The organism is Vibrio wakamikoensis (assembly GCF_050337275.1).
GTDB classification, from domain to species: domain Bacteria; phylum Pseudomonadota; class Gammaproteobacteria; order Enterobacterales; family Vibrionaceae; genus Vibrio; species Vibrio chaetopteri.
Map to the genome: position 1 here is coordinate 57,672 of NZ_JAKJST010000022.1, position 56,967 is coordinate 114,638.

The 56,967-nt window shown below is 46.1% G+C and carries 55 protein-coding genes and 1 tRNA gene (1 of these 56 cut by a window edge); 30 read left to right on the forward strand and 26 right to left on the reverse strand.

Annotation, left to right across the window (positions count from 1 at the left end; all coding sequences use genetic code 11):
• The 3 genes from gabT to L4C42_RS13380 all read left to right on the forward strand — a co-directional run.
• Positions 1–1,068, forward strand: the 3' portion of a protein-coding gene (gene gabT, locus L4C42_RS13370) for a 4-aminobutyrate--2-oxoglutarate transaminase (RefSeq protein ID WP_429760818.1). The gene continues 207 nt to the left of window position 1, outside the view; the window shows 1,068 of its 1,275 coding nt (coding positions 208–1,275); its start codon lies off the left edge, out of view; it ends in the stop codon at positions 1,066–1,068.
• 282 nt (positions 1,069–1,350) lie between these two features.
• Positions 1,351–2,541 (forward strand): mannose-6-phosphate isomerase, class I, encoded by a 1,191-nt coding sequence (gene manA, locus L4C42_RS13375; protein WP_429760820.1) that lies wholly within the window; start codon positions 1,351–1,353, stop codon positions 2,539–2,541.
• A 173-nt stretch (positions 2,542–2,714) separates the two neighbouring features.
• Positions 2,715–3,254 (forward strand): GNAT family N-acetyltransferase, encoded by a 540-nt coding sequence (locus tag L4C42_RS13380; protein ID WP_429760822.1) that lies wholly within the window; start codon positions 2,715–2,717, stop codon positions 3,252–3,254.
• 54 nt (positions 3,255–3,308) lie between these two features.
• Here L4C42_RS13380 and L4C42_RS13385 read toward each other — a convergent pair whose 3' ends face one another.
• On the reverse strand, positions 3,309–5,105 hold the full coding sequence (locus tag L4C42_RS13385; RefSeq protein ID WP_429760824.1) for a choice-of-anchor I family protein: 1,797 nt from the start codon (positions 5,103–5,105) through the stop codon (positions 3,309–3,311).
• A gap of 150 nt (positions 5,106–5,255) precedes the next feature.
• Positions 5,256–7,067 (reverse strand): trans-sulfuration enzyme family protein, encoded by a 1,812-nt coding sequence (locus L4C42_RS13390; RefSeq protein ID WP_429760826.1) that lies wholly within the window; start codon positions 7,065–7,067, stop codon positions 5,256–5,258.
• A gap of 132 nt (positions 7,068–7,199) precedes the next feature.
• On the opposite strand from L4C42_RS13390, the gene L4C42_RS13395 reads away from it, so the two are divergent.
• Both L4C42_RS13395 and L4C42_RS13400 read left to right on the forward strand, forming a co-directional pair.
• A complete protein-coding gene (locus L4C42_RS13395) occupies positions 7,200–7,655 on the forward strand; it encodes an Lrp/AsnC family transcriptional regulator (protein ID WP_429760828.1) in 456 nt (151 codons plus the stop codon).
• Between the two features lie 141 nt (positions 7,656–7,796).
• A complete protein-coding gene (locus tag L4C42_RS13400; RefSeq protein WP_353499786.1) occupies positions 7,797–8,321 on the forward strand; it encodes a cytochrome b in 525 nt (174 codons plus the stop codon).
• Between the two features lie 186 nt (positions 8,322–8,507).
• On the opposite strand, the gene manA (L4C42_RS13405) is transcribed toward L4C42_RS13400, so the two are convergent.
• The 3 genes from manA (L4C42_RS13405) to mngA all read right to left on the reverse strand — a co-directional run bounded on the left by manA (L4C42_RS13405) (position 8,508) and on the right by mngA (position 14,415).
• The gene (manA, locus tag L4C42_RS13405) at positions 8,508–9,659 is read right to left on the reverse strand and encodes a mannose-6-phosphate isomerase, class I (RefSeq protein ID WP_429760830.1); all 1,152 of its coding nucleotides are present in this window, start codon (positions 9,657–9,659) and stop codon (positions 8,508–8,510) included.
• A gap of 57 nt (positions 9,660–9,716) precedes the next feature.
• Positions 9,717–12,356 (reverse strand): mannosylglycerate hydrolase, encoded by a 2,640-nt coding sequence (gene mngB / locus L4C42_RS13410; protein WP_353499784.1) that lies wholly within the window; start codon positions 12,354–12,356, stop codon positions 9,717–9,719.
• 124 nt (positions 12,357–12,480) lie between these two features.
• Positions 12,481–14,415 (reverse strand): PTS 2-O-a-mannosyl-D-glycerate transporter subunit IIABC, encoded by a 1,935-nt coding sequence (gene mngA / locus L4C42_RS13415; protein ID WP_418642787.1) that lies wholly within the window; start codon positions 14,413–14,415, stop codon positions 12,481–12,483.
• A 253-nt stretch (positions 14,416–14,668) separates the two neighbouring features.
• Here mngA and L4C42_RS13420 point away from each other — a divergent pair, with 253 nt between their 5' ends.
• Together L4C42_RS13420 and L4C42_RS13425 are read left to right on the forward strand one after the other, a co-directional pair.
• A complete protein-coding gene (locus L4C42_RS13420; RefSeq protein ID WP_353500156.1) occupies positions 14,669–15,382 on the forward strand; it encodes a GntR family transcriptional regulator in 714 nt (237 codons plus the stop codon).
• Between the two features lie 203 nt (positions 15,383–15,585).
• On the forward strand, positions 15,586–16,155 hold the full coding sequence (locus L4C42_RS13425) for a DUF2959 domain-containing protein (RefSeq protein ID WP_418643028.1): 570 nt from the start codon (positions 15,586–15,588) through the stop codon (positions 16,153–16,155).
• A gap of 43 nt (positions 16,156–16,198) precedes the next feature.
• On the opposite strand, the gene L4C42_RS13430 is transcribed toward L4C42_RS13425, so the two are convergent.
• Positions 16,199–16,627: a MarR family winged helix-turn-helix transcriptional regulator gene (locus L4C42_RS13430; RefSeq protein ID WP_353500155.1), complete on the reverse strand. Its 429-nt coding sequence runs from the start codon at positions 16,625–16,627 to the stop codon at positions 16,199–16,201.
• Between the two features lie 79 nt (positions 16,628–16,706).
• Positions 16,707–17,336: a cytochrome b/b6 domain-containing protein gene (locus L4C42_RS13435; protein WP_353500154.1), complete on the reverse strand. Its 630-nt coding sequence runs from the start codon at positions 17,334–17,336 to the stop codon at positions 16,707–16,709.
• A 73-nt stretch (positions 17,337–17,409) separates the two neighbouring features.
• On the opposite strand from L4C42_RS13435, the gene L4C42_RS13440 reads away from it, so the two are divergent.
• From L4C42_RS13440 to L4C42_RS13455, 4 genes are all read left to right on the forward strand, one after another.
• The gene (locus L4C42_RS13440) at positions 17,410–17,874 is read left to right on the forward strand and encodes a c-type cytochrome (RefSeq protein ID WP_353499781.1); all 465 of its coding nucleotides are present in this window, start codon (positions 17,410–17,412) and stop codon (positions 17,872–17,874) included.
• Between the two features lie 119 nt (positions 17,875–17,993).
• A complete protein-coding gene (locus L4C42_RS13445) occupies positions 17,994–19,328 on the forward strand; it encodes an aspartate aminotransferase family protein (RefSeq protein WP_353499780.1) in 1,335 nt (444 codons plus the stop codon).
• A 1-nt stretch (position 19,329) separates the two neighbouring features.
• Complete coding sequence (locus L4C42_RS13450; protein WP_353499779.1) at positions 19,330–20,172, forward strand: beta-keto acid cleavage family enzyme; 843 nt, start codon at positions 19,330–19,332, stop codon at positions 20,170–20,172.
• A 62-nt stretch (positions 20,173–20,234) separates the two neighbouring features.
• Positions 20,235–21,191, forward strand: coding sequence for a TAXI family TRAP transporter solute-binding subunit (locus L4C42_RS13455; RefSeq protein ID WP_420884633.1), 957 nt, complete (start codon positions 20,235–20,237; stop codon positions 21,189–21,191).
• A 241-nt stretch (positions 21,192–21,432) separates the two neighbouring features.
• Here L4C42_RS13455 and L4C42_RS13460 read toward each other — a convergent pair whose 3' ends face one another.
• Positions 21,433–21,900 (reverse strand): DM13 domain-containing protein, encoded by a 468-nt coding sequence (locus L4C42_RS13460; protein WP_418642789.1) that lies wholly within the window; start codon positions 21,898–21,900, stop codon positions 21,433–21,435.
• 175 nt (positions 21,901–22,075) lie between these two features.
• Here L4C42_RS13460 and L4C42_RS13465 point away from each other — a divergent pair, with 175 nt between their 5' ends.
• Positions 22,076–24,112: a hypothetical protein gene (locus L4C42_RS13465; RefSeq protein ID WP_429760835.1), complete on the forward strand. Its 2,037-nt coding sequence runs from the start codon at positions 22,076–22,078 to the stop codon at positions 24,110–24,112.
• A gap of 304 nt (positions 24,113–24,416) precedes the next feature.
• Positions 24,417–25,358, forward strand: coding sequence for a LysR family transcriptional regulator (locus tag L4C42_RS13470; protein WP_353499775.1), 942 nt, complete (start codon positions 24,417–24,419; stop codon positions 25,356–25,358).
• A 24-nt stretch (positions 25,359–25,382) separates the two neighbouring features.
• Here the strand turns inward: L4C42_RS13470 and L4C42_RS13475 are convergent, their stop codons facing one another.
• The 4 genes from L4C42_RS13475 to L4C42_RS13490 form a co-directional block, all read right to left on the reverse strand.
• On the reverse strand, positions 25,383–26,381 hold the full coding sequence (locus L4C42_RS13475; RefSeq protein WP_353499774.1) for a zinc-dependent alcohol dehydrogenase family protein: 999 nt from the start codon (positions 26,379–26,381) through the stop codon (positions 25,383–25,385).
• A gap of 91 nt (positions 26,382–26,472) precedes the next feature.
• Positions 26,473–27,252 (reverse strand): glycine betaine ABC transporter substrate-binding protein, encoded by a 780-nt coding sequence (locus tag L4C42_RS13480; RefSeq protein ID WP_418642793.1) that lies wholly within the window; start codon positions 27,250–27,252, stop codon positions 26,473–26,475.
• Between the two features lie 51 nt (positions 27,253–27,303).
• Entirely contained in the window at positions 27,304–28,389 is a 1,086-nt protein-coding gene (locus L4C42_RS13485) for an L-dopachrome tautomerase-related protein (protein WP_353499772.1), read from the reverse strand.
• 91 nt (positions 28,390–28,480) lie between these two features.
• Positions 28,481–28,771 carry a putative quinol monooxygenase gene (locus tag L4C42_RS13490; RefSeq protein WP_353499771.1) on the reverse strand — a complete coding sequence of 97 codons (291 nt, stop codon included), beginning with the start codon at positions 28,769–28,771 and terminating at the stop codon, positions 28,481–28,483.
• Between the two features lie 280 nt (positions 28,772–29,051).
• Between L4C42_RS13490 and L4C42_RS13495 the strand changes: the two genes are divergently transcribed.
• Both L4C42_RS13495 and L4C42_RS13500 read left to right on the forward strand, forming a co-directional pair.
• A complete protein-coding gene (locus L4C42_RS13495) occupies positions 29,052–29,294 on the forward strand; it encodes a hypothetical protein (RefSeq protein ID WP_418642794.1) in 243 nt (80 codons plus the stop codon).
• A gap of 14 nt (positions 29,295–29,308) precedes the next feature.
• Positions 29,309–29,962: an endonuclease III domain-containing protein gene (locus L4C42_RS13500; RefSeq protein WP_420884632.1), complete on the forward strand. Its 654-nt coding sequence runs from the start codon at positions 29,309–29,311 to the stop codon at positions 29,960–29,962.
• 176 nt (positions 29,963–30,138) lie between these two features.
• Here L4C42_RS13500 and L4C42_RS13505 read toward each other — a convergent pair whose 3' ends face one another.
• Positions 30,139–30,417 (reverse strand): hypothetical protein, encoded by a 279-nt coding sequence (locus L4C42_RS13505; RefSeq protein ID WP_418642795.1) that lies wholly within the window; start codon positions 30,415–30,417, stop codon positions 30,139–30,141.
• A gap of 312 nt (positions 30,418–30,729) precedes the next feature.
• Here L4C42_RS13505 and L4C42_RS13510 point away from each other — a divergent pair, with 312 nt between their 5' ends.
• Positions 30,730–31,128 carry a hypothetical protein gene (locus L4C42_RS13510; protein WP_353499767.1) on the forward strand — a complete coding sequence of 133 codons (399 nt, stop codon included), beginning with the start codon at positions 30,730–30,732 and terminating at the stop codon, positions 31,126–31,128.
• A gap of 197 nt (positions 31,129–31,325) precedes the next feature.
• Here the strand turns inward: L4C42_RS13510 and L4C42_RS13515 are convergent, their stop codons facing one another.
• Complete coding sequence (locus L4C42_RS13515; protein ID WP_353499766.1) at positions 31,326–32,171, reverse strand: LysR family transcriptional regulator; 846 nt, start codon at positions 32,169–32,171, stop codon at positions 31,326–31,328.
• Between the two features lie 225 nt (positions 32,172–32,396).
• Between L4C42_RS13515 and L4C42_RS13520 the strand changes: the two genes are divergently transcribed.
• The 5 genes from L4C42_RS13520 to L4C42_RS13540 all read left to right on the forward strand — a co-directional run bounded on the left by L4C42_RS13520 (position 32,397) and on the right by L4C42_RS13540 (position 36,858).
• Complete coding sequence (locus tag L4C42_RS13520; RefSeq protein ID WP_353499765.1) at positions 32,397–32,912, forward strand: outer membrane beta-barrel protein; 516 nt, start codon at positions 32,397–32,399, stop codon at positions 32,910–32,912.
• A gap of 92 nt (positions 32,913–33,004) precedes the next feature.
• A complete protein-coding gene (gene gntH / locus L4C42_RS13525) occupies positions 33,005–34,627 on the forward strand; it encodes a guanitoxin biosynthesis MBL fold metallo-hydrolase GntH (RefSeq protein WP_353499764.1) in 1,623 nt (540 codons plus the stop codon).
• A 63-nt stretch (positions 34,628–34,690) separates the two neighbouring features.
• A complete protein-coding gene (locus L4C42_RS13530; protein ID WP_353499763.1) occupies positions 34,691–35,068 on the forward strand; it encodes a hypothetical protein in 378 nt (125 codons plus the stop codon).
• Complete coding sequence (locus L4C42_RS13535; protein WP_353499762.1) at positions 35,065–35,514, forward strand: hypothetical protein; 450 nt, start codon at positions 35,065–35,067, stop codon at positions 35,512–35,514. The genes L4C42_RS13530 and L4C42_RS13535 overlap by 4 nt, the downstream gene beginning before the upstream one ends.
• A gap of 459 nt (positions 35,515–35,973) precedes the next feature.
• On the forward strand, positions 35,974–36,858 hold the full coding sequence (locus L4C42_RS13540; protein ID WP_353499761.1) for a DMT family transporter: 885 nt from the start codon (positions 35,974–35,976) through the stop codon (positions 36,856–36,858).
• Between the two features lie 57 nt (positions 36,859–36,915).
• On the opposite strand, the gene L4C42_RS13545 is transcribed toward L4C42_RS13540, so the two are convergent.
• Positions 36,916–39,975 carry an efflux RND transporter permease subunit gene (locus L4C42_RS13545; protein ID WP_429760842.1) on the reverse strand — a complete coding sequence of 1,020 codons (3,060 nt, stop codon included), beginning with the start codon at positions 39,973–39,975 and terminating at the stop codon, positions 36,916–36,918.
• A 252-nt stretch (positions 39,976–40,227) separates the two neighbouring features.
• Between L4C42_RS13545 and L4C42_RS13550 the strand changes: the two genes are divergently transcribed.
• Together L4C42_RS13550 and L4C42_RS13555 are read left to right on the forward strand one after the other, a co-directional pair.
• Positions 40,228–40,548, forward strand: a complete 321-nt coding sequence (locus tag L4C42_RS13550; protein ID WP_353499759.1) for a YMGG-like glycine zipper-containing protein — start codon at positions 40,228–40,230, stop codon at positions 40,546–40,548.
• A gap of 181 nt (positions 40,549–40,729) precedes the next feature.
• The gene (locus tag L4C42_RS13555) at positions 40,730–41,548 is read left to right on the forward strand and encodes a hypothetical protein (protein ID WP_353499758.1); all 819 of its coding nucleotides are present in this window, start codon (positions 40,730–40,732) and stop codon (positions 41,546–41,548) included.
• 104 nt (positions 41,549–41,652) lie between these two features.
• Here L4C42_RS13555 and L4C42_RS13560 read toward each other — a convergent pair whose 3' ends face one another.
• Complete coding sequence (locus tag L4C42_RS13560; protein ID WP_353499757.1) at positions 41,653–42,333, reverse strand: hypothetical protein; 681 nt, start codon at positions 42,331–42,333, stop codon at positions 41,653–41,655.
• A gap of 420 nt (positions 42,334–42,753) precedes the next feature.
• Between L4C42_RS13560 and L4C42_RS13565 the strand changes: the two genes are divergently transcribed.
• Positions 42,754–43,047 carry a hypothetical protein gene (locus L4C42_RS13565; RefSeq protein ID WP_429760846.1) on the forward strand — a complete coding sequence of 98 codons (294 nt, stop codon included), beginning with the start codon at positions 42,754–42,756 and terminating at the stop codon, positions 43,045–43,047.
• Positions 43,048–43,168: 121 nt separating this feature from the next.
• On the opposite strand, the gene L4C42_RS13570 is transcribed toward L4C42_RS13565, so the two are convergent.
• Together L4C42_RS13570 and L4C42_RS13575 are read right to left on the reverse strand one after the other, a co-directional pair.
• Positions 43,169–44,200 carry an HlyD family secretion protein gene (locus L4C42_RS13570; RefSeq protein ID WP_353499755.1) on the reverse strand — a complete coding sequence of 344 codons (1,032 nt, stop codon included), beginning with the start codon at positions 44,198–44,200 and terminating at the stop codon, positions 43,169–43,171.
• Complete coding sequence (locus L4C42_RS13575) at positions 44,200–44,658, reverse strand: magnesium transporter (RefSeq protein WP_353499754.1); 459 nt, start codon at positions 44,656–44,658, stop codon at positions 44,200–44,202. Before L4C42_RS13575 ends, L4C42_RS13570 begins: the two co-directional genes overlap by 1 nt.
• A gap of 420 nt (positions 44,659–45,078) precedes the next feature.
• On the opposite strand from L4C42_RS13575, the gene L4C42_RS13580 reads away from it, so the two are divergent.
• Both L4C42_RS13580 and L4C42_RS13585 read left to right on the forward strand, forming a co-directional pair.
• Positions 45,079–45,162 (forward strand) — tRNA-Leu (locus L4C42_RS13580).
• Between the two features lie 63 nt (positions 45,163–45,225).
• Positions 45,226–45,825, forward strand: coding sequence for a DUF2913 family protein (locus L4C42_RS13585; RefSeq protein WP_353499753.1), 600 nt, complete (start codon positions 45,226–45,228; stop codon positions 45,823–45,825).
• A gap of 132 nt (positions 45,826–45,957) precedes the next feature.
• On the opposite strand, the gene L4C42_RS13590 is transcribed toward L4C42_RS13585, so the two are convergent.
• On the reverse strand, positions 45,958–46,383 hold the full coding sequence (locus L4C42_RS13590) for a universal stress protein (protein ID WP_353499752.1): 426 nt from the start codon (positions 46,381–46,383) through the stop codon (positions 45,958–45,960).
• 328 nt (positions 46,384–46,711) lie between these two features.
• On the opposite strand from L4C42_RS13590, the gene L4C42_RS13595 reads away from it, so the two are divergent.
• Positions 46,712–47,371: a nitroreductase family protein gene (locus L4C42_RS13595; protein WP_353499751.1), complete on the forward strand. Its 660-nt coding sequence runs from the start codon at positions 46,712–46,714 to the stop codon at positions 47,369–47,371.
• A gap of 46 nt (positions 47,372–47,417) precedes the next feature.
• Here L4C42_RS13595 and L4C42_RS13600 read toward each other — a convergent pair whose 3' ends face one another.
• From L4C42_RS13600 to yghU, 4 genes are all read right to left on the reverse strand, one after another.
• Entirely contained in the window at positions 47,418–48,008 is a 591-nt protein-coding gene (locus tag L4C42_RS13600) for a LysE family translocator (protein ID WP_418642804.1), read from the reverse strand.
• 1 nt (position 48,009) lies between these two features.
• Positions 48,010–48,783 carry a class I SAM-dependent methyltransferase gene (locus L4C42_RS13605; RefSeq protein ID WP_353499749.1) on the reverse strand — a complete coding sequence of 258 codons (774 nt, stop codon included), beginning with the start codon at positions 48,781–48,783 and terminating at the stop codon, positions 48,010–48,012.
• Between the two features lie 86 nt (positions 48,784–48,869).
• Positions 48,870–49,697, reverse strand: coding sequence for a helix-turn-helix domain-containing protein (locus L4C42_RS13610; RefSeq protein WP_429760850.1), 828 nt, complete (start codon positions 49,695–49,697; stop codon positions 48,870–48,872).
• Between the two features lie 151 nt (positions 49,698–49,848).
• Positions 49,849–50,709, reverse strand: a complete 861-nt coding sequence (yghU, locus tag L4C42_RS13615; RefSeq protein ID WP_353499747.1) for a glutathione-dependent disulfide-bond oxidoreductase — start codon at positions 50,707–50,709, stop codon at positions 49,849–49,851.
• 515 nt (positions 50,710–51,224) lie between these two features.
• Between yghU and L4C42_RS13620 the strand changes: the two genes are divergently transcribed.
• Positions 51,225–51,692 (forward strand): hypothetical protein, encoded by a 468-nt coding sequence (locus L4C42_RS13620; protein WP_353499746.1) that lies wholly within the window; start codon positions 51,225–51,227, stop codon positions 51,690–51,692.
• A 110-nt stretch (positions 51,693–51,802) separates the two neighbouring features.
• Here L4C42_RS13620 and glgC read toward each other — a convergent pair whose 3' ends face one another.
• The gene (gene glgC, locus L4C42_RS13625) at positions 51,803–53,110 is read right to left on the reverse strand and encodes a glucose-1-phosphate adenylyltransferase (RefSeq protein WP_353499745.1); all 1,308 of its coding nucleotides are present in this window, start codon (positions 53,108–53,110) and stop codon (positions 51,803–51,805) included.
• Between the two features lie 586 nt (positions 53,111–53,696).
• Here glgC and L4C42_RS13630 point away from each other — a divergent pair.
• Both L4C42_RS13630 and L4C42_RS13635 read left to right on the forward strand, forming a co-directional pair.
• Positions 53,697–54,620: a DnaJ C-terminal domain-containing protein gene (locus L4C42_RS13630; protein WP_353499744.1), complete on the forward strand. Its 924-nt coding sequence runs from the start codon at positions 53,697–53,699 to the stop codon at positions 54,618–54,620.
• 180 nt (positions 54,621–54,800) lie between these two features.
• The gene (locus L4C42_RS13635; protein WP_353500153.1) at positions 54,801–55,343 is read left to right on the forward strand and encodes a glutathione peroxidase; all 543 of its coding nucleotides are present in this window, start codon (positions 54,801–54,803) and stop codon (positions 55,341–55,343) included.
• A gap of 58 nt (positions 55,344–55,401) precedes the next feature.
• Here the strand turns inward: L4C42_RS13635 and L4C42_RS13640 are convergent, their stop codons facing one another.
• A complete protein-coding gene (locus L4C42_RS13640) occupies positions 55,402–56,532 on the reverse strand; it encodes an HlyD family secretion protein (RefSeq protein WP_353499742.1) in 1,131 nt (376 codons plus the stop codon).
• A 3-nt stretch (positions 56,533–56,535) separates the two neighbouring features.
• Entirely contained in the window at positions 56,536–56,919 is a 384-nt protein-coding gene (locus L4C42_RS13645) for a DUF3302 domain-containing protein (protein WP_353499741.1), read from the reverse strand.
• Between the last annotated feature and the right edge of the window lie 48 nt (positions 56,920–56,967).

Sequence of the window (56,967 nt, forward strand, 5' to 3'; positions counted from 1 at the left end):
GAAAACTTCTCTCATACCTGTGCCATGGTGACGCCATATGAATCGTTTGTGGAGCTGGCTGAAAAACTGACTGAGCTTGCGCCGGGTGACACTGAGAAGAAAGCGATCTTCCTTACCACTGGTGCAGAAGCGGTCGAAAATGCAGTGAAAGTGGCGCGTGCACATACAGGTCGTAGCGGTGTTATCGCCTTTAAAGGTGGCTTCCACGGTCGTACCAATATGACGATGGGTCTAACCGGTAAGATTGCGCCATACAAAGCGGGTTTTGGACCGTTTCCGAACGAGATCTTCCATGCACCGTATCCGAATGCGTTCCATGGCATTAGCACTCAAGACAGCTTGCAGGCACTTGAAGATCTGTTTGCTTGTGACATCGAGCCTAGCCGTGTTGCGGCGATCATTTTTGAGCCTGTACAAGGCGAGGGTGGTTTCTATCAAGCACCTCAAGACTTTGCTGAAGCGGTGCGTGCACTGTGTGACAAGCACGGTATCCTGCTGATTGCGGATGAGATCCAAACAGGTTTTGCCCGCACAGGTAAAATGTTCGCAACAGAGCACATTGGTATCGAACCAGATATGATGACGATGGCGAAAGGGATTGCGGGTGGTTTCCCAATCTCTGCAGTCGTTGGTAAAGCACACGTCATGGATTCAGCGCTTCCTGGTGGCCTTGGTGGTACTTATGCTGGCTCTCCACTTGGTTGTATCGCGGGCCTAGAAGTTCTCAAGATCATCGAAGAAGAGCAGTTGTGTGCCAAAGCTCAAGGTATCGGTGAAGTTGTGAATGCCCGAATGACAGCGCTGCAAAAACAAGTTCCAGCAATTGGTGAAATCCGCACTATCGGCGCAATGATGGCGATTGAGTTTACCGACCCTCAGACACAACAGCCATTGCAAGATGTCACCAAAGCGGTGATCGCTAAAGCTCAAGAAAACGGTCTTATTTTGTTGTCGTGTGGCGTGAAAGCGAATGTAATTCGCTTACTACCACCGCTAACCATAGAGTCAGAAGTGCTAGCAGAAGGCTTAGACAAGCTTGAAGCGATCATTTTAGACGTGGCGAAGTAACCCCCCAGCTTCCCACAGATTTTTATCGCTCCGATAAAGTCTCTCCCTAACAAAGCCCCCTCGATTCGAGCCCGAGGGGGCTTTTCTTTTTTCCGATCTTTTTGTCAATTTTTGATCATGCCTAAAGTATTGATCATTTATCAATTTAAAACTATATAGTTTTAAATTGAGTTCTGTTAACTTATTTGGAGTGCCAGGCACTCCATTAGCAGATCTGGATCCTGATAGCGCTCTTTTGAAAGACCGCTATCAAGATCCCTTTGATGATTGGTTGGAATTTTCATGACGCAACAACATTTTTTACCTATGAGTAATGTTATCCAAGATTACCCATGGGGCAGTGAGACCTCGATTTCGACGCTATTTGGTATCGAAAACCCGAAGCATAAACCTCAAGCCGAGCTTTGGATGGGCGCGCATCCTAATGGCTGTTCGCAGGTCTTTATCGACAATCACTTGGTTCGCCTAGACCAATGGGTGGCGGGCGACCCTGACTCAATTCTCAGCCCTTCTGTACAGCAGCAATTTGGTGAGTTGCCTTACTTGTTCAAAGTGCTTGCGGCAGAAAATGCACTATCAATTCAAGTACACCCTAGTAAAGAGCAAGCCGAGAAAGGTTATTTATTAGAGCAGCAACATGGCTTGGCTTTAAATGCAGACTGTCGAAACTACAAAGATCCCAATCACAAACCAGAGTTGGTTTATGCCTTAACTCGCTATCAAGCGATGAATGGTTTTAGGCCTCATGAAGAGATCCTAAAGCACTTTAATGCAATGGATATTTTGGAGTTGTCTGGGCTCGTCGCAGAATACAACTTAGAGCCGAACCCAGTGGGACTAAAGCGGTTCTTTGTCGGGTTATTGAAGTTGGAAGGGGAGCGCAAATGCCAAGCCATTGACGCCCTATTAAGTTTTGCTAGCAGTCAGCAAGGCGATGAGACATTTGAGCTCATTACTTGGTTAGCAGAGCGATACCCAGGCGATATCGGTTTATTCGCGCCGCTTATCTTGCATGTTCTTACCCTAGAGCCAGGCCAGGCAATGTACCTAGATGCGTGCACCCCTCACGCCTATTGCAAAGGGACAGGTCTTGAGATTATGGCTAATTCTGACAACGTGCTTCGTGCTGGCCTGACGCCAAAGCATATTGATGTTGCTGAGTTGGCAGCTTGCACCGTGTTTGAGCCAAAACGTCGTGAAGCTTTGCTTTCGACTCCTCATTGCGAGAACGGCGCAGAGCACTTTTTGGTGCCAGTAGAAGACTTTAAATTCAGCGTGTATGCCAATCAGCACCAGCGTGAGCTTTCGGTGGAAACACCGGAGATCTTATTTGCACTCGATGAGCCAGTGTATTTAGCACATGAAAACGGTGAGGTTGCCGTGTTAGATCGAGGGCATTCTATGTTCATTCCGGCTTTTGCTAAGCACTATTCTGTTAGTTGCCAAGGTAAGTTTGCTCGTGCCTACTGTTAGGTTTGAGAACAAAAACTAGGTCAATATCGAGAAACTATTAGGGAGATCGCGAGAGATCTCCCTTTTTTTATCCAATTTGTACAGAATGCAATCAGCATGGATTGCAATTTAGTTACAGATAACTAGTATGTAATTTAAGGAAATGTAAAAACTAAAGCACTAGGTACTGTAAAATGGAATTTAGAGTAGCAGAATATGCTGACTTTCAAAATGTAGCTCAATTACATGCATCGAGCTGGCAACACGCTTATAAGGGAATCATGCGCCAATCGTATCTTGATGATTCGGTTCTAGAAGATAAACAACTGATTTGGCAGACAAGGTTGCTCAATCCTCCTTTCAGTCAACATGTCCTTGTTGCGGAAGACAATAGTGAGTTGGTGGGGTTTATTTGTCTTTTTGGCAATCATAATGTCGATTTCGGCACTATCATCGATAATTTACATGTCACGCCTCAAGCGCAGCGTCGTGGCGTCGCTAAGCAGCTTATCGTTCGTGCGGTCGAATGGGCGGAAAGGTTTTACCCGGACAATGGTATTTTTCTTGAGGTCCTCGCCGACAATACCAATGCCATTCACTTCTATGAGTCGCTCGGCGGCAATCAAGTCCTCAAACAACGCGCAGAATCCCCTTGCGGCAAGTTTCTCGATGAATATCTCTACACCTGGAAGCGTCCAGCGGACTTGGCTGAAGGGTGTGGCGTTCTAGCTTAACCTAATAAAAAGAGCACCTCATAAAGAGGTGCTCTTTACTTATTGAGCTTGCTGTTAGAAATCTAACCTAAATACTGACGTCGTACCGCTCACTTCGTTGCCTACCGCGATGAAGTGTTGACCCTGCCTTGTAAAATACTTAATGGACTCAGGACCAAGATCTCCGGCTTTAGGATTGTACGTATCGTTCGCACAATCACCATCGTCTACTTGAGTGCAAACCGGTTGATTAAAGTCGCGATTGTTCACATAGGTGATAAATAGCGCTTGTTCAGGAACGGTGACGTCATAAACCATAATACCGCCTTGTCGTTCTAGCCCAATAAAGGCGTAATGACGGCCATTAATAGAGGCGACTTCAATGGCTTCTGGCTCGACGCCTTTGTCATCACTACGATCATCGGCTGAAGAGTTGTTGTCGTTAGTGCTGTTGAAGTTGGCTTTGTCGCTCATCAGTACAATGTTCGCGAACTCATCACCGCTGTCGTAAACGGCTTCACCTTGGTCATTCCAAATCGTGAAAGAGCGAGCGCCGAAAGCTTGTACCTTTTCGTCAGCCTGCAGTGGACTGTTTGCTTTGATGACTTTAAGACGCGCGAGCTGCTTGTTGTCTTTGAGCGCTTTTGCAAGAGGGTGGTCATCAGCAACCTTTAGCTTTTTGCCGCGTACTTCATCTACATAAGCAATACAGAAATCTTGGTTGGCCGCGTAATCCGCTGCTGATTGGTCTTCTTCGCCATCCCATTTATAGCCAAGTTGGTCACACTGCTCCTGAGTGGTATCGAACCCATATTCACGACCGTCCCCTTCGTTTGCTGTCACTATGTAGGTTTTGCCATCTACTTGGTAACTGGTAATGCTATCGGGCATATAAAGCCCTTCTAGCATTGGGTAGCTTTGTAAGTTGCCAACCATCTTGTCTTTGTTTGATGCATCCAGCTGAGCTGTTTCCCAGGACTTGCCGCCAAGTCCGTAAATGCCGACTACGCGTTTTTGTTCAACGTCGATGGCAGCCAGAGCATTGTTTTCTTGAAGTGCGACATACACTTGACCGTTGTTTGCAAAGGTTAAGTACTCTGGCTCCAGGTCTTGTGCAACGCTAGCTTTCGGGTGTGAGATTCGAACCTTGTCATTCAGTTCAGCATGTCGAGACTCACCTTGATTGAAGTCTCTAAAGTCAATTTGCGTCACCTCGGCATTGAGTGGACCTTTGCTTAAATCGACAAGCGTTACTGAGCCTTCTGGATCGATGGAGTAGTCTGAATTTGGTTCACCCTCGTTGGCCGATGCGATGTATTGTCCATCTTTGGAAAAGCTCACCATATCCGGCAGTGCGCCTGCTGGGTAAGTAGTTAAGAGCTCTAAAGTATCTGAACGGTACAATGCGATAAGACCCGCTTTCTGTTTATTCGCATTTTCAATGGCGACTGCGACCAATCCTTGATGCACAGAGACGCTGTTTGCTGCACCAATGGCAATACCTGACAGTGCTGCAGCCGAGTTAAGATCAATTTGTCCGGACAGAGTTGGTGCGCTCGCTTCGTCAAGTGACATGACGTCAACCGTTTTGCCTTGAGCATTGACGACATAAAGCTTGTCAGTGCAGCTATCGTAACTGACGATTTCAGCGGCAGAGCTAGCAAACGGCGCATCAGCGACAGAAGCTCCTACAAGAGTAAGACCGCTGACCGTCATCTCACTGGGCTGTGGCGCGGTTTGAGCTAGACATTGAATATTAAATTCTGTCACAGCCGAGAATGGCTGATTTGTGGATGTTGGTGTGCTTGAGGTGCAGCCCAGTAAACTGGCAGAAGCAATAGCCAGGGCAGATAGAGCGAGTGTGTGTTTCATGTTTCCTCCTTGAAAGTAGACTCGCCGACTTTAGAGAAGTGGTATGACGTTTTTATGTCGATGATGTAACTATCTGATTAAATAATATAATTGACAATAAAACAAAGCGAGAGCCAACGCTCTCGCTTATCTCGTCTCTGATAGTCGGAACTATCGCCTTAGTGTATTGAAGCTGGGTTGATTACGAACGATTTTTTCATGAACCTGCGTGTAGGTTTGCAGGTAGATGTCGTCTATCTGTTCAGCACTTGGGAAACTTTGTGAAAACTCGGGATGCTTATTGTCAATAGATAGGCTTGCGGCCTCGATGATGTGAGCGATAAACATACGCGGATCTTCTAGGCCAATGGAGACCCTCATGGTGGTTGGCCTTATCCCCGCCTCTGATAGAGCCGAATCACTCAGCTCTGAGTGCGTGGTGAGTGCAGGGCATAGAGCGACGGTGTTGGTTTGCCCAAGACTAACTTGCATGCCAATCGCGGGCTCGAGCATGTCAAAAAACTGTTTAAACACCTCTCGATTAATGGGCGCTCTATTGCCATTTCCTTCCATGTCGATGGTAAATAGCGCTGCCGGTAAACCCAAATACATATTCTTCTGGCAGTGAAGGTAGTTATCGCTATCAGGGAGACCTGGGCAAGAGACATTGATATCAGGATGGGCATCGAAGATCTGCGCTAGCGTTAGCGTATTAATGGTTTTTTGCACCACACGCATCTCATAGGTTTTCATTCCGTTGAGTACTTCAAAAGCCTTGTCCGCATCGAGGAACGCGCCTTTAATATAGTAAACGTTCCAAAACAGTGAGTGATTCCACTCAATAGTCACTTCATCGCCATTAGGTTTAGTGAATGGAACGCTCTCACCTTTAGGGATAAACATGGTTTCGTTTCGGCCTATTACTACGCCGGCGGTCGTTGTCCCCGAGCCTGCAAGTTCCTTGGTATACGAGTGAATAACGTAGTCGGGACGTTCCATAACATCGTCACGTTTAAGTACAGGATGTAACATCGGCGTACCAACGGTTGAGTCGACAATCACGTCCCAGCCGCGAGAGTGTGAGGCTTGGCTAATGGCCGCGACGTCCAGCACGTATCCGTGAGGGTTACAAGGCGATTCTAGGTAGACGTAGATGCGTTTGCCGTTTGCGATTCGGTCTGCGTATTTCTCCGTCACTTCATCTAAGCGTTTGGCAAAGTCGTCACCAGAATAACCATCGACCCACTCAACGGCGACGTTGAGATTCGACGGCTTAGCGAACCAGTCTTCAAGCAACTGATACGATCCGCCATAGATGTTTCGCGATGCCAGAACAATATCTTCATAGCCCAGCAGGTGACTAAGTAGACCATCAATCGCCGCCATCCCGGAGTTGAAGTTCCAAGCAAGGTATTGGTTTGCTCTTTCACCCGCTTCTAAGTCGACCATATGATTCGCAAGAGCAATCGATGTTGGGTTGAGCAGTCTTGAATAGATATCGTGCAAAGGCTCTTTGCCGTTAAATGCATCTTCAATCCATTCTGTACACGCGAAAAGGTAGGTCGCGGTGCGAGTGATAACTGGGCTTGCAGAGAAGATCGCCGCCACATTGTCAAAAATAGGGTATGCCCCTTTGGATGCGAAGTTGCCATTGTTGGTTGCAATTGATTGGTAGGTGGCGCGCATCGGGTTTTGTAGGTTATCGAGAATTTTCGCGATCTGAAACGACAAAAATCGTTTAGCATTAAACCACGCGATGCGATCGCTTTTATCGAGATCAGATAGGCCTTCGACGGTGATTGCCCAAAGATCATGAGTTTTGTTGTTTGCTTTGTATAAGGTCGTTGCAAGCTCGACCAGCGACATTCCGTATTCACTGTTTGGATCGATTCCAAAGTGCTGGGCTTGCTCTATTGCCAATGCCTCTGCTTGTTCGTGTTTGGTTGTTTTTCTTAGAGGGCTGAGTTGAGTCGAGGTATTCATATTTCCATCCTTTATTTTACCTCTTAAAAGTTTAGTGTTATAAAAATGTTAATGATTGCGATGTGCCAACTAATCACGGGTTTTTGCGCAATAATATTGCGTGAACTTGGTGAGCTTTAAAGGAATCTGCCAATGGATGAGATTGATAAGAAGATATTGAAAGAGCTTCAAAGCAATGCTCGATTAAGTAATCAAGAGCTTGCCGATCGCATCGCTCTTTCACCGTCCCCTTGCCTTCGCAGAGTGCGGGCATTGGAGAAACAAGGCATTATTTGTGGCTATCACGCGAGTGTGGATCAAGAGGCATGTGGTTTGCCAATTAACGTCTTTGTGCTGGTTAAGCTAGAAAAGCCTACCGAGGATAATATGCGAGACTTTGAGCAGCACATTGAAGCAATGGACGAGGTTCTAGAGTGCTTTTTGATGACAGGGAATCATGACTATTTACTGCATGTGGTGAGTGAGTCACTGAAAAGCTATGAGCAGTTTATTCGTCGCCAACTTACCCCGCTTCCCAATATTGCTTCTATTGAATCAAGCTTTGCATTCGGACAAGTAAAACGAAAGACCAAGCTTCCGATAAACTAGGTGTCGGGTCGCTGAACCGTCGAACCGTCGAGTCGTCGAACCGTCGAACCGGAAATTTTTACACAGCTTTACACTCCTGACTATCGCCTAACAATTATAAATTCCTGATAATGTCCTTAGCTTTTTTAAGGAATAATAATCATGTCAAAAAAATTATCAAAACCGACAATTGCTCTTCACTGGTTAACGGGGCTGACCTTTATCGGGATTTTTGTACTCGGCAAAGTCTTTGAATCGATGGAACGTAGTCCAGAAAAATTCGAACTCCTCGGAATTCATAAATCGCTGGGTGTGATTTTACTTGTGATAGCCACGACGCGCCTGATTTGGCGATTCAAAGAGGGGCCTATCGAAAGCGCTGCACCTATGCCAAGGTTGCAGGAAATCGCCGCGAAATCTATCCATCACTTACTTCTGCTAGGCACATTGCTGATGCCGACCTCTGGCATCATGATGAGCATTGGTGGCGGACGAGGGATCGATGTGTTTGGCTGGGTTCTTTATAGCAAGGGCGATAAGATCGAATGGCTTGGCTCGCTGGGCAGCAATCTACATGGTATTGGTGCGACAATCTTGATGGTTGCTGTAGCATTGCATGTGCTTGGCGCTATTAAACACCAAGTCGTAGACAAAGACGGTACGTTAAGCCGAATGCTAGGTCGTTAATAAATCTATTGGCCTTCCGACTTTAGAGCGGAGAGAAACATCAGAAAAGACCCCGCCTAGCAGCGGGGTTGGTCAAAGCGGTTGTTACGATTTACGTAAAAAGACCATAAGTTACCAATAGTGAGCCTGTGAAGTCTCAATTAAACAGGCTCTAGGTGTTTTGATTGCGTTCACAGTAACCGGGGGTTAGTTAAACGCACGAGCAAGAACACCATTCCCTTGATATTGGTAATGAGCAGAATCATTGCTTATAAATACCGATTCGCCAGATTTTAATACAACTTGGTTGTCTGATGACGATACGATCACTTCGCCTTCTACACAAAACAGTATCTCTGCACTGCGCAAGTATTGACGTTGGATTTCGTGGTTAGACTGAATAATGTCAAACCCAAAATCGTCCACTGGGATAGGGTAGCTTAACCTGCCTGCCTTGTTTACAGGATTAAGCCTGATATCTTTTGGTTTGATAGACTGGAACCTAACGTTGTCGATAAGCTCCGGTACGTCGATGTACTTAGGCGTTAAGCCTGCACGCAGAACATTGTCTGAACTCGCCATAATTTCTAAACCAGTTCCCTCTACATAAGCATGAGGGGTTTCGGCATGCAAAAACATTGCTTCACCGGGCGCGAGTTCAACGGTGTTGAGCATCAGCGGTGCAAACAGACCAATGTCATCGGCATAGTGTTGATAGAAACTCTGGCTATAAGACAAAGCCTCCCTAACCATGACGCTTTTGGCAGGCCTCTCGTAAGCGGCGTAAAGCTCTTGCAGCGCTTGCTGCTTACTTTCTCCTTCAAGAGACATGATTTCTGTAAAAAAGCGCTTGAGACCGCCACTCGTTTGGTCGTTTGCTAGAGCTGTCACTTGAGGCTTAAGCGCTTCAATCCCAACTGCTGCGAACAAGCCTACGATGTCTTCGATTGGTCGAAAGCCATTCATTGCCTTGTAGAAAGTGAGCGCATAAACCAGTTCCGGTTTGTGGTTCGGATCTTTGTAATTACGGTTCGCGGCATCAAGCGGGATACCTTGGGTATTCTCGCGTTCGAAGCCTAGCTCGGACTTGCGCTTGTTCGGGTGCACTTGAATCGATAATGGCGTTTCTGCAGAAAGCACTTTAAACAAGTACGGAAGCTCTCCAAATCGATGGGTTGTATAGTCACCGAGGGAAGAACCTGAGTCTTCAAGCACTGAACTACCATTGGCATGGGCGCCCATCCAGATTTCAGCCTGTGGTTCATTATTTGGGTTTTCAATGCCAAACAGCTCAGTGATGGAGGTTCTACTTCCCCACGCATAGTGCTTGATGTCATTGCTAAGTTTTACTAGAGACATGTGTTTTTCTACCAATCAGCGATGGACAGCTCCCTCAAGTGAGGGAGCTGGTGGATGTTAGAACTTGATTTGGAAGCTTCGAGCTTGGCAAGGCTTCAATTCACCGAACGATTGCATCGCTACATTCGTTTCGCGCACACGTTCATCTAGACTCACCTCTCTCCATGACGTTACTGGCTGAGTAAAGTCAATGTGGTCTTCGATGCTGCCAATCTCTGCTGGGTTGTAAACACGTAGAATCAGAGCATCGTCATCCTCAGATTTCTTGAGGACACTCAGAACCGCGCCTTTCTTGCCCTTGTTTAGTAGCGAATACGTCAGCGGTTTATCTTGCTCACCTACGTTAAGCTTCATCGCGTTATATGGGATCTTGTTGTAACACTGGATTGGCGTCACATTGTCACGAGCCTCGGCCATGAGGTTGGCATCTATGTGATTGCCCGCAAAACCAAATAGTGCGAACTCACATACAATCTTGCCGCGAGTTTGTGAGTCTGGTGTTGGGATCTTAATACCAGACGGTCGGCCAGGGCGAAGCAGCAGATTCTCTTTACCAAGTACGCCTACGCCGCGGAATAAAGTGAGTGCGAAGGTATCGCGTTCTTGATTGCCTTGGCTTGAAATTACTTCGAACTCACGCAGACCATTGGTCATAAGTGCCATGCCGCCCGTTTGGTTTTCTACCGCTGCAAAATTCATAAGTTGGTACACTGGCACCGGTGCTTCTTTCCAGCCTTCTTGCTCCCACACTTCCATTGCAGGGTCGTTAGTTGGACGAGTAATCAAACCAAATTGGTTGTCCGCTACCACGACCTCAGAAACAAACGGTGTCGGTACTAGCACGCGAACACGGTGATCGTCAGCTTGGTTGTCCATTTCTATGCGAACTTCGATGCGGCGTGAACCTTGTTTGAGCAACACTTGGCAGTTGATATCGACGAAGCCGTTTTGCCCTGAACGCGCCTCGCGTTCTTCAAGGTTTGCTGGGACGTTCATGCGTGTTTTGATTGTAGCAACAGACTGGAAACCTTCGTGTTTGATGTTGGTTTCCACATCAAACTCATCGGAATACAGTAGCCACTCTTTACGAGATGGTGAGTAGTCGTACTCATCACCATCGTCTGAGCCCTCTTCCACGCGCAGCACTTGGTCGAAAGTCATTTGCGTTTCTTTGTCCAGCACGGTTAGGGTGCCGTTGGCGTTCACTGAGATTTGGTAGAATTCATTCTCAAGATATTCTGAAGTCGACTTCACAGATTTTTGTGTGCCGTGTTGGCTACCTTGGATATGCAGCGTGGTAAAGCCCATCGCAGGCACTGTGTATTTAATCTGGATATCGTACTCAATGAATGGGTCGTAATTACCGTAGTGAACGATTTGACGGTCAATCTTACCTGGGTCAATGACACGCTGGTCTTGAATGAAGTACTCAACTGGGTTGCCTTCATCATCAAATAGGTTGAATTTATCAGCGCGGATAGTAATGGTGGTATTGATCACCTCTTCACGCTCATAAGGCGACAGGTTAAAGAACGCCAGTTTGTCACAGCCTTCGCGCGCTGGCATATGGTCAACGATCTTACGCTTGTAGAATGTGATCAAGTTGGTCGCCATATCGTCGGCAAGAATGTAGCGGTTCAGGATTTCAGCATGAACCTTGTCTGAGCAGCAGCAACCGATAGAGTCGTGGGCATGGTTCTTCATGCTCTCTTTCCACATTTTCTCGATAAGACCGTGGTGGTACTCAAAACCCAGTGTCCAAGCGATGGCCGCGAGCGGCTCTAGGGTATTAACGATCTTATTTTCTACCTCAGCGTGGATCAGTTTGATGTCCATACGAGTCGAAGAAATGGTGCGGTGAACACGCATGTATTTACCGTCGTTAAACTCACCTTTAATAGTGTCTAGGCTGTCACGCTCTTCACGGACACGGTCAAAGACCTCTTCAAAGCGGCTCATGACGAACTCACGATCTGGGTAGATCTCGCGTAGCTTGTCCATCACCTCAAAGATGTCTTTTTGGATTGGCATCTGGTCGTGACCGTTTGGCAATAGGATGTCTTTGGTCACAGAAGGTTTTTCAAGCACTGGGAAGTATTTATCCAGACGTGCACGCAGACCTTCTTCGTCTTGTGGCAGGTATTTACCAATCGCGTAGCCAAGAGGCAGCACCTGAGCCATGACTTCAGAGCCGTCGTTTGATTGCCACAAGAATTCTGTTTTGTCGGTACCGTGACGCTCAGAGCAGCCGCGCCAGAACATGGCTGTGTCGATATCAAAACCGTTGTAGATCATTGGTAGCTGTGAGCTCATTGAGAATGAGTCTGGCAGGTAGCCGATCTTCATAGGTTCGCCCAGCGCAAGGCAGTCACGCATTCCGTAAAGCATGTTGCGAACAATGGACTCGCCAGAGACTTGCATGGTGTCAGTTTGTGAGTACCAAGGACCAACAATCAGTTTGCCAGCCTCAACCAGTGCTTTTACTCGCTGTTTGTTCTCTGGTTTGATAGCAAAGTAATCTTCAAGAACCGCAGTCTGACCATCCAGTACGTAGTATTTGTACTCTGGGTCATTTTCCAGACGCTGCATGATTTCTTCCATATTGTTCACAAGCAGAATGCGAGATTCTTCTGTTGTGAAATACCATTCACGATCCCAGTGCATGTGAGGAGTGATATGAACGCGAGATGTAGTCATTGTGTTAACCTTTGGACTGCTTTGCAGTGAGTTTAAATTCTTTAATATCAAGGGATTGTTTATTAGTGCTGATTAAGGGCACAGAAATTTCCGTGCCCCTCAGCTTATTGATTAATAATATTGATTAGTTTTGCGTCGCTACCTGGGCTGCAAATTTACCCTTTTTTACGGCATGCGCTCTCCACGCAAGCAAGGTGACGGTTGAGATTGCTGTGCCGACTAGGGCTGCGCCAAACCAGATGGCTGCCGCCATGAAGCTACCGATACCTGCGTCGTGCAGTAGGAAGATTGAGAAGATGCCAGCACCCGGAGTCGATAGACCAATACCCGCAGCGCCAATCATTGCGCCCGTTACGATTGAACCTAGTAGGAACGAACCGATAACGCGGATAGGGTCTTCAATCGCCATTGGAATCGCACCTTCAGTGATACCCGCTAAGCCAAGCAACCAAGTTGATTTACCTGTCTCAATCTCAAAGTCTTTAAACAGTCGTGGAGCAAGCATGGTTGAAGCCGTTACTGTGAACGCCGATACCATTTTCACTGAGCCGAAGATTGCGTATGGACCATAAACACCGTTTGCCATTGCTCCCAGACAGAAGGCGTAAGCCGCTTTGTTTACTGGGCCGCCAAGGTCGAACGATACGAAGCAACCGATCACAGCACCGAGCAGAAGAGCGTTGGTACCAGACATACCGTTTAGCCAGTCTGTTAGACCTTGGTTTAGCCATGCTACTGGCTTACCAATAACGAACAGCATCAAAGAGCCCGCGACTAAGGTACCGATAACTGGGTAAAGGTAGAAGGTTAGGAAGCCGTTGAAAGCAGGGCTTAGGCGAACATTTTCTTTCACCCAGCGCATTAGGTAACCGGCGATCAAACCACCCACAACACCACCGAGGAAGCCCGAGCCGATAAGGTTTGCGGCAATACCGGCAGCAAAACCTGGACCTAATGCTGGTTTATCAGCAAGTGAATAAGCGGTATAAGCGGCAAGTACAGGAACCATTAAGGTACCTAGCAGACCACCACCAAGTTTGCGGTACATCCACAGCCAAGAACCATCGGTTGCGTAAAGCTCTTGCAAGTCAAAAATTTGTGCAATAAGAACGGCGACTGCTAGAACGGTGCCGCCAGCAACGATAAGCGGAACGGCATAAGAGATACCTGAAAGCAGCGCTTGTTTTAGCTCCGTTTTCAGCGGAAGTTTTTTCGGTTTATCGTCAGTCGCAATGGTGCGATCTGCGCCCGTACCATTTTTGCCAGCCTCGATGGCTTCGTTGAGAATTCGCTCTGAGTGTTTGATTGGCTCTGCGACAGGCACTTCAACACGTGGAATACCGTTAAAACGTTCGACTTCTTTGATTGCAACTTCTGCTGCAAACACGACGGCTGTGGCGTTATTTAATTGCTCGGCAGTCAAACGATCTTCGATACCGTTTGCACCTTGCTTCTCTACGTAAACCTTATATCCAAGCTTGTGGCCTGTTTTTTCAAGGTATTCAGCTGCCATATAAGTGTGAGCGATGCCAGCGGGGCAAGCAGTAACACAAACAATGGTTGGTGCATTTGTATCTAAGTTGTCTTGTTCTTGGTGTGTTTCTTCTTGGTTTGACAACAAAGTTAGAATTTGTTCTGAAGTTGTAGCATTAAGAACGGCTTGACGGACATCGTCGTCAACGAGCGTTGTCGTTAGCTCGGTAAGCAGGTGCATGTGCGTAGAGCCTGCTTCTGCATTGGGGATCGCAATCAGAAAGATGAGGTTAACGTCTTCTTCTTCGTCGATACCTTGCCATTTAAGATCGCTTGATAGTGTCGCAACCGCAAAGGCTGCTTCTTTTACGGCATCCGTTTTACCATGTGGTACCGCTAAGCCTTCGCCAAGTGCTGTTGGTCCTTGCGTCTCGCGTTCAAATACCGCTTTTAGGTATTCTTCTTTATTGTGAAGTTTGCCTTGTTGATATAGTTGTTCGGCAAGAGCTTCTATCGCTGCATCGCGACTTTCAAAAGTCGTTTGTAGGTTAATCAGCGATGGGTTGGTCAGAGATGTTAGGTTCATAACTTTTGTCCCATTGTTACATTCATCTATTGTTGTCCCGTCAACAATGGCTAAATAATACCTCTTTAATACAAATGATCCATGATGGAGATCTCATTTATTGATAAATATGTATTGTTGTTGTATTTAAATTTGGTCTTTTTGTAGTAACAATTGCTTGTCATTGCTCTATCAATTCGTATCATATGACTAAATATAGTTCTTGATGGGCTTAGATGCCCTATCGAACATCGTTATGTCAGTAGAGGTTTGTATGGCGAGATTGCCGATGTATCGAAGAATCGCTGATGCGATTCGGGAAAAGATCAGTTTAGGGGAGTATAAAGTGGGCGAAGCATTGCCAACTGAAGCTCAGCTCCGTGAAGAGTTCTCGGTAAGTCGTGTTACGGTGCGACAGGCAATTAAGTTACTAGTAGAAAACCAAGAGCTTGAGAGTATTCAAGGTAGCGGTACTTATGTGAAAGAGAATCGTGTTAATTACGATATCTACCAACAGACTAGCTTTGCAGAGAAGTGGGCGCACCTTAATGGTGTTACTCACAGCGACGTGCTGGCATTTGAGATCCAAGCGGCCTCTATAACGATGGCTGAACATCTAGAGATTCAAGAAGGTGAGCGGGTTTTCTATATCAAGCGTGTGCGCTTTCTTGATGATAACCCCATCACCGTGGAAGAGACTTGGATGCCGATCAGCATGTTCCCGGATCTCACCTATCAGGTGATGCAAGGCTCTAAGTATGAGTTTATCGAGAAGCAGAAAGGTCTCGTAATTGACCGCAGTGAGCAGGAGATCATTCCTGTACTGCCTCCTGAAGAAGTCGCGGAACTATTACACATAGACCCAGCTCAGCCTATCATCGAGAAACGGACCCGCGGATTATTGAGAGGGGACATTGTATTCGAATATAGCCGAAACTATTTTAAATCAAGCGAATACAAGTTTACCTTGGTGGCCAAGCGACATTGATAAGAGAGTTACCTGTATTAGGAATGTCACTTTTTTAAGCGACTACCGACAAGTCTACTATCTAAACTTGTCACCTCTGCGATTCGCCATTTATAGTTAATCTATCAAGCATACCGAAAGGAATGAAAACAATGCGTTGGATGTTAATTGGAGCCTTGTCAGTAGGTGGTTTAGTGGGTTGCCAATCAACTTATTACTCTGCAATGGAGCAAGTTGGTTATCACAAGCGCGATATTATGGTGACGCGTGTTGAGGATGCCAAAGAGTCTCAACAGGAAGCGCAAGAGGAGTTTACTAGCGCGCTGGAGGCAGTATCCGCTCTGAGTGGGTTTGATGGCGGTGATTTAGAAAAAGTCTACAACGACATCAACGACAAATACGAAGACAGCGAAAAGGCCGCGGAAGAGGTGCGCGACCGTATTTCGGCAGTAGAGGATGTCTCTGAAGCGTTGTTTGAAGAGTGGCAAGCTGAACTTGAGCAATACACAAGTGCTAAGCTCCGTCGCTCGAGTGAGCAGAAGCTAAAAGATACTCGAGCCTCGTATCAAACCATGTTGAAAGCAATGAAGCGAGCAGAGCAGAAGATGACGCCTGTACTCAATACTCTGCGCGACAACACGCTCTACCTCAAACACAATCTTAATGCGAGTGCGATTGGCTCATTACAAGGAGAGTTGATCAGTCTAGAGAATGACATTCAAGTAGCGATCAATCAGATGAATGCCGCGATTGAGGAGTCGGATAAGTTTATTGGCAAGCTTAATAACCAATAGATAGTATCAAACAGGTCGTGTTGTTTGATACCTTGGCTGGTGGCTAGATCTTACCGACTAACTTTTGTAATAGCTGAACCATAGTTGCCTGCTCTTGCTTTGTGAGAGGATTTAGAAGCTGTTGATTCACTTCGAGAGGCAAGTGGATCACCTCTTTCTTAAGCGCACGTCCTTCTTCGGTTAGGTAGATTTTAAATGAACGTCGACTGTCGGGATCCGGTTGACGTTCCACAAGACCTAGGGTCTCTAACTTGTCGATAGTGCGTGTTGTCGTCGAGCTTTCGACTTTGGACATCTGAGCGATCTCTCGTTGATTAATCCCTTCTTTTTCCCATAAACACATCAACGTTGGCCACAATGCTAATGTTAGTCCTTTTTCCTTGAGGCGCTGATCAAACTCTTTAGATGCGTGATTGGCGACTACGTTGAGCAGCCAGCCGAAACTGGATTCGCGTTCAAATTCATTGTTCATCATATTTCCGTTGTGCAAATCTTTTAATAAAAACCCGGCAATGAAAGCTCAGCTGTCACCGTGATTGGTAACCAATGAGTCATATCATTGATGGGGCAACTATTGCGATGGTAACTAAAATGGCGCCAATTAGCACTAAAAATGCGCGGCGCTGGCTTACGAGCGTTGGAGCAGCTCTCTGGTGTGTCATCCATTGCTTGCCAGTTATCATTGCAAGGAGTAGTGGCTTACCTATGAACTTGTATCCAACGATCGCCGCTACATGTGCAGCGATCAGCCAAGGTAGCAACTGCGCCAATAAAAGATGAACTTGCTCTCCAGCATCATAAAAGGTGTCTGGGATTGCGACGCCATATTGCTCTAACCCGTCAAATAGTCCGGCTAGTAACATCCCGCTTAAACACTGCATAATAAGAAGGCCTAGCATAGTCACTACCATAAGGGCACCTAATGGATTGTGCCCCGCAGTGGCAGGCTGTATACCTGTTAGGTAGTCAACTATCTGTTTCGGCTTTTTAACAAATTGTTTGAAGCGGCTGGTTTCACTGCCAACAATGCCCCAGCACATACGCCAAACCAGCAGAGTAAATAACACCATACCAAGCTGAAGATGTGGCCCTGTACCTTGAAGCCCAGTGTCCATTAACGCCACAAACAGTAACGCCTGTGCCCAGTGATAAATGCGAGTCGCGGCATCCCAGACTTTAATGTTTCTCATAAAATCTACTCGTTATCGAAAAAGTGAGATTAATTCAAGTTAACTCCAAAAATAAGGTGTATGTATGTTGCTAGTGAAAAAGGTTTGCTCTAAAGCTGCAGTATGTGGATTGGTGTTTGTGTCATTGGCTATGGTGCAAAACGCTCAAGCGATGAGCCATGCCGAGTCTATCGCTACACGTCAATCGGCGTTTGAGCGTATTGAGAGTCAGACCGAACGGGTTGCTGATCAAGTGAGCAAGTCACAAGTAGATTGGCAGGCACTTCAAGTGGCCAGTGAACAGCTTCTAGAAGACAGTTTGCTATTGTCTGCGGCCTTCCCTGTGGGTAGCCAACAAGGGAGTAAGGCGAAAGAGTCGGTTTGGAAGAAACCTGCGAAGTTTCAGCAGTTGCTTACCGACATGCAGCAAGGCTATCAACAGGTCGTGGACGGCGTTCAATCTCAATCTGTGGAGTCGGTAGAAGCTGGACTTGATGCCGCTAACTCTACTTGTCGCAGTTGTCACCGCAGTTACCGCTCGCGTTGGTGATCGATCTTGATGTGTTAGTTGTTTTGAATGAGCGAACAATTTTTAAACAATAAATTTGTAAATCCCGACAGCTGTTACAACTATTAGGAAATAGGCTGGTGTTTTTGAGGGATTAATCAATGAGCAGTGTATTCCACCGCAGTTGTCACGGCCAACTGCCAACAGTGAGTCATGGTGAAGGTGTCTATCTATTCGATACTCATGGTAAAGCGTACCTTGATGGCTGTGGCGGAGCGGCAGTATCGAATTTGGGGCACAATCACCCCCAAGTGAAACAAGCTATCCGCGATCAGCTTGATGCCGTGCCTTATGCGCATACTGGCTTTTTTACCACACAAAGCAGTGAGCTATTAGCAAAGCGTCTTGTGGACTTAGCTCCGGAGCCGTTAAAGCAGGTTTATTTTGTAAGTGGTGGTTCGGAGGCGGTGGAAGCCGCGCTTAAAATGGCTCGTCAGTATTTTGTTGAGAGAGGAAAACCTCAGAAAACAGAGTTCATTGCTCGGCGGCAAAGTTATCATGGCAACACACTAGGCGCGCTGGCGGTGGGGGGAAACGAATGGCGTCGTGAGCCGTTTCGTCCTTTGCTCACTACGAGTCACCATATCGCGCCTTGTTATGCATATCGCGAGCAAATGGCGTATGAGTCCGAAACGGATTACAGCATGTGGGCGGCCAACGAACTGGAACAACAAATCCTGGCACTCGGTGCGGACAATGTGATGGCGTTTGTCGCAGAGCCAGTTGTGGGGGCGACCGCTGGCGCTGTCCCGGCGACAAAGGACTATTTTAAACGGATTAGAGAGATCTGTGACCAGTACGAAGTCCTACTGATCTTGGATGAAGTGATGTGTGGTGTAGGAAGAACGGGGACTTTCTATGCTTTTGAACAAGAAGGTGTTGTACCCGATATGGTGACCATAGCGAAAGGGCTTGGAGCAGGTTATCAATCAATTGGTGCCGTGGTCGTGCAGGATAAGGTCTATCAGACCATCGCCAATGGGTCTGGCTTTTTTCAGCATGGGCACACGTTTATGGGGCATCCCATTGCATGCGCGGCGGCGCTTGCCACAGTGAATACGATTATCGACGATGATCTCCTCTCTGCTGTCACCAATCAGGGGATAGGGTTATCTAATAAGCTAGATAGCACACTCGGTGATTTGCCGTTTGTCGGCGATATTCGTGGGCGAGGTTTGTTTATTGGCATTGAGCTCGTGGCGGATAAAGTCACTAAAGCACCACTGCCCACGTCAACACAAGCGCATAAGTGGGTAAAATCCATTGCTATGGATCAAGGGTTAATGTGCTACCCCATGTCGGGCACTATCGATGGCAAACAAGGGCATCATATCTTACTCGCACCCCCGTTCATCATAGCTGACGCTGAGCTCGACGAGTTGGTCGTTAAACTGACTAGTTCACTTGAGCTGGCCGCTGCAAAGTGGGGGGCATAGCATGACTGCCCAACCATTTTCTGAGTCGGCGATCATCGTGGCACCCAACGGGGCTCGTAAAACCCAACGCGATCATCCTAATCTTCCCTTGGAGCTGCCAAGTATTATTGATGAAGCCATCGCGTGTCGAGATGCTGGAGCGGCGATGGTGCATTTGCATGCCCGCGACAAACAAGGTCGGCACTCGCTTGAGCTTGACGATAATCTCCCTCTCTACCGAGGGCTAAAGGAGCGGGTGGGTGACACGCTTCTAGTGCAACTGACCACGGAGGCTGTCGGTCTGTATCTTCCAGAGCAGCAGAAGGCCTTAATTAAAGCAATCAAACCGGAAGCCGCGTCTTTTGCGCTTCGAGAGCTGATTCCTGATGAGCAGCACTTAACATCGGCGAGTAGCTTCTTTCATTGGGTCGCAGACCAAGGCATCATCTCGCAATATATCCTCTATGACGAACAAGACTTACAGCACTATTTGCGATGGTTATCGCGCGGATTGTTGCCCAATTACCACCATCATTTGTTATTAGTATTAGGGCGCTATCGCGACGGGCAGTTGGCGCATCCGCAGGATCTCGCTCCTATGTTGAGATCACAATTATTTGAACTGGATCACCGTTGGGCGGTGTGTGCCTTTGGTCATTTTGAACATAACTGTTTGACGGCTGCTATGCTTATGGGGGCTGACGTACGAGTAGGGTTTGAAAATAATCATTATGACAATCAGGGTGCTATCGCGGAAAGCAATGCTGTTTTAGTGACTCAACTTGTCGATACGGCGACAGCACTCAACATCAAACCAATGACAACAGAAGAATTAAAAAACCATCTCACTTCGGCCGGTTGTTAAGGAGTACACCGGTCAGGATACCTACGACAGGAAAAGGAATAATTATGACCAAAATAAAGACCATGTTAACTGTATCTGCTGTTTGTATGGCAATGGGCGGCGCTACCCTCGCGCACGCCAAAGACCAATTTGTGACAATTGGTACTGGTGGTGTAACAGGCGTCTATTATCCTACTGGAGGGGCGATTTGCCGATTGGTAAATAAAGACCGTAAAGATCATTCGATCCGTTGTTCTGTGGAAAGCACTGGCGGTTCTATCTACAACATCAACACCATTAGAGCCGGTGAATTGGATTTAGGTATCGCTCAGTCAGACTGGCAATATCATGCCTACAATGGTACTAGCAAATTTGCTGACGCTGGCGCTTACAAAGACCTCCGTGCGGTATTCTCTATTCACCCAGAACCGTTTACCGTGGTCGCGCGTGCCGATTCTGGAATTGAGAAGTTTGAAGACTTAAAAGGCAAGCGAGTGAACATTGGTAACCCAGGCTCTGGCCAACGCGGTACGATGGAAGTACTTATGGACGGCTATGGCTGGGGTAAGGATGTATTTAAATTGACCTCTGAGCTGAAAGCCTCTGAGCAATCTAAAGCGCTTTGTGACAATAAAATCGATGCAATGATCTATACCGTTGGTCACCCTAGTGGCGCTATCAAAGAAGCAACAACTTCTTGTGACAGTAAGCTAGTAACCGTTGACGGCTCTGTGGTTGACAAGCTAGTGGCAGACAACAGTTTCTATCGCGTTGCAACAGTACCAGGCGGTATGTACAAAGGTAATCCTGAAGACACGATGACCTTTGGTGTCGGTGCGACATTTGTTTCATCTACCGCAGTACCAGAAGATGTGGTGTATAACATCGTTAAGTCTGTGTTTGAAAACTTTGATGATTTCAAGCGCCTGCACCCAGCATTCGCCAACTTGAAGAAAGAAGAGATGATCAAAGATGGCCTATCGGCGCCATTACATCCAGGTGCTGAGAAATACTACAAAGAAGTGGGTCTACTTAAATAGTCAAATGGCCTTATAAAAGTTCAAACCCAACGCTTATGCGTTGGGTTTGTTGCTTTGGGGGAAAGCAAAAAAAGAGGCAATACAAAACGGTATTGCCTCGAGTTACACACATAACACAAGTTCTAGGTGCTTAAGGCCAAATCATAATGCGCCTAGTTGCGTTTGGTTTTGTCAGTAAACAGTGAGCGAAATGTCAACGTCATTGGCAGTTGGAACCGCTCTCACAGTTATTTTTGGGACATCATTTTAGCTTGGCTGAGGTAATGAACTCGCCAAAACTTTCACACCACACAATAGCCGTATTGTATTGAGTTAAATCGGTTTGTTCTGGAAGTGTCAGCAAAAAACGATCGAAGGTTTTTACATCTCCCACTTGAAGCATGGCTGCTTTGTTGGCGACAAACTCTGCCTCTGTTTCAATGAAAGTAGGTGAGAGGTACAGTTTGTAATCGGGTCCCGGAGCGAGTTCGCCGATAAACATTGCACTCTCACCGGAAAAGCTGATTTTACCTTCGCCCCAATGTAGAAAGTCACTGTCTTCTCGTTCTTTGCTAAATTCTCCCTGATATATAATGGCTGAGGTTTGCGACTCAATTGCCTCAATCGATGGTGAGTCTGGCTGAGTGAGAATAGGTAGAACATAGATTCCCAACATAAAACCAGCAAACAATGCTGCTAAGTGAGTAAAAAGTAATAAGACACGTTTCACAAAGATTCCCTTCTAATCTAAAAACGGATAATACCTAGAGGTAACTCTAGTACAGCGGTGAACTGATTGATAGCCATCAATACAGAGGTTACTTAGCGGTCTCTCGTCACTTCTGCGATGGTATTTCCTGTGATAGTTAGCAGGCTATCCTATACTTGTTGCTAGGAGGATTGCTATGAAAATCAGATTGTTAATCAGTGGTATCGTCACAGGATTGGCCAGTTCCTTGATTGGGCACCAGGTCGAAGCTGCGCCATCCATGGGTTTGGTTTTACCTGGTGGTTGGCAAGCTTGGGGTAGTCGCGCAAAAGAGATCCAACAATGGGAATCACAGAATAGCGATATTGTATTTGGCAGCTTGGGTACGCCAGAGCTAAACAAGCAGACTACGGCTCTTGGCTACATGTACAGCCAGAAACTGGATTGCTTTGCTGGTGAACAAGAAGCGTGGCTTCATCGACAACTGTGGCAGCAAGGCGTTAACCCAGAGCACCTTTATCTGCATGCTTCTCAAGAGACGCACTTAGCCTATGAAAATCTATCTGAAAAGGCGCAGCAATTTCTCGACGGAAAGCCACTTCATATGATGGTGAAAAAGGGCACGGTGCTCAAGACTGCACGATTGCCGCTAAAGCTGTCTATAAATGAAGAGCTCATTGTCGTCACCTCCCTGCCTTTTATGGCTATCAATGTACCCTCTAGCGATACACTATCGATTAGCCTTGCTAGGCCAGAGCAAAATAGTGCGCCGATAAGTGAGTGGCAGCCTTTGAGTATTGGTGAGCCGACTGTTACAGGTTCTTTGTCACGTATTACCATCGAGCAGCAGATGCTAGCAGTTGCTCCTTGGCTTGGCGAATATCATTTCAATACCGGCCATCGTGCACTCGATTTAGATATGCCCGTGTATATGGTGCGGTTGAGTTGGTCAAAGCCGCAGAGTATAGATGCGTTGTCTGTTGACTATGGTTTGCGTCAGGAAGCGAAACACGTGGAGATACCGGGTTGGGATTGGCGTAATGATACCAATGGCGATGGGTATTTGGATGATAACGAGTATCGTCAAAGAGTAAATCTAGAAGCGCAAGCGCGATACGCTTCACAAGCTCGCCTTATCCCCGTAGGCAATATGTGGCCCGGGACCTGCTGGCAGCGCACTAACTTTTCTCACCCGTCAGCTAATCAGGCACATATGGATTGGTATAAGTATGATTGGCAGCGGCAGGGACTGAGCGGCGCCTACAACGATGATATGGCAAAGCTGCTTGGTAGTAATCAATATCAAGTGCTTAAAGGAGGTGCTATCACCGAGTTGCCAGGCAAGGTCGGCACTGATGAGGCTGCCTTGAATTATGCTGGGCAAATGGCGAGCTTCCTCTCACAGCTCAAAGACCATATACCTAACACGCAGCTGGCAGCGAATATCTCTGAGTTAAACTTGTGGCGCTACCCACAATGGACGCCCGAACTCAGAGGTGTCTTCGATGTTTGGCTTAGAGAGCATTACCTGTATGCGGCAATGGGAACGGATGCACTTCGCGAGCGTTGGGAGCACTTTGCTCTCTCTGCTATGGGAGACGAGAGTCTTGTCATGACCACGACCCGTTTTGGCCGCAGCGAGCTAGATACCCAAAATGAGCTGGCATGGCAGCAAGACATTGCCACGGGACTGGCACTCTATTACTTGTTCCATATACCCAAACAAACCCACTATCACAGCTGGAATCAAACTTTTTATTACAGCAGCAATCCAACCGATAACAATAACTGGTACCAAAGTGGCGCGGTTAAAAATCAGGTTTATCGTCCGACCGAAATGCTCAGCTACGATTTAGGTGAGCCTATTAACGAGACCGACTCCTCATTTGATTGGTTAACGCAAGATAGAGTTGAAGCTAAGCAAGTTGAGCAACTCCTTCAATCCAAACCATCAGGGTGGTTTTGGCTTGACAGGGGGAATTGGCTCTGGCGTTCAAAATACAAAGCTATTGGCCGTCGGTTTGAACATGGATTGGTGGTCTATTTCGCTGGTGAATCACGCGCAGAAACTAAGGTGTGGAGTGATGAGCCGATCTGGAATGGCGAAAGGCAAACCATTGCATTGCCAGCTCATTATCAACGCGTGAATTGGGATGGCAGCTTAGCTCCCAAGAGTGATCAAATTGAACTTCGTCCATATGAGGGAGCGGTGCTGATATTATCGGGTGAGTAACGCTTGAGTAGGGTAGTCTAGGGCATTAGGTTTTTAAAAGAAGTGGTTATGAAAGGAGTCCGTTAAGCCTCATTTTCGAGTGGTGACGTGTTGAGCTCATCGTTAGAAGGGAGTAGTTCACAGACTTGAGCTTGTACAAAGTTCGAAACTTTTTCAAACTGACTTTTAACCGGTGTTGTTGTTCTTGGTTTTGATAACTAACGTGTTGAATTAGGGTGAGCTTCCAGTTTTAGAATCACGACTATTCTTGAAGAACCTAGGTTAGAAACTATATTGAAAGGACAAATTTAAATGGAAGTGCACCATGCTCCTGAACGATCTTCTGGTAGTAGTGAAAGTAGCAGAGCTTCGTGGTATCACTGCGGCCGCTAACAGCCTTGATATGCAAATGGCCACCGCGAGTGCAGCCATCAAAAGGGTCGAAAAATATCTTGGTGCGGAGCTGTTTATTCGCTCAACTCGACAGCTTCGCCTATCTCCGGCAGGGGAGCGTTACCTACCACAATGTGAACAAGCGTTGCGGCTGCTCGATTCAGCTCATCTGAGTATTAAAGAGGATACCGATGCTCTATTTGGGGAGGTTCGCATAGCCATGTCGTCGGATCTTGGGCGCAACGTAGTGCTGCCTTGGTTAGATGAGTTTCTAAATGACCATCCTCGAGTTCAGCTGCGCTGCAATATCAGTGATAGCAATATTGATTTCTATCGCGACTCTGTGGATGTCGCTCTTCGATATGGTACTCCAAACGATTCTAACTTGTATGGTTTTAAAATCTGTGATGTGCCGAGAGTTATTTGTGCGGCTCCAAGTTACATTGAGAAGAATGGACTTCCAAATCATCCTGAAGACTTGCATCGCCACAATGGCCTGTTCTATCAACTTCAAGAAACTATTCAAGATGAGTGGGTTTTCAGCAAAGAGCATGATGCCCTAAAGGTTAAGCTGACGGGAAATCGGGCGTCGAATGATGGTGATCTCGTGCGTAAGTGGTGCGTTTCGGGGCATGGCTTCTCGATCAAGTCATGTTTAGACATGGCCGACGATCTACTAAACAATAGAGTCGTCAACCTTATGCCTGATTATACCCCTACCGGAACAGACCTTTGGCTCGTATGCCCAAGCCGTCAGTGTATTACGCCGACAGTGCGGGTGTTGCGAGATTACTTTCGTCAGCGGACACACAGTACGCTATCCGCCCTCATTGAGCGTGGCATATTAACCTCAAAGGCATTGCACAAATTGTAATCCCACCTCTCCCTTCGAGTGGTGTCAGGTAACCTTTATTACCACTTTACCCATGTGTTTACCCGATGCTTGATAATCGTAGGCGAACACAGCCGACTCAAATGTAAAGGTCGTATCTATAATAGGGTGGATGTTGTGTGCACTTAGTGCTTTGTGCAAGTTCGTCTGCATGGCTTTGCTACCCACATAAATCCCAAAAACCCTTAGGCTTTTGCCCATGATAGGGAGAGGGTTAACTTTTGCATCCAGCCCTGACAGCACGCCAATCAGGCTAATAACTCCGCCAACTTTGACTGCGGTCATCGACTTTTCCAACGTTCCGGCGCCCCCTACCTCAAGTACCATATCGACACCTTTGCCACCTGTGAGGCTATGTACTTCCTGCTCCCAGTCAGGTGTTTCTCGATAGTTGATGGTGTGTGTCGCGCCCAACGACCGAGCCTGCTCTAGTTTTTCATTAGAACTTGACGTGACAATGGTGCTGATCCCATGAGCTGCGGCCAACTGCAGTGCGAAAATTGACACACCGCCAGTGCCCTGGAGCAGTACTGTCTGGCATTTTTGTAATGGCTGCGCATGTTCAAACATGGCATGCCAAGCGGTCAGTGCGGCACAGGGCAGCGTTGCCGCTTCTTCATAATTAAGGTGATCGGGAAAAATGATAAAACTGTCTTCATGTCCCACAGTTTCATGAGCTAGCATGCCATCTGTGGTGCCGCCTCCGCGAGCGACCTGCTGGATTTCTTGGTTGATAGACCCGTCTATCCAATTAGGAAAGAACAAACCAACCACACGATCGCCAACCTTGAGGTTTTTGACCTCGTCTCCTATTTCGACCACTTCACCTGAACCATCTGAGAACGGGACAACCTCTTCATTGGCGTAACGCAGATTTAAAATATCGCGATAATTGAGGGAGACAGCTCTTACTTTGATCCTTACCTCATTGGCTTTGAGCGCTGCAGTTGTCATTGAGCTAGCTTTAAGCTTATTCTCACCCGGCTGAATCGTATATTTCTTCATAACTGGCTTCCCTTGGGCAATGTCACGCCATAATCAGCGGTCTCGGGATCGGCGACCGCCTAAATACCATTATTTGTTCAAAGCTGAGTAATCACGACTGTGAATTCAACCAGTCCTGTGTTACCTCATCTAGGTCCTTTCCCTCTCGGCACACTTGATAGTCGAGGGCGGCAATGATGTCATTTGAAAACCTGAGTTTATCGAGAACCTCCAATTGCTCAGGTGTGAACAGAGCGGCTCTATCTTGTCGCAGTAAAAGAACAGCGCGATCCACTACGCCGAGCAAGCCCTTAGGGTCAGCTATTTCTCTAATCGTGTACTTATAGTGCAGAAACTGTGGCTTCCAGAGTGGCACGACTATCCATTCCTTGTTTGCCACGGCTCGCTCGTAGGTTCCGAAACAATCCTCTTCAGAGCCCGTATGGAAGCGATAGCCAGCCTCTTGCAATCCATACTCTTCGAGCATTTTTTTAGAAAAACGACTGATGCCAGCCCCTGGATTAATGCCTTGAATGTCGTGCTTCATTTTAGAAATTACATCGTCTTTTAGAAGGTCACTGACTTGTGAAACTGACGACTCAGGTACGTAATCAGGTACTCCCCACAGCGCATATGGCTCGTAATGGAGGCCTAGTTCTAATAGCGGCACCACCGTTTCTACCTCTTCTTTATATGCGCCGTGACTTGATGGCAACCAAGCGGAGGAAAGCATGTCCACTTTGCCGGCCTTTAACTGCGCAAAGTTGTCTTGGTGTGGGGCATAATGACGGGTAACTTCAAACCCCATGTCATTCAAAGTATGAGTGACTAACGAGGCGGCCACATGGTGAAACGATAGATCGGTAACCCCGATGGCAATACTCGGTTTCATAGCGATTCTCCTGATTTGCAGTAACTTAGGTCATGTAAACTAAACTGGGTCTTAATCGAGCTTGATGCGCAGAACGTGGTAGGGTTTGGATGAGCCTTCTTTGCCTTGGTTTAGTGCTGGGTTGAGATTCAACGAATTTTGGGTGAGATAGAGATATTGCCCTTGTATTGAAAAGCCGTCAGCCCAAGAAAGGAGCTTGTCGTCTTGAGCAAAGATTTGATATTGACCATTGCGTACTACACCTATGGCATTCTTTTCAACATCACCAACGTAGATATCGCCTCCAGCGCTGATAATCATGCCGTCACTTGGACGCTTCTCACTGTAGAACTCTATTGTTGAGGCGAGTGACTGCTCCGACATTGTTTTATCGGCCAATGCCTTTGCAGGGATACGATAAATGACACTGCCATTCACCGTACCAAAATAAACCCACTCAAAATCACTATCGATAGTGATAGGGTTCAGCCCCAAATAAAGGGCATCAATGGTGCCGTCTTCGCGTTTCGCCGCCATGAGGTTTCCGTCGATGTCAACATTGTGTTTCGGCGCTAATAATGCGGGGTTTGACGTGAGAACACGTCGTGATTGCCCTGTCTCTAGGTCGACAATCACGAACGCAGGCGCTGGTTCACCCGCCAAGTTGCCCAGTGTCGTGTCGGCGACATACATTAGGTTTCTTTTAGTGTCCAAAGCAAAATCTTGCAAGAATGAGTTAGCGACGACGACGTCTTTGCTGATCTCAATACGTTTATATAAACGGTCGCTGACACTATCCCATGCTACGACTTGGGGGGCAGATGTAGCGCTGCCCATATCGAGTATCCAAACAACGCCATTAGGTGTGCTATCGATGCCTATCACAGACGCAAAGCCGACCTCACCTTGTTCGGGACCATCTGACCAATCTTGACTAGGAAACGCCGCTGCTGTGCCATCTTGGAGTAGCTCGACAACGCGAAGCTCCGGAGCGTCTAACGGTTGCATAGATAGAAAAGTACGACCCTGTTCGGTGACGGTAATGTTACCCGGTCGGGTTCCATTCATTTCAGCTACGACTTCAATATCAGCAGCGAGGGCTGAGTTGAGAAGCGAGACACTGGCAAGTGCTAGGAGGATATGGGTAGCTCTGCTCATAATTTGTTCCTGTAATATTAGCAGCCTCGCGGCATAGCTCACACGAGAGCAAGTCACTCAAGGGCAAGGCTGGGATGTGAAACCACACGATTTATCCAATGTGAGTCATCTCGTTGATAGTGAAGGACTCTACTGCCCCCTCTGTCGCTTTGAGGTAATCCGATAGGTGTTTGTTGCCCATGTGTATCTGCCAGAGCTCGCGTGACTCCCAGTTTTCATAGAATACAAAATGAGCTGCGTTTTCATTGTCTTGGTGTAGGTCGTAATTGATGCAGCCTTGCTCGGCACGCGTGATATCAATGAGTTTGAGTAGCTCTGCTTTTACAAGGTCAACTTGGGCGGCATTTGCCAAAATGTTTGCAACGATGGTTAACTTGGTCATTTGAAACACCTCTTGTTCAATGTGGCGGGGAGATTGATGCCCCAATTGAAGTTAGACTCAGCTAGTTCACTTTGCCAATAGCCAGGTTTGAGATAGTCTCAATCAAGAATTGAGAATGCTGGGTCTTGGTGCGCGATTGCAGGGAAGGCGAGATGAAACTTGCACTAACGAAGAGTAAAACGAATGCTTTTGCTACTAGTGTGGTGATGTTTAGTTTCGCCAAATGCATATTCTGCACTATTGTTGATGGTGAGGAATGTAGAGTAAGGAGCGTTAAACCATGGTCACAAATAAACAGCGGGTAATAGAGTTGCTTGTAGCTACGAAGTACGGTGTTTCTGCCTCTGAAATGCCCACTCTTATTGATGTTCCAAAAGACGAAGCTTTGGGTATTATTAACGAGCTCATCTCAGAAGGTGAGAATATTCATTCTCTGGGCGATGGCATGAATCCAGAGGAGTTTGTACTTTATTCTATTGGTGTCATCGATGAAACGGTTACGCCTCACACTCGCGAAAAGTGATGTCTGTGACAGTGATGTCTTCCGATGAAGCGCTTCGTATACGTAGGCTTTTCTCAAAGCTGGAGCAACATTATGGTTGGTTTGACTGGTGGCAAGCTCAAGAACCCTATGAGGTAATGCTTGGTGCAGTTTTAGTGCAAAACACTAACTGGCAAAATGCCCAGAAGGCGTTGGACAACCTAGCGCCATACCTATCGCCAGAATGCATTGCAGCGATGGAATTAGAGAGTCTGGCTGAAAAGATACGGCCAAGCGGTTATTACAATCAGAAATCCCAAAAAATCAAAGCCGTTTCAGAGTGGTTTAGTCGATACCACTATGACATTGCATCAGTGAGAGAATGTTCTCTGGAGCAATTGCGACCAGAGCTTCTGTCTATCAAAGGGGTCGGCGGGGAGACCGCGGATGTGATTTTGACCTATGCCGTCAAGAAGCCATCCTTTGTCATTGATGCCTATGCTCGGCGAATCTTATCTCGTTATGGGCACGCTGTGCCAAGCTCTTATGAAGCCTTCAGGGCTCAAATGCAACACGTATTTCCTCCAGATACCAAGCGCTACGCCTACTATCATGGTCTTATGGTGGAACATGGTAAAGAGTTTTGTAGGCCCAAGCCGAATTGTGCTGTCTGTCCTTTGGGGAATAATTGTAAAAAGATTGGAATTTAGTTTCTGCCGCCATTAAATATCGACGAAGAATAAGTTGAACAGATACAGAAACAGTCCTAGGCGGCATAAGGCCGAGAGGTTCTGTCTTTTACCATGACCCGCCCTTTATCTTGAATAGATAGGGTTCGCAGAAGCGGTAGCAGGCATTGAACCCTGCTACCTTTTCAAATTTGTGACTAGCTTTGATTCTCTAATGTTAGTTTTCGCGTAGCAAGATAGCGAATATGAATCAAATCAGCAGGTGTTATGTCAGCGAGATGGCAGATCATCGAGGGTGTCATGCCGTACGCGACAAGATTCTCCCAGCTTTGATAAGCGCGTTCTATATATTCCAACTCCTGTCGATTAGCGGCGGCGACTCCCTGTCTAACATTTCGCATCTGTGTACCGATCCAGATTGGCGACGCGTGAGCATTGTCTTGATGAAAGTGCTCATAAGGGTTCAGTGTCGTCATCATTTTCTCTTGTTTAGGATTCGCTGAGCAGAATAACTACCTAATCACTTTAGATATAGGCAGCCATATTGGTTTTTATCATTAATCATATTTATGCTTCCTGGCTAACGTCGAGTCGTTTTTTATCGCCATGGCGCTAAATGGTAAGTACCAAAATTATCCAGCCCTACAATACGCTCCATCACTTGGTCGTAGACACTATTGAGAGGCCATCGCTGTTAGTAAAAAACTTTTCGCAGCAAATGACATAAGTGTCCGACTTTCATAAACGAGGATTGAACCGCTTGGGATGGCTTGATTGAGGCAACGACTTTGAAAAACACATTCATCACGAAATTAGCATTGCCAACCACTGGTATTCTGGCACTTACAACAACCGCACAAGCGTTTGAGTTGGGTGCAGATACAAGACGCGGTGTGACCTTTCAGTTCGATAAAGTGATAGTCGGTGTAAAAGACAACTATGTGAATGGTGGTTTCGCTTTTCTAGAAAAGCCAATCTCTGCGGAACATAACATCAGCTGGTTTGTTGAAGGTGGTGTCGGTTATAACTGGAACAGCGAACGTGTTGATGTGCATGCCCCTGTTGGTCTGCGCTGGGAGCCAGTAAAAAACCTAGATGTCGATCTATTTGCAACACCGGAAGTTAAATTTAACGATGGTGCGGATGTCGGAGTAGGTGTGGACTTAGGTGTATCTTGGAAGTTCTAAACCTGATGGCTCTATAGCAGATAGCTCTATTGCAGATAGCAAAGAGGCAATACATAAAAGTATTGCCTCTAGATGTTTGTAGTCAAAGTAATGTTTGTTTAACCGTTACTTAATCGATGACTTATCGTCAAGTATGTTGCTCACCAAAGTCCCCACTTGCCTAGCTAACAATTAGGCCAAAGCGATGGTGTCAAATTCTATTGATACTGGTTGTTTTGAATCACCGATTTCAGTATTTCTCGTGCCGCCTTGTGGTCTTCATCGTTTACAAAACGCCGGTGGTAGATCATGCGGTGCTGTACGTTGCGTATTTCCAGTGGAATCGGGAATATTTTCAGGTTTAACATTGGAGCCAAATGTTTGGCGAGCGACAGCGTTGATGCACCTAGTAGATTCGTTGTGGCTGCGAGAGCAAGCATACTGGAAACCGATCCTGTTTCTGCTTTGATGACTCTTGGTGGGCTGGGCTTTTGCGACAAATAATCCATCATATTGGCGTTGTTACGACGAATTTTCAGGGCGATATGTTGGGCTCGATAGTAGTCTTCGTAAGAGAGCGAGTCACCGATATCTGGATGATCTTTTCTGCACACACAAACTGCTGGTTCTTCAATAATGTCTTCCACAACGTGTGCTTGGCTGGTGCTTGTGGCGAAATCGATCGCAAGGTGAACCTTTTGTGAGTCTATATCGGCGAGCAATTGCTTTTCACTAAGCGGTGCCTCAACAAAAGAGAGCCCAGGTAAATCACAAACCAGATGCATTAGGCTCTCGCTACAGTAGACTCGAGTGATCTCTTGTCGCTTTTCTATCGTCTCGAGTACCGCGAGCGGCATTTCGATCTTATCGGACAGTGCCACGGCCGCGCCAGTTGGTGCGATCCCCCTTCCTGATCGAACGAACAACGTCTTTCCCACTACACTTTCTAATCTTTTCAAGGCTGCACTCACCGCTGGCTGAGTAAGGTTAAGCTCTTCTGCTGCTAGAGTGATAGAGCGGTGTCGATACACTGCGCTAAAAGTGGATAGAAGGTTTAAGTCCATAACAAACTGGTCTGAAGGATGATATCTCTATCCTAGCAGAGGGTTAGGTGCTGTCAATTAGGTGAGATGGCTTGCTTTGTAAGAGAGCCATACCAATCAGTGCATAAATGAAATTTATGTTTATTGGGTTCTTTGCTTTATTTATATTATTTTCATAAATGCTTAAGCTTATTCTCAACAGCACAGGGAGGTGATTGCTTGTTCAGAGATTAAGAGAATTCAACTATGAAAAACATTCGTATCATTTCCATTATGGCGTTGTCCGCGCTGGTCTTCACTGGTGCTGCCAACGCTCACACGACAGATTCTGACTTAAAGTTTAGAGGCGGTTTGGGTTATACCGCCCTTGAAGGTAACCACTCGGCAGTCAATGCCACAGTGGGGTTGGAGCTTAATCAATACTTAGGGATTAACTTCGATCTCTACAAAGGCACTGATAGCAGCATCGATTATACCGGTGGCGGTTTTGCTTTGGAGCTTGGCTACAACGTTGCTTTACCAAACAGTTTTGAGCTTCGCCCTTTTGTAGAGGGTGGCATGACGACAGGTGTCATGAACAATGAAATCGAGGGCATGAACAGAGATGGTCATCTTGGTTTTAGCTCAAATATTGGTCTTCGAGTTCAGCACGAAGAAGTGCCTGTTTATGCCGAGTTTAAAACCGACATTCACACTTCACACACCGACGCCCGTTTCTTACCTGAAAATACGTTCCTAGTCGGTTTTCGACTGCCCTTATAGCGTCTATTTTAACCAAATCTAGCGAGCGTGCTCGCCCCTTAATACTAACTTTTTAATCACCAACCCTACATTGTGGGTGTGGAGAGATCACTATGCGAAAAATTCACCAATTAAGCGTTATGACTGGCGCGATCCTCATGTCGAGTGCGGTACTCGCGCAGAATCCGTTTGAGCACTATCAATCAGAAAACTCAGCCAGTTTTTCAGGCTACAAACACTACAACTACGAACAAAATGTCAGTACGGACGAGCTGATGAAGCAAGGCGGTAAGATTTACTCCTCTCCTGAGGAAATCCACGCCATCTTACAAGGTGGTCTCAAGACCGACATTCAAACGGGAGAAGAGCTTTGGAAAGAAGGTCTGATGTTTGACGGTATTGAGCCGATGGATCATATGGTTACCGCTGCTAACTGGTTCCCAAGAACGGAAGAGGTTCAGCACAATGAAATGCGAGTGACCTTCATGGGTACTTCTCCCATGATTCGACCAGGGCAGGCCAATACGTCAATCTATGTAGAGCTTGGCAATGGCGATAATTTTGTGTTTGACCTGGGTGAAGCGTCCATTGCCAACTACATTGGCGCCGGTGTCGCTTTGAACGAACTCGATAAGGTGTTCATCACTCACTTACATGTCGACCATTTTGGCTCACTACCTTACTTGTATCAGTTTGGTGGTTGGAACGGTCGCTGGGAAAAGCCGCTGACGATTTATGGTCCTTCTGGTCGTAACCCAGAAGATGGTACGCGCCATATGGTTGAAGGCATGCTGCAGATGCTTTCGTGGCACCAAGATGCCTTCGATGTGTTTCCATCTGGTAACGATATAGAGGTGGTGGAATACGACTTCAAAGATGATGGCGGTGTGATTTACGACGTTGATGGCGTAAAAGTGTCTCACTGGCGTCGTTCACACGCTAAAGATGGCGCATCTGCGTACAGGCTGGATTGGACGATCAATGAAGAAGAATCGTTATGTTTTGTATGGACAGGCGATGGCCGACCAACTGAGCTTGATATTGAATATGGCAAAGGCTGTGATTTGTTTGTCACCGAAGTACAAACCGAGTTAGTAGGGCTTGCTTCTATCGTACAGGGGGTGCCTGCCTTCTTGACGCGCTACACCATCGATACGCACCACACCTCTGGCTACGCGGCAGGTTGGCTTGCAAATCAGGTACAGCCAAGGCTGTTCATGACGACACACATGGAATTTGACCCTTATTACAACAACGAGACGGTAGCCCAGGTTCGTGAACATTGGAAAGGGCCATACCATTTCGGAGCTCCAGACATGATCGTCGCCAACATTACTCCGGACAAAGCGTGGGTGCGAGAGGGGATTATTCCAGATTTTCCGAATAACCGAGCACCTCAATTCAACTTAAACGACGGCGAAGTGTTCCGAGTACCAGTGCCTAAAAATTCGAGAGCCGATATTCAAGAGCAAGAGATTCGAGACCTAGAAATCGATGAGTCATTGTATTACCCAGAGGGGTATCACCCTGAACTGCTTAAAGAATGGCCATTGGATCGTGATTTGATCGTACCGACCGAAGTGTTGCCAGAGAGCATGAAACGCGGCATGGGTGAGAAGCAAAGAATGGTGGATGAAATGCGTAAAGCCCATGGCCTAGAGCCTCGTTCAGTCCATAGAAAGTCGTCTTCAGATCCATATCGTGATACTCGCGAAGACAACACCAAAGAACAATAACCCTTACTAGCGGGTATTACATACGATGCCCGCGCTCCAACCGCTTTTTATCGAGACCACATTATGTTTAGACGATTGACCACTTTCACATTAATAACTATGAGCCTGACAGGAACAGCAGTATATGCAGCACAACATGATCATGACACGCTCTTTAGCCGCGACAATGCCGTTATGGCCGCTGCCGCTGTAGAGACAGTAAATACCTACTGCGTTGAGCTTGGTTCGATGACCTCCGAATACTCAACTAAAAATGCCACCATGATTCGAGAAACTATCGAAGGGTTATCAAGTGAAGTATTACACGAGGCCTATACCTTCAGCGAAGACGATGAAATATATCTACAAGGTGTCGCTCTTGGCAAAAAATTGATTCAGGAAGCTGAACATAAAGGGCACGTGAACCAAATGTGCGTTCAACCAGAGGAGACAACGTTATGAAAAAAATCGTACTTAGCTTGGTAGCAATGATTCCAACTTTGGCTCTTGCTTGTGGTGCTCACGTCCATAACACGTTACCGCACTATGAAAACTACACGGAGTCACTAGTTGCAATGTCGGTTTGTAAAGTGAATGAGCATATATCGGAAGAACAATCAGCGGTGTGGTTTAAAAAATTGGCGTGGGTAGCAAACGGCAAGGACGAGGAGTTGTTTGAACACTACGCTCACTTTGCCGCGGATCATGTAAAGGAGATTGCGAATGATTCTGAAATGCTACCCAAGTGGACGAGTGACTATTGTAAAGAGCAGTTTTTTGATGTGATGGCGATGGATCAGGTTGTCCTAGAAGATCTTTATGACGAGCAGGAATTGGCCGATCGAGATTTCAATCGCCATATTAAGTCGTCAGGTAGCGAGAACTCGTTAGAAAAGCCTCAAGCATAGTGTTTTTACCGAATGGCCTATTCACGATTGAGCGGTGATTAAGGAGTGAAAGCCGCTTTCCTCATTGCTCCTCATTTTTGCTTTCATCTATTTCAGCGATGTCTCCTTTCATGGTAATAGTGGATTCGCGAGCAACGACTTGCTCACCACTGAAGCGACAGGCCTCTATAACGAATTGACTAATAACGTAATGAATCGAGTCGGTGTAAAGCTCGATGACAATGCGACGGAGAAAAAAGCGGGCTGCCTTAACATCTTAATGCCAAATAGTATTCCTGGACTAAGTCGCGAGGTACGAATAATCGCACCTTCCGATTTCTAACTTAATGCAAGCCAGTTTAGCATTACGCGAAACTGGCTACTTTCGGAATCGCAATCTGGATTAGACCTAAGTGGGGGTTGTGGTTTCAATATCCATGGCGCAAAGTAAGGGAAAATTATTGATACAAAGATAGACAGATGGATTTAGCGAGTTTTCTAAGGTTGATTCTTCTTGCCTCAATATGGGGCGGCTCCTTTTTATTTATGCGCATAGCGGCCAACGTAATGGGGCCAGCGGTACTGATTGAAGCGAGAGTATTTTTTGCGGCCATTGCTCTGTTGGTCGTTAGTATTTATCTAAAGAAGAAACTAGAGTTCAGCAAGCATACTCGACACTTTTTTATCATTGGACTGTTCAATACTGCGCTGCCATTTCTATTGTTTGCTTATGCCGCGCAAACGTTGAATGCCTCCACATTGTCGATTCTCAATTCAACCGCTGCCATTTGGGGGGCGGTGATAGGTGTTTTCTGGACCAAAACACCGCTAACAAAGCGTGGGGCGCTTGGATTATTGATAGGTATTATTGGTGTTGCTGTGTTAGTTGGTTGGGATGCGGTACGGATAGGTGAAGAGGCGACGTTACCGATTATTGCAGGGGTGATGGCTGCGTGTTGTTATGGCATTGCGACCAATTACGCAAAGAATGCGCCTTCCGTACCGGCATTTAATAATGCGCATGGCAGCATGTGGGCAGCCTGTTTGATCGTGTTGCCGTTGATACCTTTTGTACCGATGAGAGAGTCGCCGACTCAAGAGGTCTGGCTAGCGGTAGTATTGCTGGGCGTTGTCTGTACTGGGGCGGCATATTTGCTCTATTTTCGTTTGGTTACCGATATTGGGCCGTCTTCCGCGTTGTCGGTCACCTTTCTAATTCCGATGTTTGGAATACTATGGGGCAATTTGTTTTTGGGAGAACCTATCGGCATAAACACTGTAGTCGGAACGATATTGGTTATTAGTGGCACGATGCTTGTGACGGGATTCTCTTTATCATCATTTAGGAAAGTCCGAGCCCGGTAAGGTTGGAATGAGGTCGACTTGCCACCTAATTTAGACAGTGGCAAGTCTTTGGGGTGTTTATACTTGGGCTGTGGTAGCAGGTTTGAAAAGTTCTCGAGTTTGTTGAATTACCACAAAAAATACACTTGCCATAATACACCCAATAAAAGTAGCGGTGACTATGCCACCAAATGACGCCCAACCAAGAGCTTTTTGGCCGCCAGAGCCGACAGCGTTCGCCAGCATTAAGGGTATCAATCCAACCCCGAACGAGAACGCGGTCATAAACACTGCGCGAGCACGCAAGCGGAGTGCTTGAACCGCCGCTTGCTTAATCGTTAGTTCACCGTCATCGCGCAGCGTTTTAGCGAACTCGACAATAAGAATCGCGTTTCGAACCGTCATACCTATCAGCAAGATGGCCGATAGCTGGGTAAGAATGTTGATGTTGCCACCAATATGAATCACGCCTTCAACGATACCGATAACCGCTGTTGGAACGGTCAACATAATCGCGAGAGGGATCAGCCAAGACTCATACTGCGCGACTAACACTAAGAAGGTGACTAGCAGAGCAAGCCCCATGACTAGGGCAACCGTATTGCCCGCATTGACTTCTTCTTTTGCTGCGCCGGTGAACTCAACACGATAACCAAACTCTTCAGCAAGCTCTTGTATCGCCTGGATAGCTTGACCCGTAGCGACGGTTGGAATGACGTCGATGAATACCCCTTGCTCAGCGTTATAACGAGTAATGAAATTAGGGACTTTGATTTGTTCTACATCGAAGAGCTTGTCGTAGGTGATACGTTTGCCATTTGGTTTAGACAGCCCTGTTTGTTTCAGTGCCTTCGGGTCCAATCGATAATTGGGGTCATTTTGCACCATCACCTTGTAGTTTCGTCCACCCATATTGAATGTGTTGATGTACATACCGCCAAAGTGGGTTTGCATGCCTTCGACCACATCCGAGAACGTAACACCATATTTTAGCAAGTCGTCACGCTTGATATTGAGTTTCATGGAAGGTTTTTTCACTTCGAACTGAGCCATCGCTAGGCCAATTCGCTTATCTTCCATTAAGCGTGTGTTAAAGTCCATTGTGAGCTTGTAAAGTTCACTGGGTGTTAATTCCGGTGCAAGCAAAACGAAGTTTACGCCATCGACCATACCTAGCTCAGGAATGACAGGTGGTTTAAAAGCAAAGGCTTGGATCTCGGTATTTTCAGCTAAAACGGCATTCACTTGGTCTGTGATAGCGACGTCTGTAGCCGTTCGGCTTTGCATATCATCAAGCGACACTAACATCATGAAACTGCTCATTTCTGCCGTTCCAGTTAACAGATTAAATCCAGATGCCTCAACACTGGTGGAAACGCCAGGTAGCGCATTGAGCTGCTTGGTCAGATTGGCTAGATATTGGTCGGTTTGTGTCAATGCCGTGCCTTGTGGGAAGCTTCCAACCACAAAGATAGCGCTAGTATCTTCTTCTGGTAGGAGACCGGTTGGTAAGCTCGCGCCTCGCTCTACCGATAGATAGAGGCCACCAACTAGCAGCGCGATGGTCAGTATTGGTAAGCGAGTTGCGGTCCATGCTAGACCGGTAAACGCTCGGATTTTCTGTGTAATAACCCATTCAACGGACTTTGCGATGGCATTTTTCTTCGGCGGCTTCATAAACAGTGCACAAAGCGCGGGAGTCAATGTCAGCGCCACTAAGGTTGAAACTACCACAGAGGCACATAGGACGATGCCAAACTCAGAATAGATAGTGCCGGCCATGCCTGGAATAAATAGTGAAGGAGTAAAAACGGCGAGCAACACGAGCATAGAAGCGACAATCGGAGAGAAGGTGATATCTAATGCTTTAGATATTGCCTGCTTAACCGTCATCTCTGGATGTTCGTGGAGTTGGTGTTCGGCGTTTTCAATAACGATAATAGCGGCATCCACAACAATACCAATCGCCATCACCAGACCAAACATGGAGATGATGTTGATTTGAATACCAAGTCCGCTCATGACCGCAAACGTGCCAATAAGAGAAACTGGAATCGCTGTTACTGTAATCAAGGTCAATCGAAAATTTTGCATAAAAAGGAGCGTGACCAAGGAAACAATGGCAACCGCGAGGACTAAGGTTTCTACAACGCTATAAATGGCGCCATCAATAAAGGTGGTAGCATCGTAGACGGTTTTGATTTGGTAATCGCTAGGCTGTTGTAGAAGGGATTTAATGCCGGAGGCTACATCCATTGCGTTGGCTTCTGGAGTCTTGTAGATGAACAGCACTGCACCGTTAGCGTTTTCACCATAAGCATTGGCGGTATAGATTTCGCTGCCTAGCTCGATTTCTGCGATGTCTCTTAAGAAGATGGTTTTTCCCAGCTCGTCTGAGCGAACGACGATGTTGCCGAACTCTTCCGGGGAGGATAAGCCACCCTCGACGGTAATTGGGAATTCAAACTTATCGTTGACCACGCTGCCTGCGGAGGCAATCTTATTTTGGGTGGCGATAGCATTATTGATTTCATCGACATTGATCGAGTAATGCTTCATTTTGTTCGGGTTGAGCCAAACACGAATCGAGTATTTCTTTTCACCAAGTACATCGACTTTTGACACGCCGTTGATACGCTGAATTCTCTCTTTTAGCGGGCCGCCTGCAAACGCGCTGATCTCGATAGCCGATGCGTCGCCAGACGGGTCAGTAATTGAGATGCCGAGCATTAAGCCATTAGAGAGCTTCTCCACTTTAACGCCATTTCGCATCACATCGCCGGGTAGCTCCGGAAGGGCAAGATTGATGCGATTTTGTACCAAGTTAACGGCTTTGTCTGAATCAGTACCACTTTCAAAAACGACTTCCAGTGTATAGGTGCCGTCTGCACCGCTGGTGGACTTCATATACTCCATTCCAGCGACTCCATTTACCTGTTTTTCAATTTCAGGAGCGACAGATTTCGCCATAACATCAGCACTAGCACCGTCCATAAACGTGGTGACTTCTACGGTCACCGGCGCAACATCGGGGTACCTTCCTATTGGGGAGTTGGCGGCAGCGATAGCTCCAATAAGAGAGATTAAAAGCGCAATAACAATTGCAAACTTAGGCCGTTCTATGAACATTTTAAACATGTTAGCTACCCATTGGTGAATAATTGTTCCGAGTTTACGCCTGGGTATTTTTAATCACAATTGATCGGCTGACTGTTCTATCAGCAAACTAAATAGCAAATATTTGAGGTTCGAATAGCAAGGTTTGACATCGTGTCTGAGGAGCTAATTTAGTGACTATGTATTTGCTGATGAAATAGGAGCTATTTTTCCCGTGAGTTTTATTGTCGCTACAGTGGCACTCCTTTCTAAAATTAATTGGATGAAACTCGAATGAAAAAACTGTTAGTAACGACCATGATGCTTGTCGGCGTGACCCCTGCACTTGCTTATCACCCATGTGATCCTGGCAATGCGGTTACTGATGCGGTAGAGGGAGCTGTCGTTGGTGGTGTGGTTGGTGCGATGGCTGGTGATGCCAAAACAGGAGCGATGATTGGTGGTGCAGCTGGCATCGTTGATGGCGCATACGACGAAGCAGAATGTGATGCGTTAGTGGATGAGGCGATTGTTGACGAGGTGAACGTTGCGGATTATGAAGACCGAGTCGTCGACGAAGTCATAATTGACAGCGCGCTAGACGAAGGATGGTAGTGATCAGGTCGAGGTTTTCGTCAATTCTTTTGTCGGTATAACTGACCATAACTCCCTGAACTCTATTGATAATATAAAGGTCAATAGAGCTAGCGTAATAAATGCTATAACCTTGGGTTAATTGTTCTATCCCCTCTCGACCCTTAGTCTGCTCGCGTCATTTATTTCTAGGATTAGTTTCATGCGCGCGAGCATTACCCTTTTAAGCGCAGCTGTGGCTGCGTGCTTCTCTTTTTCTTCTTATGCTGCTAACGACTCGGATACACAGGTTCAGGACATGTCAGACCCTCTGGCGGTTTACACCCAAGCCGGTGCTGGTGCTTCTGATAAAGGTCTGAACTTTAAAGTAGGCCGTACCTATGACACGGGTAACCCAGAGACCATGGCGATGAATATCATCGAGGTTAAAGGCGTGGTTGGTGAGTACTTAGGCTGGTCAGGTTCAAGCCATCGTGATAATTCCATTGATAGTGTTCGTTTTCGTAACTTCAGTGTAAACACGACGAATGGCCGAGGCTCTCAGGTTGATTTGAACTACAACGTGGAGCAGGAGAGCTTAAACGCCTCCTACAGCTTCATTCAAGCGCTACCAAAGCTGGGTAACCTAAATCTCTATCCGCTAGCCGGTCTAGGCGTCAATGTGAGAAATGGCGAGTTTCAAGGCTGTGAAAATATGCCAAATGTTGATTGCCCAGTTGAGAAGCAAAACATTGGCTATACCATTCCAGGCACGTATGCAGTTGTAGGTGCTTACACCAAGTATGCGATTACCGATAAGCTGTGGCTTAACTATAACCCAATGTGGTTGACGACCATTTCAGGCTCAAAATCGTATGTTGAGAATGCGTATGGACCGGGTATGGACTCTATCTTTACCAACGAGTTTGCGGTGTCTTACCAGTTTACGCCGCGCTTTAACGTGCGCTACTTTGCTAATTGGACGCAGGAGCAAAATTACTTTGATGGTGACCAAAGAGTGGAATTTAACTACCAGTTCTAATTGTGTGGTATAAGAGTTTCATTGAGCAGGGACGCTCTAATCAAGAAAGGAGAGAAGATATTCATTCCCTCGAATACCTTTGATTTATTGGGAATTAGTGGAGATTAGAACGGGAAGACAATGCCTACTTTGCCATAGGTGTTACGCTTGTCATCACCGTGTTTACCTTCGTTACCAATCTCAACGTATGGGATCATGTTGTCGATAGCAGTAAATGTCGCACGCAGTTCAACGTTGTAGGTCATGTCTTTGCTTTGGTCGCCAGAAATTACTTTCTTTTCGTGTTGCTTCTGGCCTACCACTTTAGCGTTTAGATACATGCGTTCTGTCAGTTGCTTTCCAGCAGCTAGGTCAAAGCGAGTGATGTCGCCGCGAGCAGTGCCATTGTTTGAGTTAAGGTCGATATCTTTACGCAAGCGGAATGATGTATCAAACATATCAGCAACGTTACCGCCTACTGTTACACCAAACTTGTTTTGATCATTAGCTGGTTGTTGGCGACTTTTCTTATCAACAAACTCGTACTCACCTTTTAACCAAAAGCTTTCGAATTCGTGCATGTAGTTAACGTTGTACTCGTTCTCAAAGTTTGCTTTGCGTTTAGCTGAAAGACCAAATCCTTCATAACCGATGAATGCTTTGATTCCAGAACCGTTAGAGGTTACGTATTCTGTTTTGCCATCAACAAATTTAGCATCGAGTTCAATACCACCAGTTACACCTTCTGCCATTGCACCTGCAGAGAATGCAGATGTGATTGCGAGAATGATTGCTGTTTTTTTCATTTCGTTATTACCTATATTATTGTTTTGCCCCTGTAATTGGAGCGGCACAAAGGTACCTAAAAAATGAAATGTGACTAAATTAGGAAGTATTCGGTATTTTGATTGGTTGATTGGTTGATTGGTTGTTGGAAGAGCAACCCTCCCTGCCTCCCCTTATTAAGGGGAGGAGCTACTGGCTCACTACGCATCGCTATTTAACTTAAGCGATGTGACGATAGGAGCGAGCCTGTATTTCTCCCCTTTTATAAGGGGGAGTTAGAGGGGGTAAATGCGCAAGGCTAATAGATTTACGATAGATTCAAAGTATCACTCTAAACCTCTCTCACCTAAACTTAAAAATGAAACACGCAATAAAACATCGCTTTAGGAGCTAAGCGACACCATACCCTTAAGCGTTATATCAAAACATGGAGAATACCGATGAAGCCAACCGTAACACTATCTACTCTCATTCTATTGACCGCTTGCAGTGCACCGATAGATCAAGTGTCAGGTGTTGCGAGTGATGATCTGTGTAGTGCATTGCAAAAGGGGAGTGTGGCGGAAAACAGCATCATGATTAATGGTGAGGAAGTGACGATGGATAGTGTCTATGGAGAGCTGACAAAAAGAGAACTTAATCCTTATGAAAAAGGGTGCTTTGGTAGTCAGAAAAAAGCCATAGAGTATCGAAAGCGGCAAGAAAAAATTGTCGCAGAGGCGTTAAATTACTAGATTCAATGCAAAAAAAAAGCACCTCAACAATGTTGAGGTGCGGTAGACCCAATTTTCCATTCCAAGTTCCAATCAGAGTTCCAATAACGTTCGGGTCTCAAAGGGCTAATGCCAAACTCTGTTATAGCGCGTTCAAGTAGGCCTTTAGCGCCTTCAGTCGAACAGTTGCACCACCGATGATGTCCATAAAACCGAGTTTAGGTGACGGCTTGTTGGCAGATATCCAGCCAGAGCCAGTTGCACCAAGTGGTACGTTGTAGCCTTCTGGTTCGTTAAACTCGATGATGACTGTACGACCATGGCTGCTCGTGTTATTGCCAACGTGCTGTCTTACATGCTGCGTGGAACCTTGTGCAGAGACGGTGGCTTCACCAGTATTGCTCGTAATGCTGTGCACTCGGCCTCGAAACACTTCGCCAGGGTGAGAGTTAACAAAAAACTCTGCAAATTGCCCTTGCTCAATATAGCGATAGGTTTGATCGCTAACGCGCATTTCAACAAACTTTCGGTTGGTATCGAACAGATGCAAGTTGCCAGTTCTAGAGCCTTCAGCAATGTTTATAACGCCTACAATTCCGTCGAATGGTGCACGAACCTGATTTCGGTCGTTCAGCCACTGCTTCTGACTGATTTGCGCGCTGATGCCATCCATATCCGATTTGGCAGCCATGAGATCCGCATGACCTTGCTGAATTTGGGTATGCAGTTCATCGCGCTCTTGCTCGGAGCTAAACTCGTCGAGATTGATTAAGCGGCGATGGTTTTTTTCATCGATAGCAATCTGCTCTTCAATGCTGGTAATTCGATGTTCCGCTGCCACTAAACTCGATTGTAAACTTTTTAGTTCATGATCCGTATCTTCCGATTCCAAGGTGTACAGCAAATCGCCTTTTTTCACTTCTTGGTTGTGGGTGACGTAGATCTTTTTCACCTGTTGGCCAAATAACGGGCTCAACACCGCATGCGGCGCTTTGACTGTGGTGCTATCGGTCAAATCTGCCGGTGACCAAAAGCGGTGCGCGGTAAACAGCATGAATGCGAGGAACACACCAAACCCGACACTAATAACCGCATTACGCAGTGTCCATTTAATAACGCCAAGTTTGACCAGCAGCCAAATAATCAGCACATAAGGAAGCATGATTTCTTTCATTACGCGTCCTCCGACTTTTTATTACCATGGATGCCACTGTGAATTACTTTACTCACAGCGCTTGCGACTGCATCCCAGTTGGTAAAGGCAATAATAATGGCCAGTACCCACCAAAGTTTGTCGATGAACAGGCCACATAAAGACAGAGCGAATACTAGATTAGCATGTGCGCTTTGCATGTATTGACTGCGGTGTACCGCAACTTCGTGCAATTGCCACAGCAGATAGAGCACATAGGTAATGATGGACAGGGTGATAACAAAAATCACGCCCATAAAGAATTCAGAATTCAACAGACCAAGAATGCTAGGCAAGTCTTGTGAGAAATAGTCGGCAGGCAGTGATTTACCATGAACCGTAGAGAGCTGAGCAAACATATAACTCAGAGAGAGAAAACCGCCGATGATGACAGCGGACTTAGTACTAAAATGTAACGCTCTTTTTATTAGTCTGAACATGTTTGTTCCCTGATTCAGGCTATCCGTAGCGATTTGGGTGATTGGGATTTGGATAAAGAGAGTGTAACCAAGGGTTTCCTTTGGATACATAACGCAAAATTGAGTTCAAATATAAACGCCAGTTATGTGTTAGCCGATGGCAACGTCAATGATTGGCTTTGGGCGTATCTGCACTATGTTTGTGGGGAAATAGGTTTGTAGAAAAATAGGTTTATAGAAAATGGGCTTACAGGAAACTATGCTGATGGGAATAGACCAGTGGATGTCAAATATTCAAACTGATGAATTATTCACCGAACAAACTGATTTTGCTGCATTTATCCAAGCAAACGCTATACAAGCAGAAAATCGTCAGTTAATATTTCAACATCCGCTAATTAAGTGGACGTCAATGGATACGGCAAGCAACGTATCATCGATGCCGAGATGGTGAAATTGGTAGACACGCTAGCATGAGGTGCTAGTGCCTTTGGTGTGAGGGTTCGAGTCCCTCTCTCGGCACCATTACTCCTTTCCTTATATTACCTACAGACTACGATGCAGAACAAAGGATCCAGTTCAAAGCAAATGAGTACGTCTAACTCGGAATCAATCCAGCTTTTGACCGAGGTGTCTCTGCACGCCCTGTTATTTCTAGAGTTTCACAAACTTGATCGCAAATCACAGGTCTTTGATCGTGAGAAAAAGAATGAACTCTTGGTTCGCTGGCTGAAACCGAAACTTAAAAGTAACAAGTACAAATCGATACGTAAGCAACTGAAAACAATGAGCTTACAAGCTAAGAAATCTCAAGTCGATTTAGAAGACGTACTGCTAACAGGTATAGAAGCCAAACCAGAAGCTTTGCAGCCTCACCTTGATAGCTATCTGCTATTGATACGTGAACTGGAGAAAAAGCTGGGTACGACAGCGCTATTATCAACGCCGGAAAAGGTCGATTTAAGCCACGATGAAAATGGCTGCTTGCTTTGTGTACTGTCTAACGATCTTAATGCCCACTTCGGCAGCAAGAATCAAATGATTGCGGATGTTTCGATTCTGTTTCGCGGTACTATTCGTGAGAAACATCTATTCCTCGGAGCCATTTACGCCAACGAAATCTTTGCTTACCAGATCCAATACGAAGACGATAGCTTTGTTCGCATAATGCTGACTTTAAATAAATAACAGCTCCAACGTCACCGCCGTCAAAGCAATGTCTATTTATGGAAGCAGAGCATACTTAATGCAAGCCCAAACACTGGAGTGCTCAATCTTTAGCACCGAGCAACAAGCTTTGGGCTTGAATGGTGTTGTGTTTCAATCTTCCATAGGAACAACAAGCACGTCCACTGGAGAGCTATTAATGACTTGGCGAGATGCGGATATCAGCTTGCTCCAGAAGTCGTGGTGGTGACCACAGATAAGAAGATCAAAGTCATTTTCTGCAATAGCAACTTTTACTTTGTCGCCAAGATCGCCAGTTCCAACGATGAAATGCTTCAAAGTGCACTTAGCATACTCGGCGAAGCCGTGTAATTGCTCTGTCGCTTCGACAGTCAAGGGTCTTTGTTCGGGAGCGGTGACTAAATCAACCAGCTCGTGATAAATTTCACCATGTGTACCATCGATATGGATGAATGACACATCTGCGTCCAACAGTTCTGCTAGAAAAACGGCTCTATCAATCAACACTTTGCTCTCGTCGGAAAGCTCCAGTGCGACAAGGATATGTTTATATTTCATGACCATACTCTCTTGCTGCTAAACCTACTTAAAGCATAGCGTTTCGTGGCGTATTTTTTTGTCGATGGGATCGCGGTTCGGCGATAAATTAATCAAAGGCACAATGAGTTCCCCTTTTCTTGGTTCATTGTGGGTGGTTTTGTCCATAATGTCTGGATGATTTGTCTATTTTTCTGATGGAGCTTTGGCTTTAATCTACCCTCATCGCCAATGTTGGCACTCGGTTAAGCACCGCCGCATTGACTCTTATGTCACTGTCGGAAAGAGTGCGAACTAGCTAAGTCGTTTAAGAAATAGTCATTACAGAATATAGAGTGGAGAGTGCAAAGTGACTCATCAAATTATCAAAGATCTGAATACTCGTTATACCGCGAAAAAATACGATGCAACAAAACGTATTTCTGCAGAAGACATGGACGTGATCAAAGAGGCTATTCGTCTATCTGCGTCTTCAATCAACTCGCAGCCGTGGAAGTTTATTGTGATCGAAAGTGATGAAGCGAAGCAGCGTTTCCACGACACTTTTGCGAATATGCACCAGTTCAACCAACCACATGCGAAAGAAGCGTCTCACACGATTCTGTTTGCACATAACCCGCACTTTACTAAAGACGACTACAAAAAAGTGGTTGATGTTGAGGTGACATCGGGTCATTTGCCAGCAGATATGTACGATCAAATGTTGAACGGTGCGTTTGGCTTTGCAGAGCTAAACACGGATGAAAGTGGCTTCAACGGTCAGTGGACAAAAGCACAAACCTACATTGCGCTTGGCAACGTACTTCACACGCTTGCTCGTATGGGTATTGCATCGACTCCAATGGAAGGTGTGGATCCAGAAATGATTGGTGAGCTCTTTAAAGATGAACTAGGCGGTTATGTGTGTGATTTTGCACTTGCACTTGGCTACCACAAAGACGGTGAAGACTATAACTACGGTCTACCTAAGTCTCGTCTAGCTCAAGAAGATATTATTACGGTTCTATAAGCGCAATCGATGCAATTGAAAAACGGCCACTAATTTGGCCGTTTTTTTATACTTGAAGCATCAATCCGCTCAACCCAAGTGCAATAAACAACAGCCCTGTTAGTCGATTTATTGTCACGACATATCGTTTAAGAAACCGAGCTACTTTTTCCGTTGCGAGCGACAGTAACAGGTGTATTGACAGCGTAATCACCACGAGCTCTAGAGTTAGCAGCGCGGCTTGCAAGGCAAAGTACTGCTCGCTTTTCACGAAAAGTGGAAACAGCGCACCAAAGAAGACAATGGTTTTTGGATTTAGCAACGAGATCAGCACGCCACTCTTATACCCATAGGAGCGTGATTCAATCAGCGCCTGGCTTGTTGAATAGTAAATCGCACGGCAGCCTAGGTAGATAATGTAGCTGCTACATAATCCGGTCATGACTTGGTAGGCAAGAGCGTTCGTATGAACTAGGGTCAACAGCCAAGAGTTAGACAGTATTGATGCCAGCAATAGCCCGGTAGAAATACCGAGTATAACCGGAATCGTCCGTTGCATATTCTGGTTTAAACTGTTGCTCAATACCGCCAGCATCCCCGGTCCCGGAGATGCGGCTGAAGCTATGCAAATGGTGATAAACGCTAGCTGACTTTCCATCTTATTCCTTAATGGCCGTCATCACTGTCATTGGCCAATTGAGTGCCCACCCCGTTGGTGTGCGGCGAATGCCAAGTAGTCGCTCTGCATCATCCAAACTGTGTTTGTGAGAATACTCAGGCTTATTGGAATGAAGGAGTGACAGGAAGACACCGATATCTTCTTTTCGCTCAAAATGCCACTGTAGTGCAAGATCAGTGAACTTAGGCTCGCTCCACCCAGTAAGTTTGCACAAACTTTTGGCGTAAGGTTTGCTCAAAAAGCTGACTTCGTGGCCCGTAGTGCATGAAATAGCCACATGCTCATCAAAATAGTCTGATAGCTTAGTGCCACTGAAAATGTCACAAATCACCAGTCGTGCGCCGGGCTTAGCAAACTGCGCCAAGTTGCTCAAGACGGCCTCTTTACTCTTTACATGGTGGAAAGCGCCGCGTGACCATATAGCATCGAGCTGAACCCCTTCAGAAAGAGAAATATCTTCTGCAGGCCTTTGCATGATGGTGATATTTTCATCTGCTCGTTCGTAAATGGGTCTTAATTGGTCTGGAGAAGGGTCGACAACAAATAGTCGTCCTTCAGGACCAATAGCGGTAGAAATATCGAATGAGAAAAAGCCACTTCCCGCTCCAATTTCTAGTATTGACTCACCGTATTGAGGGGAAAGAAAGTCATACATCATTAACGTGTCTTCTTTCCAACACTCAGGAAATTGATTCAAAGCCAATTTGTACGAACGAGATCGTTCTGTCGAGAACTCGACTTGATGTAACTCCATTTTGTTTTTTACTCCAACTAACCTAGCTACTGACGTTGTTATTTTATTTGTTTATTCAGTCGCTACTCTAATGAGTCTGGGGTCAGTTATCTTGTAAAAAATTGTTGTTGGTAGGTCTTTGGGTTGATCCCCATGGCGCTGACGAAGGTTTTGTGAAAGTGACTTTGGTCATGGAAACCACAGGCTACTGCGACATCAATGGGCTTGTGTCCTGCCTTTAATAAGGATTTAGAATAGCTGACTCTTTGTTGGACTTGAAATTGGTGAGGAGTAACGCCTAAATGTCGTTTAAACTCATGGATCAAATGATATTTACTTACACCGGTTAAATGCGCCAGCTCATCGAGTGAAACCTTATTGGTGCAATTGTCAGCAAGATAATCACGGGCAATAATGATGTTGGATTTGGCATCCAAACCATTAGTATTCGCGAGTCTAGATGAGCCGTATTGCAAGATGATTTTTACTAGTAACAGCTCTAAGTGACTCTCGACTTCAAGTTGCTCTCCACCACTATGAATAGTAGAAAGCAGTAGGTGCATTTGCCGTTTTAACCGGTCATCAGAGATGATGCTTTCACGAAATGATGGCAACCCATCTTTCGAGTACATCTCTTTATAGATATCGCGCACTTGCTGTTCACTTGGGTAGATACCGCGATATCGCCACCCTTGCTCACAACCTTTGCTGCCGGTATGGATCTCGTCTGGATTGATAACACAAATATCGCCACTGATGGCATTGTGAGTAGCACCTTTATGAAAGAATTGCTGAACACCTGCATCAACAAGCGTAATCACAAACTCACCATGTGCGTGTTTGCCAAATGTGGTATCGATAAACTGTGCGTTGATGACATCCATTCCATTGAATGCCTCAAAGCTTGCCAGATGACAGAATTCTTCTTTAGACATTTATATCAACGTTCCTTGTCACACTCCTTGTAAAAAATAGCGGTGTGCCGATATTCAACACCGCTATTTCTGTGGAGCCTATCACACAAAATGAGGGCTTTCTCTAAGGGTAGGCTCCTTTTGTGCACCTTGTTGCAATGTCAGTATTATTTTATTTAGGCTGTTTGGCGAGGACTTCGTCAATATCGGATGCACTGTGGCGCTCGGCTAACGTTTCCCATTTTTCTCCCCACACACGGTTAACAATACGGCCTCGCTTCACCGCTGGACGTTCTGCAATATCTTTTGCCCAGCGTATTAGGTTAGGGTAACTTTCAACATCTAGGAACTGGGCAGCGTCGTACTGATTGTTGATTACTAAGTTGCCATACCATGGCCAGGTAGCAATATCTGCAATCGTGTACTCGTCTCCCGCAAGGAACTGATTCTCAGCTAGGCGCGCATCAAGAAGGTGAAGTTGGCGTTTAGTTTCCATTGTGAAGCGATTGATTGGGTATTCGAATTTTTCTGGTGCATAAGCATAGAAGTGGCCGAAACCGCCTCCCAAATAAGGCGCTGAACCTTGCAGCCAGAATAACCAGTTCATCGCTTCCACGCGCTTGTTAGCTGTTTTAGGTAACAGCGCATCAAATTTTTCAGCGAGATAAAGCAGAATATTCCCCGACTCAAAAACGCGAACTGGCTCGTCGCCAGTGCGATCCAGTAAAGCTGGAATTTTTGAGTTTGGGTTCACGGCTACAAAGCCAGAGCCAAATTGGTCGCCATCACCGATTTTGATGGTGTAAGCGTCGTATTCCGCCTCTGTCTTACCAAGTGCAAGTAGTTCTTCAAGCATGATAGTGACTTTTTGACCGTTGGGTGTTGCTAACGAATAGAGCTGTAGCGCATGCTCGCCAGAGGGAAGCGGCTGTTCGTGTCTTGCTCCTGAATCAGGTCGGTTGATACTAGCCCACTGACCACCACTTTCGCTATCGTGCGTCCAAACTTTAGGTGGAACATATTGATTCGTCATGCCTTTGCTCTCCATCATATTATTGCAAAACACGCCATCGTGCTGATTGAAAATCCTAGCTGGATTAGTGCAAGTCTTCAATATTATTGAGTAAAACTTAAATTATATCTTATGACTATGTGACATTTGAGGGAGGTTGAAGAGTGGCGTGCAGAAGGCGTAAAAAAAGCGGGCATTGTCGCCCGCCAAAACGTTATTCAATAAATTAAATTCCGTAATACAATCCGAAGAGGCATTTCCTCTTCAAAGGGTTAATCGCATCAAGAGAGAGAACGCTTGGTTCGGCTGTGACGGCCATCGCCAAGCTATACTATCGACGCGGTAAGTCTATTATGACGATATGAGCGTAATTTTCTATAACTGAAAAAATCAGTCATTTGTAGTACATAAATGGCAAATAGTGTCAAAAATATGGCCAAGTCACATTATTGGTGTAACAAAACATTATTGTTTATCTAAGCACTTACCGGCTGTTATATTGGGCGCACCATTTACTTCTCTGGAGCTGACACATTATGAGCCCGCTACCCAGTGATGGATATATTTGCTATTTGGTGACGGAACACCTCAAGAAGATCCTCTCGGAATCAACCAACATTAAACTGTCGCTGTTCAATTTTTTTGTCCTTCAGTATGTCGACAAATGTTCAGAGCAAGACTCGACCGAATGCACTCAATATATGATTAGCCAAGCTTTTCTTGCTGATACCTCTAAAGTGAACAAAGCGGTACGTGAACTAGAGTCTGCGGAACTTCTGACAGCTACCAAGATCAAGCAGAGTGGTCGAATCAAAAAGATACTTGCTGTCACCCCGCCGGGTAAAAAGTTGATAGAGATACATCGAGCGAAAACCGATGCGATTGCCGAGCAGTATCTGACGGCGGTTCGTGGCCGCGTCAATGCCGATGAGTTGTTTGAAGCTCACAACACCACTATGGCGGCATTTTATGATGCGCTCAAGCTCTATAAGAGTGCTTGTTGAGTAAAAAAGAAGCAAGTACTGCTACTGGTACTTGCTTCTAATGGTTGTTGTCTGATTCCCTAGTTACCAGCTAACTAGCTGAGGGAAGGAGCCACTCAGAGTCGGTGTTTTTACGAAATAATCGCTTCAGGGTTTTCTTGGTGAGAAGCGGTATTGCTTGTTTCAAACATCTCAGAGCAAACCAACACCACACCACTTTCGGTGACGGTGTAACGTTTTTGGTCTTCTTCAAGATCATAGCCGATCACAGTACCATCAGGGACGACACACCCTTCTGCAACAATCACTTTCTTTAGCTTACAGCTACTGCCAACTACGGCTCGCGGCAACAAGATGCTGTCTTTCACTTCCGCAAAGTCTTCGACGCGAACGTCCGAGGAAACCAAGCTATGGTCAACCTGACCACCGGAGATGATAGCACCTGCGCAAAGGACTGAGTCAACAGCGAAACCTCGGCGTTGTGGGTCATTGAATAAGAACTTCACCCCAGGTCGTTGCACTTGGTTGGTCATGATAGGCCAGCTGGTATCGTAAAGATCAAGTTCTGGTGTCGGTGCAAGCAAGTCCATTGTTGCAGCGTAGTACTCGTCTACATGACCCACATCGCGCCAATAGCCGTTGGCACCAGGATGACCACGCTCGGTGAACACGTAACCTTTGACCTTCTTGCGGCCAATAAGGCTAGGGATAATGTTGTGTCCAAAGTCGTGTTTATAGTTTGGATCATCTAAGGCTTGTCTAAGCTCGGCATCCAACACGTCTACATTAAAGATATAAATACCCATTGAGATGAGCGCCTTATCTTTATTGTTTGGCATTGGAGTTGGGTTGGCTGGTTTTTCTACAAAGTTGATGATGTCACCATCTTCATTAAGACCCATTACGCCGAATTCTGACGCCTGCTCAATTGGTTTCTGGATACAGGCAACAGTGACATCCGCACCGCTTTCAACATGGAAGTTGATCATGCGCGAGTAGTCCATTTTGTAGATGTGGTCACCGCCCAAGATCAACACACGTTCAGTGTGGTCGACACGTTTGATGAGGTCGAGGTTTTGGTACAACGCATCGGCCGTACCGCGATACCAGTTTTCCCCAACACGTTGCTGAGCAGGGATAATGTAGACCCCTTCACCTAGCGCAGAATAAGACGACTGCCAGCCAGATTGGATGTGGCTTATTAGATCGTGCGCCATATATTGGGTAAGCACGCCAACTCGACGAATACCCGAGTTGATGCAGTTGGAGAGTGTAAAATCGATGATTTTGAACTTCCCGCCAAAGGATACCGCAGGTTTTGCGATATTTGAGGTGAGTTCTTTTAGTCTAGTGCCTTTCCCACCCGCTAAAATCATCGCGGTGGTATTACGCAAACGCGCATTACTAGAAATGTGGGAATATTGGTTTTCCTTCGGCATTGTATAACTCCTTATATAACAGCACAAAAGACGTTTTGGGGGAGTGTGATGTGTGGCAAACCTTCTATGGATAAGCTCTCTATGACCAATACACTCAAAGACGTCGTTAAATCATTTACTATCAGAACAGAACTTTACTATGCAATCTAGCCCATAAAACCTAAAGTTTGATCAAAAGAGATAATCTTGATGTTCAATCACACTCCATTGGGGATGAGATGTAATTGAGAACTAGGTTATCTAGAAAATGGGGTAGGATTCAAACGCCAGTTCCGTTCTGCGTTGAATAAGTGAACTAGTAAAACTAAACACATTGTGTGACATCACGGTGACAGATTTAGCCTCGATGTGGGGCTGTTTGAAACAGCGCTGTGCATGATAGTGGTTTATGCATGGTCATGCATCTGGCTTTATTGCTGACTGAGAATCTTGGTTGTTTGAATATTGGTTGGCTCTGCGGTGAGTAAGAGATTTAAGAAAAAGTTGAGTTATGGGCATAAATACATAAACTTATCGGAATTCAGGGCGTCGCGGAAACTCGAACGCCCTTTTTATGTTTGAGTAAGAGAGTGAGTGAGGTTTTAGCATGTCGAAAAGAGATTATTACAGCGTGCTAGGTGTCTCGAAAGGAGCCTCAGAAAAGGACATCAAAAAGGCCTACAAGCGCTTGGCGATGAAATACCATCCTGATAAAAATCCTGGAGACACTGCAGCAGAAGCGAGCTTTAAAGAAGTAAAAGAAGCTTACGAGGTGCTAACGGATACTAATAAACGTCGTCAGTATGACCAGTTTGGGCATGCGGCGTTTGAAGGTGGCGGTTTTGGTGGTCACGGCGGTCACAGCGGTGGTGGTGGCTTTGATGATATTTTCGGTGATGCATTTAGACAGCGTGGCGGCGGATTCGGCGGTGGCGGATTTGGCGGCGGTGGCTTTGGTGGTTTTGAGGACATTTTCTCTCAAGCTCGTGGCGGACGTGGCCGCCCCAGAGCCGAAAAAGGTCAAGATCAGGAATACACGTTAACCGTTGATTTTGTCGATGCGATTCAAGGTGCCGAAAAGGTAGTTGAACTGCCAATCAACGGTGAGAGCAAAAAGATCAATGTAAAAGTTCCGGTTGGCATTAAAGACGGAGAGAAGATCCGCTTCTCTGGAAAAGGTCGCCCAGGTATCAATGGTGGCCCAGCTGGTGATTTGCTATTGACCATCGCGACTCGTTCTCATGCTTTTCTTGAGCGTGATGGCAATGACCTTATCTGTTTGACCAAAGTTTCTATGGTCACGGCAGCTTTGGGCGGTGAAGTGGAAGTCAATGTGTTGGATAGCCGCTTTAAACTCAAAATTCCTGCTGGAACGCAATCAGGTCGAAAATTCAAAATGACCGGCCGTGGCGTGACGAGTCGTAAAGGTGAAACGGGTGACCTATTGGTAAAAATTCAGGTAGACACTCCGACGAATCTTACTGATAAGCAACGTGAACTGCTTGAGCAGTTCAAAGCAACGCTTGCATAACGAAAATGTTTCGCAGGATTCAAAACAGCCACGATACCGTGGCTGTTTTGCTATCTATGCGATAATACCTAGTCTACGACTAGAGACTAAACAGGCTTCTAAATAGCGCCCTTTTGGGGTTTGAACTATTCTTAAGTTTACCCGTAAGAAAATGTTCGCAATAAGGAGGTGGCAATGAGCATGGTTTTTAAAGCACTTATACTCGGACTGTTATTTGGCCTTTTCGCCAAGGAAACACTGGCGAGTAGTTGTCCAACCCTCCTAGATTCTACTCAGCGAAAACTAAACTCGGCCGATACAGTGAGCCTATGTGACGAATATCAAGGCAAAGTGTTGTTGGTAGTGAATACGGCCAGCCAATGTGGTTTTACCGGCCAATTCGAACAGCTAGAAAACCTGCATAATCAGTTTAAAGATCAGGGGTTTAGTGTCGTTGGTTTTCCTTCCAACGACTTCAATCAAGATAGAGGTAGCGAAGAGAATACCGCCAAAGTATGTTATCTCGATTATGGCGTGACGTTTCCAATGATGGCGCGTAGCTCAGTAAAAGGTACTGACGTCAATCCAGTTTTCTCTGAAATCGCCAAGCAAAGCGGTATTACTCCGAAATGGAATTTTTATAAATACCTAGTAGGGCGAGATGGCAATGTCGTCGGTGTGTTTTCGACAGGCACTTCTCCAACGGATGACAAAATCACCACTATGATCAAACAATACTTATGACGACTAATTCGATAGAAAAACGGCAACCGATTCGGTTGCCGTTTTTGATGGTGCTAACTTAGTGATCCAGGTAGAGGTAGTTTTGCCAGCTCTTCATTCGGATCAGTACCTTACGCATGATAGATACGTGGGTGAAACTATCAGAATACACCGCAATTTCTGCGTTAGAGCCTGTTGGTAGTACGTACTCACTCATATCATCTTCAATCACTAGCTTAACCATAGCGCGACCAGAAGTATTGAATGTTTGAGTGGTTCTTAACGTACCGCTTGCTTGAATTTGGCCTTCAGGGATGGTGGGCAGAACCTCGACAACTTTTCCTTTAAAGACTTTGCCCGGCAGTGCTCTAAACAGAAACTCCGCTTCAAAACCTGATTTAAGACGTTGCAGTGAGTTTTGTCTGAAAGCGCCCACATAAAAGTCTTGCTCAGTGTGAACAAAGGTCATAAGTGGTGCCAGTGGCAGCGGTACCGCCATCATACCCGGTCTAAGAGCTAGTTGAGTTACGTAGCCATCGGTCGGAGCAACAACGGTGGTTTCTCGCAGATTAAACTCGGCTTGAATCAGTTGAGCTTTCAGCTGAGCAACCATGGTGTTCTCACCGAAAATTTGCGATTCAAATGCAAGTCGAGCGCTCTCTTCTTGTGCTTGTGCCGCTTCAAGCGCAGCTTGGTTCGCTTTGAAGGTTTGTAGGCGAGTATCGACTTGTTGCTCAGTGAATGCACCTTTTTTGAAGCCTTGTTGATATCGATTGTACTCTCTTTCAGCTTTATCACGTTCGGCAAGCGCTTTAATGGTCTCTGATTGAGACGCTTTATAGTTGCTTTCTAGCTGCAGTACATCCTGCTCGGCATCGGCTAGGGCGGCTTTAGCTCGAATCACTTCTGCTTCAAAAGGGATAGGGTCGATACGAAACAGTACGTCGCCTTTGTTAAGTTTTTGGTTAGCTTCGACGTCAACCTCGACGACTTTACCGCGTACGCTCGAAACAATAGGCGTAGTGGAATAGAACTGGCCGCCAATTTGGCTAAACGGGTGGTTGTAGTTCATTAATAAAATCAATGTCCCAACTAGAACCACGCCACCTAACACGGCAGTCGGTACTGTCCATTTGTTGAGAGGGATCTTGAAGATCTTAAAGATAGCGATACATAGTGCGGCGTAGGTTAATACCAATAATAGATCCATAGGTTACTTCTCCTCTGCCTGGACTTGAGTGGCCGCCGCTTTCTCTTGAGCCTGCTTACCCTTGAGGTAGCTTACTTCATTCTTGAGTTCATCGACTTGGTCAATGAGCTTTTCTAAACGGTGATGCAAATCGTGCTGCTCTTCTTCGAGTTTATGGAAGCCCCAGCCACGCTCATTGCGCCATAGGGTTGCCCAGATCCACAAAAATGGCCAAATGGCGTGTAGCGTAAATAAGCTTACCCATCCTGCAACATGTATGGCATCCTGATGAGGATGATCTCGCTCTTTAGCGATCTCATAGGGGATGTCGTGAATGACGATGATTCCGTAAAACAGAATCAGGGCAACGAATACCAGTAGCCCTAAAGCAAAATAATCCAAAAACATAATGCATCCTTGGTGAAGAGTATTGAATCGCGTAATCAATTTACGCTG

Coding starts and splice junctions, on each gene's coding strand:
- L4C42_RS13535 (WP_353499762.1), top strand. CDS start 35,065: ATGAAAAAAATCGTACTTAGCTTGGTAGCAATGATTCCAACTTTGGCT.
- manA (WP_429760820.1), top strand. CDS start 1,351: ATGACGCAACAACATTTTTTACCTATGAGTAATGTTATCCAAGATTAC.
- L4C42_RS13385 (WP_429760824.1), bottom strand. CDS start 5,105: ATGAAACACACACTCGCTCTATCTGCCCTGGCTATTGCTTCTGCCAGT.
- L4C42_RS13390 (WP_429760826.1), bottom strand. CDS start 7,067: ATGAATACCTCGACTCAACTCAGCCCTCTAAGAAAAACAACCAAACAC.
- L4C42_RS13445 (WP_353499780.1), top strand. CDS start 17,994: ATGAGCAGTGTATTCCACCGCAGTTGTCACGGCCAACTGCCAACAGTG.
- L4C42_RS13560 (WP_353499757.1), bottom strand. CDS start 42,333: ATGAAAAAAACAGCAATCATTCTCGCAATCACATCTGCATTCTCTGCA.
- gntH (WP_353499764.1), top strand. CDS start 33,005: ATGCGAAAAATTCACCAATTAAGCGTTATGACTGGCGCGATCCTCATG.
- L4C42_RS13610 (WP_429760850.1), bottom strand. CDS start 49,697: ATGTCTAAAGAAGAATTCTGTCATCTGGCAAGCTTTGAGGCATTCAAT.
- yghU (WP_353499747.1), bottom strand. CDS start 50,709: ATGACGAATCAATATGTTCCACCTAAAGTTTGGACGCACGATAGCGAA.
- L4C42_RS13495 (WP_418642794.1), top strand. CDS start 29,052: ATGGTCACAAATAAACAGCGGGTAATAGAGTTGCTTGTAGCTACGAAG.
- L4C42_RS13530 (WP_353499763.1), top strand. CDS start 34,691: ATGTTTAGACGATTGACCACTTTCACATTAATAACTATGAGCCTGACA.
- L4C42_RS13490 (WP_353499771.1), bottom strand. CDS start 28,771: ATGACCAAGTTAACCATCGTTGCAAACATTTTGGCAAATGCCGCCCAA.
- L4C42_RS13480 (WP_418642793.1), bottom strand. CDS start 27,252: ATGAAACCGAGTATTGCCATCGGGGTTACCGATCTATCGTTTCACCAT.
- L4C42_RS13575 (WP_353499754.1), bottom strand. CDS start 44,658: ATGTTCAGACTAATAAAAAGAGCGTTACATTTTAGTACTAAGTCCGCT.
- L4C42_RS13635 (WP_353500153.1), top strand. CDS start 54,801: ATGGTTTTTAAAGCACTTATACTCGGACTGTTATTTGGCCTTTTCGCC.
- L4C42_RS13620 (WP_353499746.1), top strand. CDS start 51,225: ATGAGCCCGCTACCCAGTGATGGATATATTTGCTATTTGGTGACGGAA.
- L4C42_RS13520 (WP_353499765.1), top strand. CDS start 32,397: ATGAAAAACATTCGTATCATTTCCATTATGGCGTTGTCCGCGCTGGTC.
- L4C42_RS13485 (WP_353499772.1), bottom strand. CDS start 28,389: ATGAGCAGAGCTACCCATATCCTCCTAGCACTTGCCAGTGTCTCGCTT.
- glgC (WP_353499745.1), bottom strand. CDS start 53,110: ATGCCGAAGGAAAACCAATATTCCCACATTTCTAGTAATGCGCGTTTG.
- L4C42_RS13380 (WP_429760822.1), top strand. CDS start 2,715: ATGGAATTTAGAGTAGCAGAATATGCTGACTTTCAAAATGTAGCTCAA.
- manA (WP_429760830.1), bottom strand. CDS start 9,659: ATGTCTCTAGTAAAACTTAGCAATGACATCAAGCACTATGCGTGGGGA.
- L4C42_RS13505 (WP_418642795.1), bottom strand. CDS start 30,417: ATGACGACACTGAACCCTTATGAGCACTTTCATCAAGACAATGCTCAC.
- L4C42_RS13640 (WP_353499742.1), bottom strand. CDS start 56,532: ATGGATCTATTATTGGTATTAACCTACGCCGCACTATGTATCGCTATC.
- L4C42_RS13600 (WP_418642804.1), bottom strand. CDS start 48,008: ATGGAAAGTCAGCTAGCGTTTATCACCATTTGCATAGCTTCAGCCGCA.
- L4C42_RS13540 (WP_353499761.1), top strand. CDS start 35,974: ATGGATTTAGCGAGTTTTCTAAGGTTGATTCTTCTTGCCTCAATATGG.
- L4C42_RS13590 (WP_353499752.1), bottom strand. CDS start 46,383: ATGAAATATAAACATATCCTTGTCGCACTGGAGCTTTCCGACGAGAGC.
- L4C42_RS13400 (WP_353499786.1), top strand. CDS start 7,797: ATGTCAAAAAAATTATCAAAACCGACAATTGCTCTTCACTGGTTAACG.
- L4C42_RS13605 (WP_353499749.1), bottom strand. CDS start 48,783: ATGGAGTTACATCAAGTCGAGTTCTCGACAGAACGATCTCGTTCGTAC.
- L4C42_RS13470 (WP_353499775.1), top strand. CDS start 24,417: ATGCTCCTGAACGATCTTCTGGTAGTAGTGAAAGTAGCAGAGCTTCGT.
- L4C42_RS13565 (WP_429760846.1), top strand. CDS start 42,754: ATGAAGCCAACCGTAACACTATCTACTCTCATTCTATTGACCGCTTGC.
- L4C42_RS13630 (WP_353499744.1), top strand. CDS start 53,697: ATGTCGAAAAGAGATTATTACAGCGTGCTAGGTGTCTCGAAAGGAGCC.
- L4C42_RS13515 (WP_353499766.1), bottom strand. CDS start 32,171: ATGGACTTAAACCTTCTATCCACTTTTAGCGCAGTGTATCGACACCGC.
- L4C42_RS13465 (WP_429760835.1), top strand. CDS start 22,076: ATGAAAATCAGATTGTTAATCAGTGGTATCGTCACAGGATTGGCCAGT.
- L4C42_RS13545 (WP_429760842.1), bottom strand. CDS start 39,975: ATGTTTAAAATGTTCATAGAACGGCCTAAGTTTGCAATTGTTATTGCG.
- L4C42_RS13455 (WP_420884633.1), top strand. CDS start 20,235: ATGTTAACTGTATCTGCTGTTTGTATGGCAATGGGCGGCGCTACCCTC.
- L4C42_RS13570 (WP_353499755.1), bottom strand. CDS start 44,200: ATGAAAGAAATCATGCTTCCTTATGTGCTGATTATTTGGCTGCTGGTC.
- L4C42_RS13440 (WP_353499781.1), top strand. CDS start 17,410: ATGTTGCTAGTGAAAAAGGTTTGCTCTAAAGCTGCAGTATGTGGATTG.
- L4C42_RS13555 (WP_353499758.1), top strand. CDS start 40,730: ATGCGCGCGAGCATTACCCTTTTAAGCGCAGCTGTGGCTGCGTGCTTC.
- L4C42_RS13425 (WP_418643028.1), top strand. CDS start 15,586: ATGGAGCAAGTTGGTTATCACAAGCGCGATATTATGGTGACGCGTGTT.
- L4C42_RS13475 (WP_353499774.1), bottom strand. CDS start 26,381: ATGAAGAAATATACGATTCAGCCGGGTGAGAATAAGCTTAAAGCTAGC.
- L4C42_RS13450 (WP_353499779.1), top strand. CDS start 19,330: ATGACTGCCCAACCATTTTCTGAGTCGGCGATCATCGTGGCACCCAAC.
- L4C42_RS13420 (WP_353500156.1), top strand. CDS start 14,669: ATGGCGAGATTGCCGATGTATCGAAGAATCGCTGATGCGATTCGGGAA.
- L4C42_RS13645 (WP_353499741.1), bottom strand. CDS start 56,919: ATGTTTTTGGATTATTTTGCTTTAGGGCTACTGGTATTCGTTGCCCTG.
- L4C42_RS13430 (WP_353500155.1), bottom strand. CDS start 16,627: ATGAACAATGAATTTGAACGCGAATCCAGTTTCGGCTGGCTGCTCAAC.
- mngB (WP_353499784.1), bottom strand. CDS start 12,356: ATGACTACATCTCGCGTTCATATCACTCCTCACATGCACTGGGATCGT.
- L4C42_RS13500 (WP_420884632.1), top strand. CDS start 29,309: ATGTCTTCCGATGAAGCGCTTCGTATACGTAGGCTTTTCTCAAAGCTG.
- L4C42_RS13395 (WP_429760828.1), top strand. CDS start 7,200: ATGGATGAGATTGATAAGAAGATATTGAAAGAGCTTCAAAGCAATGCT.
- L4C42_RS13585 (WP_353499753.1), top strand. CDS start 45,226: ATGAGTACGTCTAACTCGGAATCAATCCAGCTTTTGACCGAGGTGTCT.
- mngA (WP_418642787.1), bottom strand. CDS start 14,415: ATGAACCTAACATCTCTGACCAACCCATCGCTGATTAACCTACAAACG.
- L4C42_RS13550 (WP_353499759.1), top strand. CDS start 40,228: ATGAAAAAACTGTTAGTAACGACCATGATGCTTGTCGGCGTGACCCCT.